The 57671-nt window shown below is 39.4% G+C and carries 48 protein-coding genes, 1 other RNA gene and 1 pseudogene (2 of these 50 running past the window's edge); 26 read left to right on the top strand and 24 right to left on the bottom strand.

All coding sequences use genetic code 11. The features are described from left to right. The 4 genes from WBW42_RS08255 to WBW42_RS08240 all read left to right on the top strand — a co-directional run. Positions 1 to 404, top strand: partial view of a class II glutamine amidotransferase gene (locus tag WBW42_RS08255; protein ID WP_014205980.1) — the end only. It extends 445 nt beyond the left edge of the window; 404 of the gene's 849 nt are visible here — the last part of the coding sequence; the start codon falls outside the window, past its left edge; the stop codon is at positions 402 to 404. Between the two features lie 251 nt (positions 405 to 655). Then, entirely contained in the window at positions 656 to 1111 is a 456-nt protein-coding gene (locus tag WBW42_RS08250; RefSeq protein WP_002121698.1) for a bacteriohemerythrin, read from the top strand. Positions 1112 to 1264: 153 nt separating this feature from the next. Further along, complete coding sequence (locus WBW42_RS08245; RefSeq protein WP_031944146.1) at positions 1265 to 2332, top strand: membrane protein; 1068 nt, start codon at positions 1265 to 1267, stop codon at positions 2330 to 2332. Further along, positions 2332 to 2646 (top strand): RnfH family protein, encoded by a 315-nt coding sequence (locus WBW42_RS08240; RefSeq protein ID WP_017481335.1) that lies wholly within the window; start codon positions 2332 to 2334, stop codon positions 2644 to 2646. Before WBW42_RS08245 ends, WBW42_RS08240 begins: the two co-directional genes overlap by 1 nt. Before the next feature lie 64 nt (positions 2647 to 2710). Here WBW42_RS08240 and WBW42_RS08235 read toward each other — a convergent pair whose 3' ends face one another. Beyond that, the gene (locus WBW42_RS08235) at positions 2711 to 3109 is read right to left on the bottom strand and encodes an outer membrane protein assembly factor BamE (RefSeq protein ID WP_002121740.1); all 399 of its coding nucleotides are present in this window, start codon (positions 3107 to 3109) and stop codon (positions 2711 to 2713) included. A 111-nt stretch (positions 3110 to 3220) separates the two neighbouring features. Between WBW42_RS08235 and fur the strand changes: the two genes are divergently transcribed. Beyond that, entirely contained in the window at positions 3221 to 3658 is a 438-nt protein-coding gene (gene fur / locus WBW42_RS08230; protein WP_002121758.1) for a ferric iron uptake transcriptional regulator, read from the top strand. A gap of 69 nt (positions 3659 to 3727) precedes the next feature. Here the strand turns inward: fur and WBW42_RS08225 are convergent, their stop codons facing one another. Beyond that, a complete protein-coding gene (locus WBW42_RS08225) occupies positions 3728 to 4846 on the bottom strand; it encodes a PilT/PilU family type 4a pilus ATPase (RefSeq protein ID WP_032057670.1) in 1119 nt (372 codons plus the stop codon). Between the two features lie 19 nt (positions 4847 to 4865). Beyond that, complete coding sequence (locus WBW42_RS08220) at positions 4866 to 5903, bottom strand: type IV pilus twitching motility protein PilT (protein WP_002121749.1); 1038 nt, start codon at positions 5901 to 5903, stop codon at positions 4866 to 4868. A gap of 126 nt (positions 5904 to 6029) precedes the next feature. Between WBW42_RS08220 and WBW42_RS08215 the strand changes: the two genes are divergently transcribed. After that, positions 6030 to 6722, top strand: coding sequence for a YggS family pyridoxal phosphate-dependent enzyme (locus tag WBW42_RS08215; protein WP_032057669.1), 693 nt, complete (start codon positions 6030 to 6032; stop codon positions 6720 to 6722). 200 nt (positions 6723 to 6922) lie between these two features. On the opposite strand, the gene WBW42_RS08210 is transcribed toward WBW42_RS08215, so the two are convergent. Both WBW42_RS08210 and WBW42_RS08205 read right to left on the bottom strand, forming a co-directional pair. Then, entirely contained in the window at positions 6923 to 10519 is a 3597-nt protein-coding gene (locus WBW42_RS08210; RefSeq protein ID WP_032057668.1) for an AAA family ATPase, read from the bottom strand. A 9-nt stretch (positions 10520 to 10528) separates the two neighbouring features. Further along, positions 10529 to 11797 (bottom strand): exonuclease SbcCD subunit D, encoded by a 1269-nt coding sequence (locus WBW42_RS08205; protein ID WP_032057667.1) that lies wholly within the window; start codon positions 11795 to 11797, stop codon positions 10529 to 10531. Between the two features lie 164 nt (positions 11798 to 11961). On the opposite strand from WBW42_RS08205, the gene WBW42_RS08200 reads away from it, so the two are divergent. Then, positions 11962 to 12435, top strand: a complete 474-nt coding sequence (locus tag WBW42_RS08200; protein ID WP_032004219.1) for an OsmC family protein — start codon at positions 11962 to 11964, stop codon at positions 12433 to 12435. A 61-nt stretch (positions 12436 to 12496) separates the two neighbouring features. Here WBW42_RS08200 and WBW42_RS08195 read toward each other — a convergent pair whose 3' ends face one another. Beyond that, a complete protein-coding gene (locus tag WBW42_RS08195) occupies positions 12497 to 12874 on the bottom strand; it encodes a VOC family protein (RefSeq protein WP_005075324.1) in 378 nt (125 codons plus the stop codon). A gap of 380 nt (positions 12875 to 13254) precedes the next feature. Here WBW42_RS08195 and WBW42_RS08190 point away from each other — a divergent pair, with 380 nt between their 5' ends. Together WBW42_RS08190 and WBW42_RS08185 are read left to right on the top strand one after the other, a co-directional pair. Continuing rightward, positions 13255 to 13707 carry an ABZJ_00895 family protein gene (locus tag WBW42_RS08190; RefSeq protein ID WP_032057665.1) on the top strand — a complete coding sequence of 151 codons (453 nt, stop codon included), beginning with the start codon at positions 13255 to 13257 and terminating at the stop codon, positions 13705 to 13707. Positions 13708 to 13790: 83 nt separating this feature from the next. Further along, positions 13791 to 14696 (top strand): TIGR01777 family oxidoreductase, encoded by a 906-nt coding sequence (locus WBW42_RS08185; RefSeq protein ID WP_032057664.1) that lies wholly within the window; start codon positions 13791 to 13793, stop codon positions 14694 to 14696. Here WBW42_RS08185 and WBW42_RS08180 read toward each other — a convergent pair. Next, on the bottom strand, positions 14688 to 15803 hold the full coding sequence (locus tag WBW42_RS08180) for an NAD(P)/FAD-dependent oxidoreductase (RefSeq protein WP_032057663.1): 1116 nt from the start codon (positions 15801 to 15803) through the stop codon (positions 14688 to 14690). The two genes, WBW42_RS08185 and WBW42_RS08180, sit on opposite strands and share 9 nt — an antisense overlap. Before the next feature lie 25 nt (positions 15804 to 15828). Then, positions 15829 to 16842: a porphobilinogen synthase gene (gene hemB / locus WBW42_RS08175; RefSeq protein ID WP_000222569.1), complete on the bottom strand. Its 1014-nt coding sequence runs from the start codon at positions 16840 to 16842 to the stop codon at positions 15829 to 15831. 142 nt (positions 16843 to 16984) lie between these two features. On the opposite strand from hemB, the gene WBW42_RS08170 reads away from it, so the two are divergent. The 9 genes from WBW42_RS08170 (at position 16985) to WBW42_RS08130 (ending at position 30334) form a co-directional block, all read left to right on the top strand. Continuing rightward, entirely contained in the window at positions 16985 to 17482 is a 498-nt protein-coding gene (locus tag WBW42_RS08170) for a thioesterase family protein (RefSeq protein ID WP_002121786.1), read from the top strand. Positions 17483 to 17749: 267 nt separating this feature from the next. Then, positions 17750 to 18901, top strand: coding sequence for an EmrA/EmrK family multidrug efflux transporter periplasmic adaptor subunit (locus WBW42_RS08165; protein WP_005070833.1), 1152 nt, complete (start codon positions 17750 to 17752; stop codon positions 18899 to 18901). A 6-nt stretch (positions 18902 to 18907) separates the two neighbouring features. After that, positions 18908 to 20431, top strand: coding sequence for a DHA2 family efflux MFS transporter permease subunit (locus WBW42_RS08160; protein WP_032057659.1), 1524 nt, complete (start codon positions 18908 to 18910; stop codon positions 20429 to 20431). Positions 20432 to 20734: 303 nt separating this feature from the next. Then, on the top strand, positions 20735 to 22720 hold the full coding sequence (ggt, locus tag WBW42_RS08155; RefSeq protein ID WP_032057658.1) for a gamma-glutamyltransferase: 1986 nt from the start codon (positions 20735 to 20737) through the stop codon (positions 22718 to 22720). A gap of 160 nt (positions 22721 to 22880) precedes the next feature. Continuing rightward, positions 22881 to 23240: a transfer-messenger RNA gene (ssrA, locus tag WBW42_RS08150) on the top strand. A 227-nt stretch (positions 23241 to 23467) separates the two neighbouring features. Beyond that, a complete protein-coding gene (hsdR, locus tag WBW42_RS08145; RefSeq protein ID WP_032057657.1) occupies positions 23468 to 25861 on the top strand; it encodes an EcoAI/FtnUII family type I restriction enzme subunit R in 2394 nt (797 codons plus the stop codon). 54 nt (positions 25862 to 25915) lie between these two features. Next, entirely contained in the window at positions 25916 to 27391 is a 1476-nt protein-coding gene (locus tag WBW42_RS08140) for a type I restriction-modification system subunit M (protein ID WP_032057655.1), read from the top strand. 15 nt (positions 27392 to 27406) lie between these two features. Further along, positions 27407 to 29845: a restriction endonuclease subunit S gene (locus WBW42_RS08135; protein ID WP_163114355.1), complete on the top strand. Its 2439-nt coding sequence runs from the start codon at positions 27407 to 27409 to the stop codon at positions 29843 to 29845. A 27-nt stretch (positions 29846 to 29872) separates the two neighbouring features. After that, positions 29873 to 30334, top strand: coding sequence for a hypothetical protein (locus WBW42_RS08130; RefSeq protein ID WP_032057746.1), 462 nt, complete (start codon positions 29873 to 29875; stop codon positions 30332 to 30334). Between the two features lie 101 nt (positions 30335 to 30435). On the opposite strand, the gene WBW42_RS08125 is transcribed toward WBW42_RS08130, so the two are convergent. From WBW42_RS08125 to WBW42_RS08090, 8 genes are all read right to left on the bottom strand, one after another. Next, positions 30436 to 30918, bottom strand: coding sequence for a hypothetical protein (locus WBW42_RS08125; RefSeq protein ID WP_032057745.1), 483 nt, complete (start codon positions 30916 to 30918; stop codon positions 30436 to 30438). 111 nt (positions 30919 to 31029) lie between these two features. Next, entirely contained in the window at positions 31030 to 31560 is a 531-nt protein-coding gene (locus tag WBW42_RS08120; RefSeq protein WP_032057743.1) for a hypothetical protein, read from the bottom strand. A 2-nt stretch (positions 31561 to 31562) separates the two neighbouring features. After that, complete coding sequence (locus tag WBW42_RS08115; RefSeq protein WP_000919097.1) at positions 31563 to 32261, bottom strand: hypothetical protein; 699 nt, start codon at positions 32259 to 32261, stop codon at positions 31563 to 31565. A 17-nt stretch (positions 32262 to 32278) separates the two neighbouring features. Then, the gene (locus WBW42_RS08110; protein WP_032057742.1) at positions 32279 to 32833 is read right to left on the bottom strand and encodes a PAAR domain-containing protein; all 555 of its coding nucleotides are present in this window, start codon (positions 32831 to 32833) and stop codon (positions 32279 to 32281) included. A gap of 194 nt (positions 32834 to 33027) precedes the next feature. After that, positions 33028 to 33312, bottom strand: coding sequence for a hypothetical protein (locus tag WBW42_RS08105; protein WP_032057740.1), 285 nt, complete (start codon positions 33310 to 33312; stop codon positions 33028 to 33030). A 644-nt stretch (positions 33313 to 33956) separates the two neighbouring features. Continuing rightward, positions 33957 to 35303: an OprD family outer membrane porin gene (locus WBW42_RS08100; RefSeq protein WP_032057739.1), complete on the bottom strand. Its 1347-nt coding sequence runs from the start codon at positions 35301 to 35303 to the stop codon at positions 33957 to 33959. 78 nt (positions 35304 to 35381) lie between these two features. Further along, a complete protein-coding gene (locus WBW42_RS08095) occupies positions 35382 to 36767 on the bottom strand; it encodes an MFS transporter (RefSeq protein ID WP_032057738.1) in 1386 nt (461 codons plus the stop codon). 172 nt (positions 36768 to 36939) lie between these two features. Further along, positions 36940 to 37884, bottom strand: coding sequence for a dihydrodipicolinate synthase family protein (locus tag WBW42_RS08090; RefSeq protein ID WP_000050874.1), 945 nt, complete (start codon positions 37882 to 37884; stop codon positions 36940 to 36942). A gap of 187 nt (positions 37885 to 38071) precedes the next feature. On the opposite strand from WBW42_RS08090, the gene WBW42_RS08085 reads away from it, so the two are divergent. Then, positions 38072 to 38962 carry a LysR family transcriptional regulator gene (locus WBW42_RS08085; protein WP_045126465.1) on the top strand — a complete coding sequence of 297 codons (891 nt, stop codon included), beginning with the start codon at positions 38072 to 38074 and terminating at the stop codon, positions 38960 to 38962. 14 nt (positions 38963 to 38976) lie between these two features. On the opposite strand, the gene WBW42_RS08080 is transcribed toward WBW42_RS08085, so the two are convergent. Further along, positions 38977 to 39252: a hypothetical protein gene (locus tag WBW42_RS08080; protein WP_000061136.1), complete on the bottom strand. Its 276-nt coding sequence runs from the start codon at positions 39250 to 39252 to the stop codon at positions 38977 to 38979. A gap of 412 nt (positions 39253 to 39664) precedes the next feature. On the opposite strand from WBW42_RS08080, the pseudogene WBW42_RS08075 reads away from it, so the two are divergent. From WBW42_RS08075 to WBW42_RS08045, 7 genes and pseudogenes are all read left to right on the top strand, one after another. Beyond that, positions 39665 to 42295, top strand: a pseudogene (locus WBW42_RS08075) (type VI secretion system Vgr family protein). Beyond that, positions 42296 to 43201 (top strand): DUF4123 domain-containing protein, encoded by a 906-nt coding sequence (locus WBW42_RS08070; protein WP_032057735.1) that lies wholly within the window; start codon positions 42296 to 42298, stop codon positions 43199 to 43201. It begins immediately after the preceding pseudogene. 8 nt (positions 43202 to 43209) lie between these two features. Then, complete coding sequence (locus tag WBW42_RS08065) at positions 43210 to 43644, top strand: hypothetical protein (RefSeq protein ID WP_032057733.1); 435 nt, start codon at positions 43210 to 43212, stop codon at positions 43642 to 43644. A 189-nt stretch (positions 43645 to 43833) separates the two neighbouring features. Next, complete coding sequence (locus WBW42_RS08060) at positions 43834 to 44265, top strand: hypothetical protein (protein WP_000053700.1); 432 nt, start codon at positions 43834 to 43836, stop codon at positions 44263 to 44265. 12 nt (positions 44266 to 44277) lie between these two features. Beyond that, positions 44278 to 45963 carry a T6SS phospholipase effector Tle1-like catalytic domain-containing protein gene (locus tag WBW42_RS08055; protein ID WP_000354039.1) on the top strand — a complete coding sequence of 562 codons (1686 nt, stop codon included), beginning with the start codon at positions 44278 to 44280 and terminating at the stop codon, positions 45961 to 45963. A gap of 191 nt (positions 45964 to 46154) precedes the next feature. Next, positions 46155 to 46862: a YoaK family protein gene (locus tag WBW42_RS08050; RefSeq protein WP_001115353.1), complete on the top strand. Its 708-nt coding sequence runs from the start codon at positions 46155 to 46157 to the stop codon at positions 46860 to 46862. A gap of 124 nt (positions 46863 to 46986) precedes the next feature. Continuing rightward, positions 46987 to 48900: a lipase family alpha/beta hydrolase gene (locus WBW42_RS08045; protein WP_045126464.1), complete on the top strand. Its 1914-nt coding sequence runs from the start codon at positions 46987 to 46989 to the stop codon at positions 48898 to 48900. A gap of 54 nt (positions 48901 to 48954) precedes the next feature. On the opposite strand, the gene WBW42_RS08040 is transcribed toward WBW42_RS08045, so the two are convergent. The 7 genes from WBW42_RS08040 to betI form a co-directional block, all read right to left on the bottom strand. After that, a complete protein-coding gene (locus tag WBW42_RS08040) occupies positions 48955 to 50289 on the bottom strand; it encodes a basic amino acid/polyamine antiporter (protein ID WP_032056884.1) in 1335 nt (444 codons plus the stop codon). A gap of 5 nt (positions 50290 to 50294) precedes the next feature. Next, a complete protein-coding gene (locus tag WBW42_RS08035; protein ID WP_032056883.1) occupies positions 50295 to 51173 on the bottom strand; it encodes a homocysteine S-methyltransferase family protein in 879 nt (292 codons plus the stop codon). A gap of 216 nt (positions 51174 to 51389) precedes the next feature. Further along, on the bottom strand, positions 51390 to 51860 hold the full coding sequence (locus WBW42_RS08030; protein WP_068938181.1) for a hypothetical protein: 471 nt from the start codon (positions 51858 to 51860) through the stop codon (positions 51390 to 51392). Between the two features lie 91 nt (positions 51861 to 51951). Then, positions 51952 to 53592 carry a malate dehydrogenase (quinone) gene (mqo, locus tag WBW42_RS08025; protein WP_032056881.1) on the bottom strand — a complete coding sequence of 547 codons (1641 nt, stop codon included), beginning with the start codon at positions 53590 to 53592 and terminating at the stop codon, positions 51952 to 51954. A gap of 511 nt (positions 53593 to 54103) precedes the next feature. After that, a complete protein-coding gene (betA, locus tag WBW42_RS08020) occupies positions 54104 to 55762 on the bottom strand; it encodes a choline dehydrogenase (RefSeq protein ID WP_032056880.1) in 1659 nt (552 codons plus the stop codon). Positions 55763 to 55857: 95 nt separating this feature from the next. Next, entirely contained in the window at positions 55858 to 57330 is a 1473-nt protein-coding gene (gene betB / locus WBW42_RS08015) for a betaine-aldehyde dehydrogenase (RefSeq protein WP_032056879.1), read from the bottom strand. Beyond that, on the bottom strand, positions 57323 to 57671 hold the 3' portion of the coding sequence (gene betI / locus WBW42_RS08010) for a transcriptional regulator BetI (RefSeq protein ID WP_005070763.1). 275 nt of this gene lie beyond the right edge of the window; only the last 349 of its 624 coding nucleotides appear in the window; its start codon lies off the right edge, out of view; it ends in the stop codon at positions 57323 to 57325. The genes betB and betI overlap by 8 nt, the downstream gene beginning before the upstream one ends.

The following is a 57671-nucleotide window of genomic DNA, read 5'->3' as shown; positions in this document are numbered from 1 at the left end:
AACCAAGTCTTGAACAGATATTTGAAGTGTTAGAAAAGATTTCTCCGCAAATTGCGGAATACGGCACATTTAATTATTGTCTATCTAATGGCAAAGCATTATTTAGTTATGCCATTACTAAATTACATTGGCTCGTTCGTGAATATCCATTTAATCATGCGCATTTAATTGACTTAGATGTCGAAGTCGATTTTAGCCAGGTAACCACTCCAGAAGACCGTGTGGCAGTAATAACCACTGAACCTTTAACACATAATGAAAATTGGACAGCATACCAACCTGGTGAAATGATTTTATTTCAACATGGTCAACCAATTAAAAAAGCGATTACTTTTGTAGAAAGATTAAAGCGCGAACAGGAAAATCCTGAACTTAAACGTATTACGCGTGCAGATCAGTATTAATATAAAATACATTTAAAATATATGAATAAGGATGTTTATATATTTTTATCATTTAATAATAAAATAGTTTGTTCAAAAAATACTTTATTATTTTAGTTGGTTAATTTTAATTTAATATTTAAAAAACAATAACTTGAGTTAAATATAATTTTTATATGCTAAAGCCGACAAATTAGGTTTGTTTTTATTTATATTCTTTAAATATATCATGCAGTTTATGCAACGATCATTAATCATCATTGGGGAGATGTATGAAAATGAAATGGGCTTCAGAATATAATACGGGTATTGATGTTATTGATGAGCAACATAAACGAATACTTGATTATATTAATGAAATTGATGATGTAAAAGATGAAGAGGATAGACGTCGTATTAAAGATGTTCTAGACAATATTATCGATTACACGCAATCACATTTTACTTTCGAAGAAAGTTTGCAAGAGGAAGCTGATTATAAATATCGTGTACCTCATAAACGTGTACATGATTTATTTATTAAAAAAATAGAGTTATATCGTGAACGTTTTGAAATGGGGCACACGATTGAAGCAGAATTACAAGAAATTTTGGCTAAATGGTTAATTAACCATATTCAACATGATGATGCCGATTATGTAGGAGCAGTAAAAGAAAATATGATGGGAATTATTAGAGAAAAAGAAAAGAAAAAAGGGAAAAACTGGTTTGCTCGGTTTTTCTCATAAACTGAAATAAAAATAACTCATAATTTCAGTTAGCGCGGCAAACTATCATTTCGGTAGTTTGCTTTTTTTATTGAGCAAACTTTGATTTTCAAGCATGACACGGGCAAAATATCTCTAGTCTTTTTCAAGGAATGCATAATGCAGGACATACCTATGTCACGATGGTTATCGCCCCTGATGGCGTTTTGCTTATCTTTCATCATTATGGCGACATTGGCACCCACAATGGGAATCCAGATTGATCGTCAACTCGATTTCTGGTTATTGTGGTTAGGCACAATGTTGTTATTGGCACTACCAGTTTGTTATTTGGAAATTGCTTTAGCAAAACGGTCGAAGACTACAGCCTTAAATGCTTTATCAAGTTTAACTCGTGAAGCAGATAGTTCCCCAAAATGGCGTTTGGTTGGCTGGCTTGCAGTTATTTTTATTCCATTTTTAGCAGGTAATGTATTAAGTACCGCTGGTAATTTACTGAATACACAACTTAATAATAGTGTTTCAGGACAACTTGTTTTTGCTGGCCTTGCTGTTGTGGCCCTCATTTTATCCTTTATTCCACGTCAAATTTTAATTTTACTGATGACGGTTGGTGTAATTGTTTCTCTTGTTTTAGCTAACACGATGGGAACGACTTTACAGCCTTGGCATTGGACCAATGTTGAGTTTAAAGAATGGGGGAATGCGACTGTACTTGCACTTGTTGCGAGTGGATTGGGCTTAGGGCTTTATTGGCAAAATAGTGTAGGTGCGGTTCAGTCGCAAGAAGGTGCAACGAAAACAGTTCTTCCAATTTGGTTAGCTCAGTTAATTGCTGTGATCGCCTTTGGTTTCTTTTCTTTACAAGCACAGCTTCCTGTTTTTACTTGGATCTTTACCGCAGTAATGACAACAGCGTTATTTGTGCAATTGGCTAGAGAGCAGCTTGCTCAGCGTCAGCTTATGCCTATTTTACAGTGGGTGATTATTGTTGTAGCGATTGCTGTTTGGGCTGTGCCTGAGCTTCATAACATCTTTACGCTGATTTTGATGCTTTGGGGATTACTCATTTGCTTGATCTATGCCATTTTTGCTGGCTGGATTATGAAAATTAGCCATTTGCGTAAATCTATGAATTTTAGCAATGAGTTGTTTTATAACTTATGGCGCATTGCGGTACGTATTGTATTGCCGCTTTCAATTGTCATTGCCATGATTGCGGTGATTGGACAAATTATCTGATGGAAAAAGCTCAGCAAGTGTGGGTTGCTTATGCAGCCCCAGAGCAACAGTTTTTAGTTGCTATTCCATTTGAAGCTGGTATGACTGCATTACAAGCAGTTGAGGCGAGTGGCTTGCAGACACAGGTCAGTTTGCCTGAGCCATTACAACTTGGCATCTTTGGCGCAAAAGTTGAAGCACATGCGATTTTGCAAGCTGGTGATCGAGTTGAGATTTATCGACCTTTAACGATTAACCCTAAAGATATACGTCGTAAACGCGCCGAGAAAAACCCTGTGGGGCGATATATTAAAAGTAATCGCTTTAAGCAATAAGCCCCATAAACAAAACCCCTCAAAGTATTTCACTTGAGGGGTTTATTTTTATTAGAAAAAACGATTATAGTGGTGGTGCAGTTAAAATCGCTTCTTTAGAAGCAGGTAAACCTGGTTGCGATTCTGGAATAGTTTCTAAACCTTCAATTTTAGTTACTGTGCCAGTGCCATCAAAGTAAATTTTTAAATGCTGACCATGTGCTGCGGGGATTTTTGCTTTTTTCGCATAAGTTCCCGGGATATAGTTGTAAATGTAGTCCCAACGTAGAGGATTGAGGGGATCAGTCACAGTTGGACTACCAAGCAAAAAACGCACTTGCTGGAAATTCATGCCGACTTGTACTTGAGAGGCTTGAGCTTTGGTCAATGGAGTCCCTTGAGGAATATCAACCTTATATACACCAAAGATTGAACAACCAGCAAGGAGTGAAGTGACTAATAACGTCAGCACGAGTTTTTGCATTTTGCTACACTATCCCAATAAATTATGATGCATTTGATCAAAGGATAGATCATACTTCATCTAAATTCTATTGCCTATTCCAACTTGAGATTTGTTGAGAGACCTTTTTTCATGCCTATTTCCAATCAAGATTTGCGCAAAGCTGGACTTAAAGTTACCCTTCCTCGAATTAAGATTTTGGAATTATTAGAAAATTCAAAACAACATCATCTTAGCGCTGAAGATATTTACAAGACTTTGTTAGAACAAGGGGAAGATGTCGGCCTTGCGACAGTTTACCGTGTGTTAACACAATTTGAAGCTGCAGGTATCATTCAGCGCCACCATTTCGAAAATAATCATTCTGTTTTCGAAATTATGCAAGAAGATCACCACGATCATTTGGTTTGCCATAATTGCAACAAAGTTATTGAATTTACTAATGATGTTATCGAGAAAGAACAGCATGCTGTAGCTGAGCAACATGGGTTTACCTTAACGGGTCACTCATTAAACCTCTACGGTTACTGTAACGAACCTGAATGTCAGGAAGTGCTGCGCAAGAAATAATCGTTTTCACATAAAGAAAACAAATAAAAAAGGAAGGTTACGTTTAACCTTCCTTTTTTTATGAAGAAATTACTGTCTGTCGAAGGTTAAATGCTGATTTGTGCCTGCAATTTGCTCAGGATCTTCTTCGGCAAGCTTAATTGTTAAACGTAAATCGTTTGGTGAGTCGGCATGTTTTAATGCATCTTTGTAGGTAATTTGGCCTGACTTATAAAGATCAAACAGTGCTTGGTCGAAAGTTTGCATACCGAGTTCACGTGAGCGTTTCATTAAATCTTTAATTTCATGAATTTCACCTTTACGAATATAGTCTGAAATTAATGGGGAGTTAATGAGAATCTCAATCGCTGCACGGCGAGAATTACCATCTGGAGTCGGAATAAGTTGCTGTGCAATCATGGCCTTTAAATTAAGCGATAAATCCATGTAGAGCTGGCTATGACGGTCACTTTCAAAGAAGTGAATAATACGGTCAAGTGCTTGGTTGGCGTTGTTCGCATGCATTGTGGCTAATACAAGGTGACCTGTTTCGGCAAAACCAATCGCATAGTCCATGACTTCACGAGAGCGAATCTCACCAATCAAGATTACATCGGGTGCTTGTCGCAAAGTATTCTTTAAGGCAATTTCGAATGAGTCTGTATCAATCCCGACTTCACGTTGGGTAATGATGCAACCAGCATGTTCATGAATAAACTCGATAGGGTCTTCAATGGTAATGATATGACCTTTAGAGTTATGGTTCCGATAGCTAATCATTGAAGCCAAAGATGTCGATTTACCTGTACCTGTTGCCCCTACAAAAATAATGATGCCACGTTTGGTCATCGATAAATCTTTAAGCACAGGTGGTAATTGCAAGTCATCAATTGAAGGAATTTTAGTTTCAATTCGACGTAATACCATGCCTGGCATGTCGCGTTGCTGAAAAGCACTGACACGAAAGCGCGCACTTTTATCGCGGTTCATAATCGCAAAATTACATTCACGAGTCTCAGCAAATTCTTTGCGTTGTTTTTCACTCATGATGGAATGTAATAGTTGACCAATAATTTCGCCTGAAAGACTATTTTTTGAAATGGGAACAATTTGCCCGTTAATCTTCATCGATGGTGCAACGCCATCTGTAATAAAGAGGTCGGATGATTTTTTTTCAACCATCAGGTTGAGCAGGTCATTAAAATCCATATTTATTCTCTAATTATTTTTATAGAAATGATTCAGGCTGTTTAGCAGCAGTACGAGCCGTTTGCGGGCTGATCACTCCGCGAGACACCAAATTCTTTAAGCTTTGGTCAAGGGTGGTCATGCCATGATTTGCGCCAGTCTGAATAGCTGAGTACATTTGCGCGACTTTGTTTTCACGAATTAAGTTACGAATCGCAGGAATACCAATCATGATTTCATGAGCGGCGACACGACCGCCGCCATTCTTTTTAAGCAAGGTTTGTGAAATAACAGCCTGCAATGATTCAGAGAGCATGGCACGAACCATATCTTTTTCTTCGGCTGGGAATACGTCAATTACACGGTCAATCGTTTTTGCAGCAGAAGTGGTATGAAGCGTACCAAACACCAAATGACCTGTTTCGGCAGCAGTAAGTGCTAAACGAATAGTCTCAAGGTCACGCATCTCACCGACCAAAATAATATCTGGGTCTTCACGCAGTGCCGAACGTAGCGCCTCATTAAAGCCATGTGTATCACGATGCACTTCACGTTGATTGATGAGACATTTCTTAGACTGGTGTACAAATTCGATAGGGTCTTCAACCGTTAAAATATGGTCATAACGGTTTTCGTTGATATAATCCATCATCGCTGCAAGTGTGGTCGATTTACCAGAACCTGTTGGGCCTGTCACCAGTACAATCCCGCGAGGATAGTCACAAATATCTTTAAAGATTTGTCCTAAGCCTAAATCTTCCATGGTGAGTACTTTGGATGGAATGGTACGAAACACTGCACCCGCACCACGGTTTTGGTTAAATGCGTTTACACGGAAACGAGCAACGTTGGGCACTTCAAAAGAAAAGTCGGTTTCGAGTTTTTCTTCGTAGTCACGACGCTGTTTATCATTCATGATGTCGTAGACCAAACGATGAACATCTTTATGATCTAGAGCAGGTAAGTTAATGCGACGGACTTCACCATCAACGCGAATCATTGGTGGCATGCCAGCAGATAGGTGTAAATCGGACGCGCCATTTTTCACAGAGAAGGCGAGTAGCTCTGTAATATCCATAATTTCCCCAAGTAAATCAAAATATGTCATTATTTTGTAGAATAATATACGGCTTTCACCGAGGCTTACCAACACCTCGCTTTAGGTGAAAAGCAAAAAAGTTTTTTGAAAATGAGAACCTTGTCAATGAATTACCTGCAAGATGCGCGTCAGCACGTATTACAGCAAATCCAAACTGCTTGTGAACATGCTCAGCGTGCGCCTGAAACTGTGCAACTTTTAGCCGTATCGAAAACACATCCAAGTGAAAGTTTGCGTGAAATGTATGCAGCAGGGCAAAGAGCATTTGGCGAAAACTATTTGCAAGAAGCTTTGGAAAAAATCGAAGCTTTACACGACTTAGACATTGAATGGCATTTTATTGGTCATGTTCAACGCAACAAGACGAAGCATTTGGCCGAGAAATTTGATTGGGTACATGGTGTAGATCGTTTAATTATTGCCGAGCGATTATCTAACCAACGTGGCGATGATCAATCTGCACTTAATATTTGTTTGCAAGTCAATATTGATGGGCAAGACAGTAAAGATGGTTGTGCACCAGATGAAGTTGCCGAGCTGGTTGCTCAAATCAGTCAATTACCAAAAATCAAGTTACGCGGTTTAATGGTCATTCCAGCACCTGACAATACTGCTGCATTTGCAGATGCTAAAGCCTTGTTTGATGCTGTGAAAGACCAACATGCCCACCCACAAGATTGGGATACTTTAAGTATGGGAATGTCGAGTGATTTAGAAGCTGCAATTGCTGCTGGTTCAACCATGGTTCGTGTAGGAACAGCCTTATTTGGTGCTAGAGACTATTCGCAAAAAGGCTAATGTAAGCTTTATCTTACAGAAACTGCGGCCTTTTGCGGCTATGGCAGACAACGTTTTTTTCGTACTATGAACTCATCAGGAAACAGGATGTTTCTAAGAATAACAATAAACAGTGATGAATGGATGCATACAGGTACGACAGGAGTTATACCAACGCAGAATCTAAAAAAGCCCCGACAGGATGTCGGGGCTTTTTAGTTTTAACCTACTACTTCTATGGTACTTGCACCTGCACCGAGTGGTTTTACCTGAATTTGTACAGGAATACGCTCATGCATTTCTTGAATGTGTGAGATGAGAATGACTTGGCGTCCCTGATTTTGCAATTGGTCTAAAGCATTCATCACCATGTGCAAAGATGAGGCGTCTAAAGTACCAAAGCCTTCATCAATAAACAGCGATTCAATTTTCATTGAGCCCGAGGCCATATTGGCAATCGCTAAAGACAAGGCAAGGGCAGTTAAGAACGACTCGCCGCCAGATAGCGATGCGACAGAGCGAGTTTCGCCGTCCATGTCATGGTCAATAATCGCAAGGCTTAAAGACTGATCTAGACGTTTTAACGTATAACGTTGAGACAGCATTGCCAGTTGCTGGTTGGCATGTTCCACTAAAATATCTAGGTGATATTGCTGGGCATAGTCGCGGAACTCTTTACCTTTTGCATCACCAATCAAGCCTGAAATTTTGCTCCAGCGATGTTCTTCTTGCTGAATATTTTGAATTTGCTCAGCGTATTGTTGCTGTTTAGCCAGATTTTGCTGATGGACTTCAAGCTTAAGCTTAAGCCGATCACGTACTTCAAGCTGGGCTTTAAGCTCTGCAATATTGTCTTGAATAAGGCTAACAAGCTTTTCATATTCAATATCTGGCTGAGTTTGTAAGTGCTCGCTCAATTGCTCTTGCATGGTTTTAAGGGCAGAAGAGGCTTCACTTAATAAACGCTCGGCATGATTAAGACGGTTACGAATATCTTGCTCTTGAGCTGAATTAATTTGCATGAGCGCCGTAAGATCAGTTGCCTGAAAATCAGTGTGGGCTTTTAACCAGTTTTGAATTTGCTCATCAATCTGCTGCTGGTGCCCCGCAGTGTGTTGATGTTGATGCTTAAGCTGATCGAGTGCTTGTTTTTGCTGCTCAAAGTGCTGTCTGGTTTGTTCAAAACGTTGTTTAGCCTCGTGATACGCCGTTTGTTGTTGCTGACGTTTAACGTCATGCTCAATTAGCCATTCGTGCGGTTTAATATCGGTACGGCCCGTCATTTGTTGAATGAGCGACACCGCTTTTTCATTATTTTGTTGGCCTTTAAGCGTAATCTCTTGGAGATTTTGATCGATCTCATCAATTTGCTTGGCCATTTGCTCAAGATTGGCAGCTAACATTTTAAGTTCTTGTTGCTGCTGTTCAAAACGCTGTGAAAGCTGTTCTTGTTGCTCAAGTTGCTTGGTGCGTGCATCAAGAATAGTCCAAGTCTGCTTAGCTGTTTGGCTACTCGACTGCTGCCATGCGTGCTGTTCGGCTTCAGATAAACACTCAACAATATGTTGAACTTGTTGTTGCCATTGCTGTGCCGTATTGAGCAATGTTTCATTACGCTGAATAGATTGAACGAGCTGATTGTGCTGTTTAATTGCTTGGGCTAAACGCAAGTTTTCTGAGTCAAATGAATTTATGGCAGTTTGCGCAGCTTGTCTGAGTTCGTTCAGCGTTAGCAAGATCTGCTCAGGAGGTTGATTAAGCTCAATATGTAAGTGATTGAGGCTAAATTGCTGATCAAGTTCTTGTTGCAAGCTTGATTGTTTTGTTTGAAGTTGAGCTAGATATTTCTGAACTTGCTCAAGCTCGGCACAGCATTGGGTAAGTGCATGTTGCTGGGTTTGCCATGCATTAAATTTAGTTTGCTCGAGTGCAACAGCTTGCTGCTCTTGTTGTTGCTGCAAATCGAATAAAGCTTTGGAAACTGCACTATCATCAATACGGTAAGGGTGGTGGGTACTTCCACAGACTAAACACGCATCGCCGTCTTTAAGGTTGGCTCGTAATTGTTCAATATTTTCAGTATGTAATAAACGCTGCTGTTGCAAAATGTGCTGTAACTTTTCACGTTCAGTTTTTGCTGTTTGGTAGTCTTGTTCAGCTAACTGGCAAACAGTTTTAAGCTGCTGCTCTTGGGCTGAGACTTGAGTTTGTTTTTCAAAGAATTGCTGAAGCTCAGCGTATAGCTCATGATAAATTTTTATTTTCTGTTGAATCAGATCTAACTGAGTGATTTGAGCAAGCTTTTGATCTTTGTCTTTACGCTGTTGCTCAAGTTTTAACTCAATTTGTTCAACTGTGCCGAGTGAAGCTGTGAGTTGTTCAACTTCACTTTTAGCTTCCGATAGCTTTTGGCGAGCAAGGGTAGGGTTTCCGAGCTGTTGTTCAATCGCTTGGTAATTTTGAATAAATTGCCCGAGCTGATGCAGATGCGCTGAAAGGCCTTTGTCCAATACAGCATATTGCTGAGTTTGAGTAAGCTGCTGTTGTAGGTGAATTTTGTTCTGCTCAAGCTGTGCAATATGCTGTTGTACCGCGTTTTGCTGCTGTTGTAGTGGGCTTAGGTTTTGCTCAAGTACCTGTCTTTTTTCTTTGCACTTTTTATATTCATCGGCAATAAAAGCGCGTTCTTGAATGGACTGTCGAACTTGATTTAAAGCATGTTGATGCTGTTGCTCAAAATCGAGTGTTTGTTTGAGCTGTTGTTCTGCAAGTTGATATTGTTTTTGTCCCGTTTCAAAAATTTGTATCAACTCATTAAACTTGGTTTGAGCATGCTGAATTTGCGGCTCAAGTTGTTGTAGGGTCTGTAAATTTTGAGCTTGCTGAAAAACTTGTGGGCGTATTTCAGAGAAAACTTCAAGACGTTTTAATTGCTCACGTTCACTAGCCAGTTGTTGATGGTGATTTTGCTGGGTTTGAAACTGTTGTTGTTTAGCTTGTACTTCTTGCTCAAGTTTTGCTTTACGTTCAAACCATTGTTGCTGTTTGACTAAGACATGTTTTTGCTGTTCTAACTGTTGATAGTTTTGTTCGGCTTGCTGGTATTGCTCGGTAAAAGCCGCAATATCTTCATCAGACAAAATTTCAATATGACCTAAAAACTCTTCCAGCTGTTTACGCTGCTTTGCAATATCGGCTGTTTTACGAAAAGCCAGTTCACCGATTTTGGCGAAAATGCTGGAGTTGGTCAGGTACTCAAGTAATTCACCACGTTCGCTGTCTCGAGCTTTTAAAAATGCAGTGACTTCTGACTGCGCAAGTAATACGGCACGAGTAAACTGCTCAAATGAAAGCTGGGTAATTTGCTTAACTTTTTCATCAACCGCTTTGGCTTTATCGGCAAGTACTACACCATCGGTCAAGCATTTTAAGTGGCGCTGTACACTTTGTAATTTACCATTTGGGTTTTCACGTGCACGTTTAATTTCCCAACGAGCCAAATAACGTTTTTGATCTTGCGCAATAAAACAAAGCTCAGCAAAACCATGTCCTGTACCACGACGTAAGACAGTTAAAGGCGAATTGGTCAGTAACTCGGAACCATCAACATCTTTTAACTTACCATCGCTGTCTTTAAGGCGAGGAACCCGATTAAATAAGGCCAGACACATGGCATCTAAAATGGTCGATTTACCTGCGCCAGTTTTCCCCACAATCGCAATAAGACCTGCATGGGCCAGAGGTGCGCTTTCAAAATCAATAAAATGTTCATCAGCAAGCGATGCCAGATTTTTTATTCGAATGGATAAAATTTTCATGACATATCCTTAATGGCTTGCATCATTTTCAAGATGTTTTTGTGCTTCTTGTACCAGACTCAGAAAATCTTTTAAGACCGCATCATCGGCGCTGTAACCTTGTTTTTCCCAGATATTTTGAAAGAGTTTTTCTGGTGTTGGTGGCTCAAGAGCAATGTGCTGGGTAGTATTTGAGTTGATCGCGTCTTTATTTACATATTGACGTGAAATACGCACTAAACGATAGCGGTCAGGTGGTAGAGCAGCTTCAAACTGCTGACGTAAATTCGGCTGTGGTGGCGTTAAACTATAATATTCAATATCGACATATTCACGGTGGTCAATATTTTCAATCACGCCGTGAGGCAAGGCTTGGAGTTGTTGCAGTAGTTCGTTTAGCTCACCACGAATGCGGTGCAATTGTATGCAGCGCGGAATTTCCACAGCTTCAAATTGCAAACGGCTGTCCGTATCTTGAGAAGGGTCGATTTTGACCTCAACTACTTGGTGTTTATAGTTAATTTCACTAAAAGAAAGTGGAATGGGTGAGCCGCTATAACGAATGTGCGGCTGGCCTACTTTTTGTGGTTTATGTAAGTGCCCTAAAGCGACATAGTCGACCGCATCTTCAAATAAAGTCGTTGAAAGCGCCTCTTCATTACCAATAATAATTGGGCGTTCAGAGTCGGATGTTTCCCCACCTTGCATATGCGCATGCGACATCAAGATAAGCGCTTGGTCTGGTGTCTTACGACGTTTGGCTTCGGCAATGAGTTGCTGGTGCAAATAGGCAATCGCGTTTTTGCTATTGGTGGTATGTTCGTTAAAGCCCGTAATTTCGGCCGAACGTAAAAAAGGCAGGGCAAGGCACCACGCCACAATATCTTGATTTTGGTTATAGATAGGTAAAAGCAGTCGATCGAGATCTAGGGTTTTATCTTCATTCCAGCGAACCACACCCACAGTTTTTGCATTGTATTTTTCTAAAAGCGGTTCGACCTGTTCAATACGGTAGCCTGAGTCATGGTTACCCGCAATCATGAGTGTTTGCATGTGCGGTGCAATACGATGGGCATCTGCTAAAAATTGGTAGAGTTGTTTTTGTGCTTGAGAACCCGGGTTAATGACATCAAAAATATCGCCAGCAATAAGCAGGGCATGTGGTTGTTTTTCTTGGATTTGAGTGAGCAACCAGCTTAAAAATTGTTGGTGTTCGTAGTGTCGTGAGTGATTATAAAAAAACTGCCCCAAATGCCAGTCAGAAGTATGTAGAAAATGTACGGACATAGAAACAGACATCAAGCCAAAATAAACACAGATACGTTAGCATAAATTGGCAGGAGATTTTATCAAGACATTTTAAAGTGCTCGTTATTTAAGCCCATAGTAAAACTTGAATTAAATTTTTCACTTTAAACGCTGCTTTGTTACTATCAGGGCAAACCATGAACTTTGAGAACAAAATGACCATTCACGAATACGAAGTAAAAATACAGTGGGAAGGCAATACGGGTACAGGCACTTCATCTTATCGTTCTTATAAACGCGATTTTAGTATTCAGCATCCGCAAAAGACCACTATTCAAGGTTCATCAGACCCTGCTTATTTGGGCGATGTAACCAAATGGAACCCTGAAGATTTATTGGTCGCGTCAGCTTCTGCTTGTCATAAACTTTGGTATTTACACCTTTGTGCAGTCAACCATATTCATGTGCTAAGTTATGTCGACAAAGCACTTGGTTTTATGGAAGATACAGATCCGGTCAAACGTGGTCACTTTACCCAAATTATTTTAAGACCAGAGATTGTTTTAGAAAAAGGTGCTGACCAAGAGCTTGCTGCAAAACTGCATGAAGAAGCACATCACGAATGTATGATTGCTAATTCGATGAATTTTCCAATTACATGTGAAGCCAGCTTTAGCTTTGCTGAATAAACTATATGAAATAGCCATCGATAAAAAGGCGGTGGCTATACATTAAAAATAAATAAAATCTTTAAGCTGCGTTTTCATCGACTTGAAAAATACCAAAAACGTTGTGGTCTAAATCGACAAAGTAACCATGCCAAGCACGGCCCGGAATAGCGAATTTATCCATTGCGACAATACCGCCTTGCGCTAAAATTTTTGCAGCCACTTCATCGAAATTTTCGACCTGAACCGAACAGGTAAATGCATTGGTGCCATATTCCATTGGAGGCGTTTGAGCGGGGCGTTTTAATAGCCCACCCATAATTGAAGGTGTCTCTATGCGATAATATTCAATTGGTAAGTTTGGATCTAATTTAAATTGCCAGCCAAACACAGCTTGATAAAACTGCGCATCGCGGGCAGGGTTTGAAGACTGGATTTCAAAATAGGCAATAGTGTTCATATTATTTAAATCATATTTTTATGGTGTAAAAAGTATACGCATAGCCTTTATAGCCACGAAAGCACGATTTTGTATGTTGAACGTAAAATAAATGAAAGTGCTAGAAAATAAAAACCGACGATTCGAGTGATGAGAGAATCGTCGGTCAAAAACTTCATCAAGGGTTTCGGCTGCTAACAAAACCTAATCCGAAGGAAGGAAAGAGTCGTAATGAAAGGTCACCGAAACAATTTTGCGGATGCCGTGCAAAGGAAGTATTCGGTTGCTGCGACCTTGTTACCCTATATAACGTCAAGAGATCAGGATTGGTTGACAGAAAAATGAAAAAAAATCGAAAAAAATTTATAATTATTTTTTGAACCCATAAATTAGGCAAAAATATGACCAAATTACGTTCTTACTTTCTCTGGTTTTTTGCTTTATGCATCGTGCTCACCTTAATTGTAGGTGTGCTTGCAGCACTATTACCAGCGAGTGTAGGTGGTATTTTAACAGCCGTTCCATATTTAGGTGCAATGATTTTTGTCTTATTTAAATTTTTAAAGAAAGAACGCCGTGCACCGACTGTACCAGAAAAAAAGAAATTTACTTTAGGTTTTACCTTGATTTTTTGGGGCTATAACTTGTGTGGTGTTTTATTTGGTCTGTTTTTATTTGCCAGAAAAGACCCTGAGATTTTGCAAAACTTTATACTTTACCTCAAACAACCTCAGTTCTTAAGCATTATGGTGATTATGCTTTTAATGTTAGCTATTCCGCTTTATTTAATTACCTACTGGTTTTATGGCAAACAAGCACAGCGAATGGCTGACAAAATGTTTAATGTGCAATAGATCACTACGAAAACTCATACGATTAAATATAAATGAGTCTTATACAATTAAATAAAACTTGAATCCTCAGCTTAGGGGGAAATATGAATAAGAATGTATTAATTACAGGTGCGAGTGGTTTTATCGGAACGCATTTAATTAAGTTCCTTTTAGAAAAAAATTATAACGTGATTGCGTTGACACGGCAGGCTGGAAAGACATCTGACCATCCTGCCTTGCAGTGGGTACAAAAGTTTGAAGATATTTCGACACGGCAAATTGATTATGTGGTGAATTTGGCGGGTGCAAATATTGGCGAGAAACGCTGGACCGAGTCACGTAAAAAACAGCTCATTGAAAGCCGTGTAAATACGACCCGAAAACTGTATGCATGGCTCAAGCAATCTCAAATTTTTCCGGAAGTAATTGTGTCTGGTTCTGCAATTGGTTATTACGGAATAGATGATCAAGAAAAGTGGGCAGAAGTGTGTACTGAACAAAGCCCGCCACAGCCTATTTTTATGTCCGAGCTTTGCCAAGAGTGGGAGCGAGCAGCTTTAGCAGATTCTCAACAAAATACTAAAATTATTCGCTTAGGTGTGGTGTTTGGGCAGGGCGGTGGCATTTTGCCTAAAATGTTACTTCCGATTCGACTCAATTTAGTCGGTCAAATTGGTCATGGCCGTCAGCCTGTGGTTTGGGTACATATTGAAGACGTATTAAATGCAATTGAGTTTATATTTCAGCATCCTCAATCTGCTCAAATTCACAATGTCGTGGCGCCAGAAAATGTGACTCAAAAGGTATTTGTTGAGCAAGCTGCCGTGGTACTCAATAAGAAACCACTGTTGTCAGCACCGAGCACGGTTTTCCGTTGTTTGCTAGGAGAGCAGTCTCAATTGATCTTAAATGGGCAATACGTTAAACCGGCTGCCTTGCAAGCAGAAGGATTTGAGTTTACTTATCCTCAATTAAAAATGGCTTTAGAGAATATATTGGCGTCAGGCTAAGATTTTATTTTGCAAACGCTCTGGGGAATATGCTTTGGCATCAACTAATGTAGGTTGATCCAGCATAAGCTGACGGAGCAATTGCGCAGAGCCTGCACCCATACACAAACCATTTCTAAAATGACCAAAGTTTGCCCAGAGGTTATCCATTTCAGGCATTTTGCCAATGTAGGGAACGCCATTTGGTGAACTTGGTCTGAGGCCTGCCCAGCGCTGCACAATCGGGAAATCGGCAAGTTCAGGCACCATTTCTAAACATGCTTCTAAAATATTGTGCTGCGTAGTTTCATCGATAGACGTGTCAAAACCACGATGTGCCATGCTAGACCCGCACACGATATGACCGTCCATACGTGGAATTAGATACATCACTCGATTCATACACATAGTCGGTAGCCAGTGAGCAGGGGTTTTAAATAACAGCATTTGACCTTGAACAGGTTCGACTGGAATTTCAAGTTGTAATTGTGAGTTCCAGTAATGGCTCCAAGCACCCGAAGTTATTACAAAATGGTCTGCTGTATGTTTGCGACCATCTTCGGTTTGGAGCGCTTGTATCACATCGCCTTGTTGAATCAGTTTTTTAACAGGAGTGTGTTCAAAAAACTCAACATTTGGATGTTGCTTTAAATAGCTAATCAGGGACTGCAATACACGCGGATTACGAATATTAGACAGTTCAGGGAAATAAATCGCTTCTTGGAACTGTTCGGAAATATGCGGATTGACTTGTTCTAACGCATCTCGCTGTAAATATTCACAGCGCTGCATCGGTTCTTGATGCTGCTCGGCGTAGGAAAGCCCAACGTCAAAATCTTCTTCATCAAAAATCAGCATGCCTGTGTCATGAATTTCAAAATCAATCCCTGTAATAGGGTAGAGTTTTTGGTTCCATGCTTGATAAGAGGCTTTGCCAAATTGAGCAAGTTGGTTCACTGCATGCACATAGCGCCAAGGGTACATCGGAGAGAGAATGCCTCCGCCAGCCCAAGAGGCTGCTTGTCCCGCTTGTTGTTGATCAAAAATGCTGATGGTACAGCCTTGTTCAATCAACTCCAGCGCAGTCATTAATCCACTTATGCCCGCGCCAATGATTGCAATATGCATGCAGTGTTATCCTTTCTCTGCGAACTTAGTTCATTTCCTTGAGTTTTTCAGCAGCGGTTTCTGCAAAGTAAGTCCAGATTCCGTCTGCACCAGCGCGGCGGCAGCACATGAGCGATTCTAAAATCACTGAGTCTGATAACCAGCCATTTTGAATTGCGCCCGCTAACATTGCGTATTCGCCACTCACTTGGTAAATGAATGTCGGAATACCAAAGGTATCTTTTACTTCACGTACCACATCCAGATATGGCATGCCCGGTTTTACAATTACCATATCGGCGCCTTCTTGAATATCAAGCGCGATTTCATGTAATGCTTCGGCACGGTTGGCAAAGTCCATCTGGTAGTTATATTTATTACCACCTTTTAGGTTGGATGCAGAGCCAACAGCATCACGGAATGGCCCATAGAAGCTAGACGCATATTTTGCAGAGTAGGCCATGATGTTGGTGTAGATGTGACCATTGGCTTCTAAAGCTTGACGAATCGCGCCAATACGGCCATCCATCATGTCGCTTGGTGCAATCACTTCGGCACCTGCTTCTGCATGACTTAAGGCTTGTTTAATCAAGCATTCTACAGTCTCGTCATTGAGCACATAGCCAGTTTCATCAATAATGCCGTCTTGACCATGCGTGGTGTATGGGTCGAGGGCACCATCAGTGATTAACACCATTTCTGGTAATTCTTTTTTAAGCAAACGACAAGTGGTTTGTACTAAACCATCTTCACGCCATGCGGCTTCTGCGGTGAGACTTTTATCTTCTTGGGGGGTAACTGGAAAAAGAGCCAGTTTTGATACGCCCAATTCCAGAAGTCTTTCAGCTTTTTTCAGTAACAAATCTGCCGACAAACGCTGAATGTTTGGCATACTTGGAATATCTTGGGTTTGATTTTGTCCCGGTAATACAAATACTGGATAAATCAAGTGATTGGTAGTGAGCTGTGTTTCGCTGACCATCGCACGCAACTGGTCATTTTTACGGATACGGCGCATGCGAGTGGCTGGAAATGCAGGACGATTGAACGTATAAGTCATAACAATCTCGATGTTCGGTATTACACTAGGATAGGTTGGCGGATATTCCATTACTGTCAACCGACTGCTGTATTGTAGCCCCATAATGCTGGATTTGTACAAAATTATGGGTGTTTATCATGCTTTTAAATTTAGGCAACATATGAGTGAAGAAAAGAAAAATTGGACTGGGAACATCCATTTAGGTGCAAAAACTGACCTAACTGTGGTTCTCAACCAATTATGTAAGGCGTTTAATAGCTCTCCTTTTTTTAAGCATAGTGGAATGATTATGCGTGTGGTGGACGGGCACATTGAAGGCTATATCGAGATGCAACCCAACCTGATTGGCAATCTGGCATTTCAGATTTTGCATGGTGGCGTTGCAGCAACTTTGCTCGATAGTATTGGTGGAATTGTGGCAATGGAACATCTCTATCGCCGTTCGACCCCAGAAACTTTAACTGAAACCATTAAGCAAGTGTCGCGTTTGGCAACAGTCGACATGCGTGTAGATTATTTAGCACCGGGGCGTGGTAAATATTTTATTGCCCGTGCCGAAGTATTACGTTTAGGTCGTAAGGGCTGCACCATGCGCATGACCATGGTCAATGATGAAGATAAAGCGATTGCTGCCGGCATTGCTTCATATGCCTATTAAGCAATGAATTGAACCCTTTGAAAGCGCCAAGTGCGCTTTTTTTAGTGTTTGAAAAGCAGAAATTTTTACAAAAACTTTGAGATAAACATTAATTTAATTAGAACGAACGCATGAGTTATAAATTTTTATTCTCATATTATGAGGTTTTAGCGTTAAAATTAGCTCCTTTGACAATGCGGTATGTCTTGTTTATAGAAAAATAAAAACTCTATAACAAGGTGTAGTGCGAGATTGATGGCAAAGCCAACTCATCTTTAGGAACATACCATGACTGATGCACAAAGCAATGTACAAGAAACAGTGCCAACAACATCTGCCTCGGATGAAAACAATCAAAACAAGCGCAAAAAATTTCTTGGTTTTTTTGCGCTGATTTTATTGATCGCCGCTATTTTGTATGCAATCTGGGCATTATTTTTAAATAATTCCGTGAGTACGGATAATGCCTATGTCGGTGCAGAAACCGCGCAAATTACTTCAATGGTAAGCGGACAGGTCGCTCAGGTTGTCGTAAAAGATACCCAAACGGTACATCGTGGTGACGTGCTGGTTCGTATTGATGACCGTGATGCCAAAATTGCATTAGCTCAAGCTGAGGCAGAACTTGCCAAAGCAAAACGCCAATACAAACAAACTGCGGCAAACAGTAGTTCTTTAAACTCTCAAGTTGTGGTGCGTGCTGACGAAATTAACAGTGCCAAAGCACAAGTTGCTCAAGCACAGGCAGACTATGACAAAGCTGCTTTAGAACTCAACCGCCGTGCGCAGCTTGCTGCCTCTGGTGCAGTGTCTAAAGAAGAACTCACTAAGGCACAAAGTGCAGTCGAAACAGCCAAAGCAGGGCTAGAGCTTGCCAAAGCTGGTTTAGCGCAAGCCTCTTCGAGTCGTAAAGCTGCCGAAAGTACTTTAGCTGCAAACGAAGCGTTAATTCAGGGTGTAAGCGAAACTTCAACACCTGATGTACAAGTTGCACAAGCCCATGTTGAACAAGCTCAGCTTGATTTGGAACGTACCGTGATTCGTGCGCCAGTCGATGGTGTGGTTACGCGTCGTAATATTCAAGTGGGTCAACGTGTTGCACCGGGCACCAGCATGATGATGATTGTGCCGCTTAACGATTTATATGTAGATGCGAACTTTAAAGAAAGTCAGTTGAAAAAAGTCCGTCCGGGTCAGGAAGTCACGCTTACTTCAGATTTATATGGTGATGACGTTGAATATCACGGCAAAGTGATGGGCTTCTCTGGTGGTACAGGCTCTGCCTTTGCCTTAATTCCGGCTCAAAACGCAACAGGTAACTGGATTAAAGTGGTTCAACGCTTACCGGTTCGTATTGCACTTGATCCGAAAGAACTTGCTGAACACCCACTGCGTGTCGGCTTGTCGATGGAAGCAAAAGTCGACTTATCTGCGAAGTAAACGCTTATGAAAACGCAAACACCTTTTGCCGAACTAAGCGGTGGCCGTTTAATACTGGCAGCGTTTGTTATTGCCTTGTCGAACTTTATGGTCGTGCTCGATACGACCATTGCCAACGTATCTGTACCGCACATTACCGGTAACCTTGCCGTTTCAAGTACACAAGGAACATGGGTTGTTACGTCGTATGCTGTTGCAGAAGCGATTTGTGTACCTTTAACAGGGTGGCTTGCGGGTCGCTTTGGAACCGTTCGGGTTTTTATTTTTGGTCTGATTGGTTTTACCATTTTTTCTTTCTTGTGTGGACTAGCAAACTCGTTAGGGATGCTGGTGTTTTTCCGTATTGGACAAGGTCTATGCGGTGGCCCGCTTATGCCACTCAGTCAAACCTTGCTCATGCGTATTTTCCCTCAAGAAAAGCATGCACAGGCGATGGGTCTATGGGCCATGACTACCGTTGTTGGACCAATCTTAGGACCAATTTTGGGTGGTCTGATTAGTGACAACCTATCTTGGCACTGGATTTTCTTTATTAACTTACCTGTTGGGATTATTTGTGTTTTAGCGGCAATGCGCTTGTTAAGAGTGGCTGAAACAGAAACGATTTCTTTAAGAATCGATACGGTCGGTTTAGGCTTGTTAATTCTCTGGATTGGTGCGCTACAGCTCATGCTTGACTTAGGGCACGAACGCGACTGGTTTAACAGCACCAGCATTATCGTTTTAGCTTTAACTGCCGCCATTGGCTTTGTGGTGTTCCTGATATGGGAGCTGACCGACAAACATCCCGTCGTAGACGTCAAAGTCTTTAGGCATAGGGGCTTTGCCATTTCGGTACTGGCCTTGTCACTTGGTTTTGGCGCATTCTTTGGCAGTATTGTACTGATTCCCCAGTGGCTGCAAATGAACCTTTCCTACACCGCAACATGGGCCGGATATTTAACCGCAACCATGGGCTTTGGTAGTTTGACCATGTCACCGATTGTGGCAAAGCTCTCGACCAAACATGACCCACGCGCACTGGCAAGTTTTGGTTTGATTTTGTTGGGTGCTGTGACCTTAATGCGAGCATTCTGGACCACAGATGCCGACTTTATGGCGTTGGCTTGGCCTCAAATCTTACAAGGTTTTGCTGTGCCATTTTTCTTTATTCCACTGTCGAATATTGCACTTGGTTCGGTACTCCAGCAAGAAATTGCATCTGCTGCGGGTCTTATGAACTTTTTAAGAACCATGGCAGGGGCGATTGGCGCTTCAATTGCAGTCACCGTATGGGACGACCATGCCAAAGTTGCCCGTAGTGAAATGGTGTCAAACCTGCATACGACTGAAGTACAAAACACACTTTTGCAAAATGGGTTTACGGCTGATTCGACGCTCGGAATTATTTCAAATCTAGTCGATAAAGAAGCCATTACCATGTCGGCAAATCATGTGTTTTTGCTATTTGCGATTGTGTTTGTCTTTGCAGGGCTGGTCATTTGGCTGTGTCCAAAACCCAAGCAGGTCAGCGGCATGCCTTCTCACTAAACACAAAAAAGCATCTCTTCGGAGGTGCTTTTTTTAGGCTTACTACAAAATGAGCAGATTTATAAATAGCAGATTTTGCCTGTATTTAAAGAAATAAAGCATGCCAGAATTGGACAAATCAGTTATAAAAGAGTGTGATAACAAACAAGGAGACATCACTCAGAGCACAAAATAAACACCCTCAATCATTTAATATTATTAAAACTTTATTTTTATCAAAGATTAAAAAACTGAAGACCTGAAAACAAAGAAGCTTGCATGGCAATTGCATGGATAGGCAGGCGTATATATTGGAGTTATCACGTGAATAAAAGATATTCATTTTTGTTCAGTAGTTTATTAGCAGTCGGTTTATTACAAGGATGTGGAGATGACTCCTCGTCAGATCAGCTCAAGGATGATTCAAATACAACCCCGCCCAATTTAATTGTTGATAATGACCCGACCAGTTGTAGCAAACTGGCACAAGACGGTTCAAGCGTAGTGGTTGGTTCAAACCAAAATGGTGACCCAGCCGCACCAGAGGGTGCATCGGGTTATAGACTTGGTAACACGGTTAAATACGCAGATAAATATATGGTGGTGGCCAACACGCCACTTGCGGTAAAAGCAGGTTGTGATGTTTTAAGAGCAGGCGGTAGTGCAGTTGATGCAGCCGTAGCAGTACAAGCCGTGCTTGGTTTGGTCGAGCCACAGTCGAGTACCATTGCCGGTAGTGGTTTTATGATGTATTACGATGCCAAAACCAAGCAAGTCACTGCCTATGATGGCCGTGAAACCGCACCAGCGGCAGCCAACGAATATTATTTAATTCGCCAAGATATATATGACCCAAATTCACCTGCACCAGTACCAAGTGCCCGCCGTAGTGGTCGCTCGATTGGTGTACCGGGTGTGATGCGTTTGCTTGAACAAGCACAAAAAGAGCATGGCAAACTTAAGTGGAACAAACTTTTTGGTGAAGCGATTGGTTTGGCTGACAACGGATTCCGCATTCCGGGGCGTTTGGCAGATGCCATTGCAAGCAATGCAAACAATTTAGCGCTCGATGCAAATGCAATGGCGACCTATTTCTACCCAGATGGATCACCTCGTAAAGTGGGTGAGACCATGACCAATAAGGCCTATGCCAGAACACTTGAAGCACTTGCCACGGAAGGCGCAAATGCACTACACACTGGGCCGATTGCGCAAGCCATTGTGGCAAAAGCAGGTCAAACGGTAGGTGATGACCCAGCAAAAACTCCAATTACCCCAAGTTTGATGACCTTGCAGGATTTATCGAACTATCAGGTGAAAAAACGCGACCCGATTTGTACGACATACCGTGACCGTTACTATGTATGTACCATGCCGCCTCCATCGTCAGGAGGGATTGCGGTTGCGCAAACGCTAGGTATTTTAGAAAACTTTGATATGTCGCTGTACCCACCTAAAAACCCTGAAAATGAAGGCGGTGTACCTGATGTGATGGGCGTGCATTTAGTGTCTGAAGCAGAGCGTTTGGCCTACGCAGACCGTGACAAATATGTAGCAGATACTGACTTTGTTGCTTTACCAGCACAGGGTATTCCAAGTTTTATTGATAAAAATTACCTGAAACAACGTGCCGCACTGATTAACCCGAACCAAAGTATGGGCGTAGCACCAGCAGGTAATTTCAATATAGCTTCGGGTGTGGACACCACTGTTGAACATGGCACAACTCAGTTTACGATTGTAGATGCCTATGGCAATGTGGTTTCAATGACATCAACTGTTGAATCGAGCATGGGGTCATTCCACATGGTGGATGGTTTCTTGCTATCGAACCAGTTAACTGACTTTAGTGCGAACCCGCTAGACAGCACGGGAGCACTGGTTGCCAACCGTGTGGAAGGTGGCAAACGCCCACGCAGTACCATGGCGCCAACTTTAGTGTTTAAAGGCACGACGCCAGATGAGTTTTATATGGCAACAGGTTCACCAGGCGGCGGCACGATCATTCAATATGTGGTTAAAACATTGGTGGGGGCACTGGATTGGAACTTAAATGCACAGCAGGCGACTTCGCTTGTTAACTTTGGTGCGACCAATAGCAAAAACACCAATGTAGATAGCTCGAATGTACAGCTTTCCTTAGTTGACCTAATTGAAGGCTTAAAAGCAAAAGGGCATGGTATCTCTAACACTGCACAAACCAGTGGTATTTCAACGATTATGAAAGTAAATATCAATAATCAAAGCAAATATGCAGGTGGGGTAGACCCACGCCGTGAAGGTATTGTGTTAGGCAATGGAGCCTTATAGACCACACTTTAAAAAAAGCTGTCATTTTTGGCAGCTTTTTTATGTGGCCCTTGAAAAAAACAAAAGGCTCTCCATTATGTAAATATGTTCATCAGTAGCAGACTGTTGATAAATTGCACAGCATTTTATTTTAGTTATGCTATGATGTTCAGACATTCATGGGGATGTTATTGGCTTCGACGCCGGTGATGAAACTCATAGATGCATGCCGAGAGCGCATTTTCTCTCGTAAATAAAATTTGCATTTTAATAGTCGCAAACGACGAAACTTACGCTCTAGCTGCCTAAGGGCAGTTTGTCCGCTTCCTAGAATACTTGTGGTTTAGGAACCCGACCGTAGCGCACGCACACAAGTCCGTATAGAGTCAAGCCTCGGGGCTTTATACCAAACTTAGAGGATCGCACCTTGTACCCTGTTCGTCGGGTCACTTGGTGTTAAAACAATAGACGATATCTAAGCATGTAGTATTCTCGAGCGTAGTGCTGGCGGACGCGGGTTCAACTCCCGCCATCTCCACCAAGATTCGTGAAAAGCCCTGAAACGAAAGTTTCGGGGTTTTTTATTAATAACTGTTTACTAATAAATGATGTGATTTGAATATAAGAATTACTCTTCAAAAATTATTTAATTTAATATTTCTTAAAACCCCAAAATAATAACTATTGATATATAAAAACTTTTTAGTATGAAAAATCTTTGAATTTTATTATTCTTATTTTAATTATTAAATAAAATGGTTCATTGGCATGGATAAAAAGAAATTATCTGAGCGAGATATATGCAGTAAATTTATTAATCCAGCTTTAGAACAAGCAGGTTGGACAGCGCATCAAATTCGTGAAGAAGTTACTTTTACCAATGGCCAAATTATGGTGCGGGGAAAATTGCATACTCGTGGTGAGCGTAAACGTGCTGACTATGTTCTTTATTATAAAAAAAATATCCCTTTAGCAGTTATTGAAGCTAAAGATAACAATCATAGTGTTGGAGCTGGTATGCAACAGGCTTTAGCCTATGCAGATTGCTTACAAGTGCCTTTTATTTTTTCGAGTAATGGAGATGGATTCTTATTCCACGATCAAACAGGATTATTTGGAAAAGTTGAACAAGAATTAGGATTAGATGAGTTTCCTTCACCAGAACATCTATGGAAACTTTATGAGCAACATAAGGGATTAACAACGCCAGAGTCAAAGCAAATTGTTGAATACCCATATTATGATGATGGTTCAGGGCGTATACCACGTTATTATCAAGTAAATGCGATTAATAAAACTATTGAGGCAATTGCACGTGGTCAAAATCGTATTTTACTTGTGATGGCAACAGGTACAGGTAAAACCTATACAGCTTTTCAAATTATATGGAGGCTATGGAAGGCTGGCGCTAAAAAAAGGATTTTATTTTTAGCAGATCGAAATATTTTAGTAGACCAAACTAAGAATAAAGATTTCAAACCTTTCGGTCAGAAAATGACAAAAATATCAAAGAGAATGATTGATAAGAGTTATGAAATCTATCTTTCACTTTATCAAGCAGTGACTGGTTCAGAAGAAGAAAAAAATATCTATAAACAGTTTACTCCTGAATTCTTTGACTTAATTATCATTGATGAATGTCATCGTGGTAGTGCTAATGAGGATTCCGCTTGGCGCGAAATTTTAGAATATTTTAGTTCTGCTACTCATGTTGGTTTAACCGCTACTCCAAAAGAGACAAAAGATACATCAAATATTACATATTTTGGCGATCCAGTTTATACCTATACATTAAAACAGGGGATTCAAGATGGTTTTCTTGCACCTTATAAAGTTATCCGTATCGATATAGATAAAGATTTACAAGGGTGGCGTCCAGAAAAAGGCAAGAAAGATCTGCATGGATATGAAATTACAGATCGTATTTACAATTTAAAAGATATGGACAAGGGACTTGTTTTAAAAAAGCGAACAGAACTTGTTGCTAAAAAAATTACAGAGTTTTTAGTTAATACGGATCCTTATGCAAAGACAATTGTGTTTTGTGATGATATTGACCATGCAGAACGTATGCGAGAAGCTCTAGTTAATTTGAATCCTGAACGAATCAAAGAAAACTATAAATTTGTCATGAAAATTACAGGTGATGATAAAGAGGGTAAAGCTGAATTAGATAATTTTATTAATCCTGAAGAACGATATCCTGTCATAGCAACAACATCTAAATTAATGACTACAGGTGTAGATTCTGAGACCTGTAAATTGATCGTACTTGATCAGCATATTAAGTCGATGACTGAATTTAAACAGATGATTGGTCGAGGTACACGTATTAATGAAGAGTTTGGAAAAACGTGGTTCACGATTATGGATTTTAAAAAAGCGACAGAACTTTTTAGTGATCCAGCTTTTGATGGGGAACCGGTTGTTATTTATGAACCAAAACCTGATGAACCTATCGTACCACCTGATGATACAGATATAGGTGACGAAGAGGATACAGATAAGGAAGATGATATAGATGATTCTGATGACGATTCAACAATAGGCGGTACTTCTGGTGGTGATGATACTGGCGGGGGCGGTGGAGAATTACCAAGAAAATTTTATGTAAATGATGTCTCAGTTAACGTGATTGGGGAACGAGTTCAGTTCTATGATAATGATGGGAAATTAGTTACTGAGTCTTTGAAAGATTATACACGCCAACATATTTTAAAGGATTATGAATCACTAGATGCATTTTTAAGAAAATGGAAAGGTGCCGATAAAAAATCACTAATTATTGATGAGTTCAAAAAGCAAGGCGTAATTTTTGAAGCATTAGAGGATGAGGTTGGTAAAGATTTTGATCCTTTCGATATGATTTGCCACATTGCTTTTGACCAACCTGCATTAACTAAAAAAGAACGTGCTAACAATGTTCGCAAACGTAACTATTTCACGAAATATAATGAGCAAGCTCGCCAAGTTTTAGATGCATTATTAGATAAATATGCTGATCAGGGTATTGAGCCAATTGAGGATGTAAAGATTTTACAAATTCCTCCATTTAATCAAATGGGATCAATCATTGAAATTATTCAGTCATTTGGATCGGTTGAAGCATATACAAATGCTTTAAAAGAATTAGGAGATTATTTATATAATGATGCATCTTAATGGTCTGATTGGTACAATTGCCACCAAATTTTTAAAATCTAATGCAGTTGTAATATGAGCATTTCAGGAACAATTAAATCCATTCAAGATACCATGCGTGAAGACGTAGGCGTTGATGGTGATGTACAACGCCTTGGGCAGTTGGTGTGGATGTTGTTCCTTAAAGTTGTTGATGACCGAGAAAATGAATTGGCAACTTTAGCTTTATTGGAAGGACAAACTTTTAAATCTCCGATTCCTGAAAAATTTCGTTGGCGTAATTGGGCTGCTAATGATGAGGGGATGACAGGAGATGAGCTTAAAAATTTTATTGATAATGAATTATTTCCAGCATTACAAAATTTAGCTGTTGAAAATGATGATCCACGCGCTCGTGTAGTACAAAATGTATTTTCTGATGCATATAACTATATGAAATCTGGTGGTTTGATTCGTAAAGTCATTAATCAAATACAGAAAGGATTCGATTTTAATAAATCTAAAGAGCGTCATGCCTTTGGAGATATTTACGAACAATTATTGCGTGATTTGCAAGCAGCTAAGAACTCAGGGGAGTTCTATACTCCGCGTGCAGTCACCACTTTTATGGCACAGATTGTTGATCCTCAGTTAAGTGAATCTGTACTTGATCCAGCGTGCGGTACAGGTGGATTCCTTACTTCTGCAATTGAGCACAAACGTGAAAACTATGTTCAAACTGTTGAAGACGAAAAAGTTTTACAAAGTAGTATTTACGGAATTGAAAAAAAACCTTTACCGCATTTGTTATGTACAACAAATATGATTTTGCATGGTATTGATGTACCTGTACAAATCCGTAGAGATAATACGCTCTCTTACTCTCTAAACTACTGGGATAAAAATAAACGTGTAGATGTAATTCTGACTAATCCACCCTTTGGGGGGACGGAAGAACAAGGCATTGAAAAGAATTTCCCTTCAAAATTCCAGACTCGCGAAACAGCTGATTTATTTATGGTGTTGATCATTCAGCTCTTAAAAGCGCATGGTCGTGCAGCAGTAGTATTGCCTGATGGTTTTATGTTTGGTGAGGGCATTAAAACAGCCATTAAAGAAAAATTAATGGAAGATTGTAATCTACATACGATTGTCCGTTTACCTAAGTCTGTATTCGCACCTTATACCCCCATTAGTACCAATATTTTATTCTTTACTAAGGGTAAGAAAACAGAACATGTATGGTTCTATGAGCATCAATTACCACCGGGTGTTAAAGCCTATAACAAAACCAAACCTTTACAACTAAAAGAGTTTGATACTTTAAAAGCATGGTGGGGGAAAGAAAGTGAGGGTTTTGCTAGTCGTGTAGCAAATGAACAAGCATGGAAAGTATCACTTCAAGATATTATTGATCGCGGTTATAACCTTGATATAAAAAATCCTCATCAGGTTGAAGAAGATGTAAAAGACCCTAAAGAGCTTTTAGCTAAGTATGAGAGTCTTAACGTTGAGGTTGCTAAAATTCGCCAGCAATTAAAAGCAGTTTTAGATGAAGCTTTAGGTCAATAGTTCGGGATGAGTAAGATGATAGTCATTAAAAAACTCATTACTGAGCATTTAGATATTTGGTTAACAGCAGAAACTGAGAAGAAGTCAGGGCGTGGACGTAGTTCAGATTCTAGTAATTCAATTTATGGTGTGCAAAAACTTCGAGAGTTGATTTTAGACTTGGCAATTCGTGGAAAACTATTGCCCCAAAATATACAAGATCAACCAGTTAATATACTTATAGAAAATATTACTGAAGAGAAAAATAAGTTGGTAAAAGATGGGCTGATTAAGAAATCTAAGCTTTTACCTGAGTTTATGGAACCATTTCAAATTCCTAACAATTGGAAGTGGGTATATTTACAAGACTTAAGTGCATATATTCAAAGGGGGAAGAGCCCTAAATATACAGAAAAATCTAATAAAATTGTAATTTCACAAAAGTGTGTGCGTTGGAATGGTCTAGATATTAGCCCAGCAAGATTTATTGATCCTAAAAGCTTAGAAAATTATGAGAAAGTCCGTTTTCTAAAAGATGGCGATATTTTATGGAATTCTACAGGAACTGGCACTATTGGTCGTGCCAGCTTATTTTTTCAGGTTAATGAGTATCAAGATATTGTTGCTGATAGTCATGTTACAGTAGTGAGAACATTAGGTAATATCTCTGATTACATCTATTTGGTTATTCGTAGCCCTTATATTCAAAAAGATTTAGAAAGTTCAGCAACGGGCACTACAAATCAAATTGAATTAAATACTTCAACAGTATTACAGACCAAAATACCTCTGCCTCCTATTGAAGAACAAAAGCGTATCGTTGAAAAAGTCGATGAGCTGATGCAACTTTGTGATCAACTTGAACAACAGCAAAATTTAGGCTCTGACGCACATGATCAATTAGTTGATACGTTACTGAATTTTTTGACTAATTCATCTGATATTGATGAGTTCCAACAGAATTGGCAACGTATTTCAGAAAACTTTGATCTGCTATTTACTACTGAATACAGTATTGAACAGTTAAAACAAACGATTTTGCAGTTGGCTGTGATGGGTAAGTTGGTAAAACAAGATCCAAATGATGAGCCAGCAAGTGAGTTGCTAAAACAAATTACTGAAGAGAAAAATAAGTTGGTAAAAGATGGGCTGATTAAGAAATCTAAGCTTTTACCTGAGTTTATGGAACCATTTCAAATTCCTAACAATTGGAAGTGGGTATATTTACAAGACTTAAGTGCATATATTCAAAGGGGGAAGAGCCCTAAATATACAGAAAAATCTAATAAAATTGTAATTTCACAAAAGTGTGTGCGTTGGAATGGTCTAGATATTAGCCCAGCAAGATTTATTGATCCTAAAAGCTTAGAAAATTATGAGAAAGTCCGTTTTCTAAAAGATGGCGATATTTTATGGAATTCTACAGGAACTGGCACTATTGGTCGTGCCAGCTTATTTTTTCAGGTTAATGAGTATCAAGATATTGTTGCTGATAGTCATGTTACAGTAGTGAGAACATTAGGTAATATCTCTGATTACATCTATTTGGTTATTCGTAGCCCTTATATTCAAAAAGATTTAGAAAGTTCAGCAACGGGCACTACAAATCAAATTGAATTAAATACTTCAACAGTATTACAGACCAAAATACCTCTGCCTCCTATTGAAGAACAAAAGCGTATCGTTGAAAAAGTAAAGCAACTCTTTTCCATGATTGAGCAACTACAAATACTTCAAGGTAAATTACAAAGAACAAAAATTTATTTAGCGGATAGTTTGGTCGCTAATGCCATGATTGATTCAAACGATAAAAGTAAGTTTGAAGTTGCAGATAACATTGCCCAGTTTAAAAAGCCAATTGAGGTTATTAAACAATCGAGACAAAAAAGTGCGGATCAGATTGATTTGTTTGCAGATGATAGTGGTGAAGATGATATAAAACTTTTGTCTTTAGCGGCTGAAATCACGTTTCAATTGCATACAGAGCCAACCTTTGGTCATTTAAAATTGCAAAAGTTGGTCTACTTATGCCAACAGTTAAAGCATATGGATTTGGCTGCTGATTTTAAACAACATGCCGCTGGTCCATATGATCCAGCTATGGCACGTTATTTAGATAAAGAGTTCAAAAATCGTGAATGGTTTAGTTATGATCCTAAGCGAGACTTAAAGTACAAACCTCTCAGTAGATGTAATGATCATAGATCAGCATTTAATAGGTATTTTGCTGAAGATGTATCTGAGATTTATGACTTAATAGGACTTTTTAGAGCAAGTAAGTCTGATCATATAGAAATCGTAGCAACCCTTTTTGCTTGTTGGTTACGTTTATTAGAGAAAAAGTTATCTGTTACTGAGGAGCAGCTTCTAAAGGACTTTTATACTTGGTCTGAAGAGAAGAAACGATTTAGTAAAGCTGAAGTACTAACTGGTTATAAGTGGATGCATCAATATTCAGTTATACCGCAGCTTTAAATAAGATATAAATCGAGTAAGACGAAAATGTTGTGGACTTCATTTAGAGATAAATATGGAAGAGTTCAATCTTTTGAAGTAGATAAATATCAAGAAGATATTCTACGGTTTATCGAGTCTTCTTTAGTTGCTATTCCTTTAGTTGCTAACACTCCAGAGAATGGACGGGTAACGGTTTGTTATCGCTTTAAAAACGGGAATGAAATTGGAATTTTATTAAATGACACTGCTCCTACTTTTTATATAAATGAGAAGGTAGTTGAAAACAATCTTTGTAAAGATGGTGAGCTTAATTCATTAGTTGAGAATATAAAGGACAGTGAAAAGGGAGGGCACATATATCCACACCCTATACATAAATTACCTAATACAACTGTCTTGAGGGCTCCAGTAAAGACGCTCAGTCCCACTTTTGATAATAGAATTTATGTAATTAGTCAGGTCAGTTATGGACTAGTTATAAAGTTACTTCATTTAGTAGCACTGTAGTTAACTCACTAATTCATATTATTTTATCTCTAGGGAATTGGTACTCAAAAAATTCTCAATAAAAAAGCCATTTATGATAAATGGCTTTTTTAATTTACTCATTATTTACGGCAATCGTCAGGTCCTAATTCATCTTTAGTATAGGAAGAATTTATTTTCTTAACCCAAGCTTGTTCTTTGTTATTTAACCAAGCATAAATATCTTTATAGTGATCTTGTTCTTTGGGTGAGATTACATCTTTAGTTTTACGTACAAATTTCGCCATCCAGCAGATTTCATTCAACTTACGAGTATTCAAACTTTCTTCAATAATATAACCATTTCCAGCTTCTTCTTCAAAAGCCTTTAATATATTTGCATTTGTTAATGTTGCATAAACTAATGATTTTGTGACATCACTATTTTTTTCTTGAAGGGCATATCTGTACACTCGGTAATTTGTAATTATTACATTGACGGCGCCACGCCCTGCATTAACTAAAGCTTCTCTATCGCTATTTATCTGGGAATTTGCACAACCATTCATGAAAAGCATAAACAGAAGGGCACAGATAAATTTAACATAAGTTCTGTTTACTAACATTGTGCAGATCTCCGAAGGTTCTCTGAGTTGTTTTTATTATTTGAATCAGTTGGGGTAATTTACGTTAAATCACTTTAGAAAAAGCCCTGAACAATCAGGGCTTTCTCTAGCTTACTTTAATTTTTTACATTCAATATCATTTAATGGTGAATCGGTTTTCATTATGATTTTTTCAATTTTCGGTTGAAGGGCCAAAGCCTCTTTAGATAGTTCTTTAGCTTCAGCAGAAACTTTGCTCCCGTTTTTTTCTTTCAGTTTTATATATTTTTCGATGTATTTATTACTTACACATAATGAATCTAAAGCATCAATTGACATCTTACTTTTTTTGCCTGAAGCCATTAAATCTAGGTCATCATTAAGCTTTAAATTTAAAGAATCGTATGTTGTATTTACTGCATGCATTAAAAAAGTGGCATAACTTAGCAATTGATCATTAGTTTCAGTTACCTTGTCAGCTTCATTGTATGCTGCTTTATACAAGAACTTTGTGTAATAAAGCTGATTAAACTGAGCATACAGAGATGCTTCGCTTGCTTGGGTTACATCAGCTTCAGTAATTACATCCTTCTTGGGCGTGTTTGCTTGGCTACACGCTACTGTCAAAAGAGACATTAAAATAATACAAAGTTTAGACTTCACAATTAATCACCCATTTTTCTCATTTCAGACAACGGTCGCACATAACCATATTCAGCAACAGCAAGATTATAAGCCTGCCTATTCCATTTTTTTCGATTACCGAAGACTACTTCATACATTACTTGATCTATGTAAAAAGGACCTCTATTGAGTTTGACTGCTTCAGCAAGTCCTACATATCTGGCCTTATCAAATAAACCCATACCAGTAGGAGCAAGTTTTACAATTTCTGGTATATCTTTATAGTTAGCAGCAGCTCTGATTTCAAACACATCTTTAGCAAGTTCAAATAGGGCTTTACCTGCTCGACTTGTTGCGACATCTGTTATGTAAGATGCAAAGCGTAGGTACATCAGTGTATGAAAATATTCTGTATAAATTAAACCAGGTGTAGCTTTTTCAATTTCACGCAAATCGAACTGCAAACCAAAATGCAAAGCCATGTCATATTCAAAGGGTTGTCTTTCTTTAACATGGTCCCAATGGGCTTGTTTCATTCCAAACGTGTAAGGAACTATTTTTTTTACAGGTACTAAGTTTTGCCAACCTTCACACGCTGTTAGATAACCTTCATCTTTTGAGACGCACATGTTGGTTGTGCTTTTAAGATCAATTTCAACATTTGCGGGTTTAGTATCATAGTTTGAATGAAAAATTATTCGACCTAAATTTGTGTTTATTTCTCTTTGAGAGCCAGCCATAAAAACTTCCAATAATTCTAAATAGGTTCAATTGGCTTCGATAAGTCCACTAAAATTACTTCTACAGATTCGGCTGTATAGTTGCTTTCATAAAGCGCCGTTAATCCGCTTTTATCAGTGTAGCCTTGTACAAGCAGTTGCCCTTTATCTTTACTATAAATTTCATACATAAGTTCAGTGAGTGGCTTTTTAGTCTCATCATCAACAAGCTTAAATTGAATTTTATGAATGTCTTTTAACTTGTCTTCTACAAAGCTATCTTGAGTTTGAGCTTTACTCGCTGGCGAACTTTGAGCCGAACCACCACCATTGTCTTGAACTACTAGGTTTTGTTGAGGTAGTAATTTACAGCCACAGGAAAGAGAGTCGTTAACACGCGCAGCAGCTTTACCAAAGATTTGCATATACGGGTCGCCTGACACAATAGTTGCAACAACTTTATGAGTTGGGCAAGTAGCTTTGTCACCGACGCAAGCAACGGGAATCCCGTCAATTAGGAATATGCTGTTCCCTGAAATTACTTGACCACCGCCACTAGTGGGGCAGCCTATTGTTATATATGGTGTTGCCAAACTTATTCCTTCTTATCTTTATGAAGTGGCCAAAGCATACCAAATAGAGGGTAGACAATACTGTATAGTTTTATTGTTCAGTAGAGTTAACTTATTTTCCAAGGCCCCCGTGCCGCAACAGAACTTTAATTTTTTGCGCTGATTTAAAGTCATCCACCATTGCGACACAGAGATAAGGGAGCTAAGCCAAACGCTTAGCCCATGTCTTCTTTATCGCACCGCCGCATCACACTGAAAAAAGTAGGGGCAAAGTCCTGTGGGAGAGCAGGACTTTGCAAACTGACATGTTCTAGACGTTGCATGAGCTTAGGCGAATAAACTTGTTCAAGCCGTTGGTAAATACAGTCGCAACTAGCTTGGCTGTGCCCACCCGACAGGCAAATTTTTTCAAAATCCTGCTGAGTGTGAAGGTCACAACCCGAAACGCTGTAATCGCCGACAACGAGGCCTAAAACCAAAATAGTTTTATAAAATTTCATATTATTCTCGTAATGATTGGGGATATATCAATGAGAAAAAATAAACCGCTATATTTTAAGTTTTAAAATCATTTTTAAAGGCAATAGTTAACCCGCCTATAAAAGCAATAAAATAAAATGACTTAAATTTTAAAATAAAAATAATTTATAAATTTGAAAATTTAGATAATAAAAAACCCAAATTTAAAATAAATAAAAAGTTTATAAGGGAGAGGGGATTAATATAAAAAAGGTCATGGTCAACTCCTTAAAATTTATGGAGCTCTACCACCAAAGATCACCGTCAATTGATTATGGTGGTAGAACGAGAAGGGGTTGACAGACTGGGTATACACCAGCACGCGCAAGCGCGTCCCCCTCCCGTCCTACCGCAACGGTAAGGGGGAGGTGCAGGTTGCGCACAAGTCTGATACTCAGGAAGTATAAACCTGATACGCTGTATACTCGGTCTGTCAAAACCGACTGGCAATGTAGGCCAGCGAGACCATAATAATCATAAGTTTTTAACAGGTCAATTCAATTTAAATAAAATATTATAAAAAATTAAAATATAAATTTATATTTTAATTAAACTAAAAAGTTTATCGATTTAAATCGGAGAATTAATAAATATAATAAAGTTAAACTAAACGTTTAACTTGCTCTTAAAATGTATAACGGTAATTAATAAATATTCGGTGCTGGTCCCAATCTTTACGGGTCATGCCATTTATTTTTTCACCTAGGTTTGCATTTTCAAACTTCGACTCATAATGCAAAAATGAATAACGCACATCTAGGTTTTTCACCCACGGCAAGGCATAACTCACCGTAAAATCAAAGTAACGCTCTTTACCCTCAATATCACTGCTAATGTTACTTTGGTGAGCGCCAAAGCCATAAATATACTTCGCTTCGGTTTTTAAGCCTTTCACATAGTCTTTCAAGTTATATTTCAGGCGAAGGGCAACGGCGGTTTCATCGTTATTGGTAAAGTCAGGGCCAATGGTCGCTGAGGTCGGAAACGGGTTAGTACCGTGGTCTTGCGTTAAAACCGAATTGCGGGCGGAGTGAACGGCAAAGTTATCTTCAATCCAAAAACCATCAAACTTTGAAACGGCAATGCTGCCCTCAATATTACTTTTGGCTACATTTACATCGACAAAATAACCATTCCCGCGGTTGTTAATGTCTTGGCCTTTGACACAATCCAGCTCGGTTTCGGCACCGCATTTAAACAGCTTGCCATCATCACGCGAGAAAAAAGCACCTGTGTTAAATGTCCACACCAAGCCATGCAAAGGCAATTTATATTGAGCAATCGCCCCGTACTTTTTTAAATAATCTTTGCTGTTTAAATATTCGGCATTTACGCTCCAGTTTTTGTACTGATATTTGGCACCCAGTAAACCGACATAATCAATGCGCTCGTCATTTTCAGTGACCAGTTTTTCAAATGAGTCCATGCTGCGCGGTTTCCAGCGGTCATAGTAGGCTATGTAAGTCTGTAGCTGATCATTCAGTTGAAACTGACCACTTGCCCCTGAAAAAGTGTCAGGCACTGCGCGGTTATTGGTGCTTTTAAGTAACAGCGAGTCTTGCAATTGGCGACCTAATTTAATTTCGCCTTTGTCACCGAGCTTTGCTTTGATGTAGAGCTGACCTAAAGTCGCAAAGTTTTGATCGAGCTTGCCGTTATTTTCGACCTCTAAAAGCTGAGCGCTAGGCTTGCCAGAGTCAAATAACTTGGTGACTGCATAGAGTGAGCCATCTACCCCAAGCCAGTCCCAAAAGTAGGGGGACTGATAATTTAACTCAAGCCCTAAAGCACTTTGTTCATATTCACTCGACGAAGGCGAAGGGTTAGCACGCGTGGGGTGGGCAGTGCCTTCATCGTTCCAGTAGCGGGTGTTAAGTTTTAATTCTAACTTGCCAAATTCTTGAGGAAGCTCTGCATAAGCGTTGCTCACACTGCCTAAACCAATACAGCCCCATAGCAAATATTTATTCATTTTAAATTCCTTTTTTAAGCATGAATAAGCCCTTTGCCTAACGCTGGGTTAGGCAAGCTTTTTTATGAAATGGATGAATTAAGGAGAGAGTTTTTCGAGCACTTGGCCTTTGGTTTCAATGGCAAACAAGAAGGTCACAAGCCCACCAATGAGCGCCACAACAGCTAGCACACTAAACACATACTGAATGCCATAGCCACCAACCACGAGTCCCACCATAACAGGCCCAATCGCAGAGCCGGCACGGAGCCAAGCGGTACTAAAACCAATGCCCATCGCTCGTAGGCGAGTAGGGTAAAGTTCGGCAGCGTAAAGGTATAAAGAGAATGAAATAGTTTGCAAAATGGCATAGCTCAGCGTCGCTAAAATCACAACTTCCATCGCCGATTTTGCGCCTAAAACAGAGAGGCTCATGAGTGGAATGATTGCCAAGAAAAACGCTGCACTGTACCAAGGACGGCGGCCGACTTTATCAATCATCAACGCACAGATAATAGAAGCAATCACACCTACGCCCGAGGTAATCCAGCCATAACCTAAACTGGTTTGAAGCGACAGACCAAAGTGTTGTTTGTAAAGAGATGGCAGCCAAGTCACCATGGCGTTGTTCACCATATACACGCAAAACCACATGCCCCACAGGGTAAAGGTTCGTTTGCGGTAAATACCACGGAACAGCTCGCGCCAGTCGGTTTTTGCCATGCCTTGAGGGTTAATTTCTTTAACCACAGGTTCAGGCAAAGTTTTACCGCTTTTGATGGCACCGTCTTCAAAGCTTTTAACCACTTTATCGGCTTCTTTAAAACGACCTTTTGAAGCAAGCCAGCGTGGTGACTCAGGCAAGAAAAACCGTAAAGGAATGACCAGTAAAGATGGAATTAGTCCCACAATAAACATGACTTTCCAGCCGTAAATTGGCATGAGGAAAAATGCTGCCATGCCTGCAAACATAAGACCAAGTGGAAATAAAACTTCATAGAGCAAGAAAAACTTACCACGCTTTTCTGCACCAATAAACTCATTAATATAGGCACTCGCAACAGGCACTTCGCCACCTGTTCCCACACCTTGTAAGAAACGGAAAATTAACAGCGACATTCCGCTCCACGCAAACAAACAAGAAATGTCCATTGCCACAAACAGTAAAATGGTAAAAGACAGCACTTTTAAACGACCGACTTTTTCGGCAAGTGAACCAAAAAAGATCGCTCCGACCAGTTGCCCGACATAGCCCGCAGCAATGATCGCACCGACGTAGGCAGGCGTCAGGTGCCATTCGGTAATGAGTTGGGGTAAAGCAAAGGCAATCGCAAGAACAGTATAAGCGTCAAAAAAGGTCGCGATCCCGATGGTAATTCGCATAAATTGCAATCGTCCGGTGACGGGGAGTCGTTCGAGTCTTGCAATAATTTCCGCATTTTTTTGATGATGACTAATTTGTTCTACATCCGCTAGATTTGTCATCTTATATCTCCTTATCACTACATTCCTCGTAGTTTTGTTGTTCTATTTCGCACTACCTGTTCACCACAGTTTGCATGCTTTTTATTATTGTTTTTAAGAGACATGCCCGATGTTTGGCCTCAGGCAGCGTACAGGAAAAAAAGGCTAGCGTATATGCTAGCCCGAATGGAATTTAAGCAACGGCTTGGGTTAAATCGACCTTGCCAATTCCGGCTTGACGCATCGCATCATGAATTTCTTGCTCTGCACCATCAGCCAGTGGAAGCAGAGGCGAACGCACAGTGGCATGGTCCAAAATTCCGCGAGCAACCAGTGCATGTTTAAGCGCGACCGTGCCTTCCATGTGTGAACCGCGGTGATAAACATTGCGAGTCACTGGTAATAATTGGTCGTGAATCGCACGTGCTTTAGCGTAATCTTTGGCTTTACCGGCCTTAATCATTTCAATTAACAGTTCAGGGGCAATGTTGCCATAGCCAACCAATGCGCCGTCTACATCAAACATGGTGTGAAGCAAATATTCATCGTGGCACGTCAACACCTGTAAGTCTGGGCGTTCACGGCGAATAATCGGAATTTCGACATCCCAACGGCGCATGTTACGCACACCATTTTTCATGGCAAACACACCTGGCTGTGCAGAAATATCGAGTAGGGTTTCTAGGTCGTAAGTGGCCTTCGTTGCATCTGGATATTGGAATAAAATAGATGGCAAACCACTTTCTTCATAAATCGCTTTATAGCGGTCTTGTGGTGCGCCTTTTTGATAGCCAAAACGCAACCAGCCATGTGAAGGGTAAATCAAACCTGCCGAAGCACCCGCACTCACTGCACGTTTTGCTTCTTCTGCTGCAACCGAAGTACCTTCGAGTGTAATCCCTGCGATAACCGGAATTTTGTCATCTACCGATTTAACAAAGCTTTCGATGACCTGCATTTGTTCTTTTTGCGACAAGAATGTTCCTTCACCTGCATGCCCAAGAACAACCAAGCCTTTCACACCATCAATACTGCCTAACCATGAACCTAAACGTTGAATTGCATCATGGTCTACTTGTCCGTCACGGGTAAAAGGAGTCACAGGTGCTGGGGTTAATCCACGTAAATCTAAACTCATAATCGTACTTCCTATACAGTGTAATTAAATATTCTCTGGTTCTTAATCTGACTTAAATCGTGTTGTAGAGAACATGATTGGAGTATAGAAATAGGTGAGCTATGTAGGAATTACCAATTCTTGAATTTCAGTTATACTGAAAATGTATGGCTCAAAATGCTGCCTATTTACGATTTAGGAAGAATCGATGAATTATGAATTATGGAAAATATTTTTAGACGCGGTGGAACTTGGTAGCTTAAGCAAAGTCGCCATGCTGCATAACACCAACCAACCGCAAATTAGTCGGCAAATGAACGAGCTTGAGGCGCAATGTGGCGGTCGTTTGTTTAACCGAACCGGACGCGGCGTCGAACTCACCGATTTAGGCCAGCATTTACTTCCTAAAATTCGTTCATGGCTGAACGTAACCGATCAGCTCAATAATGAAATTTTGCACTCGACCGATACTCCGATTGGTACGGTTCGTATTGCCAGTTTGCCGTCTACTGCACATCCGTTGTTATCGACTCTCTATAAAGTCCTTCAAGAGAAATATCCCTTAATTAAACTGTCGGTGCGTGAAGGGCAAGGCGTGCATTTAGAAAAATGGCTTGAAGATGGCAGCGTCGATTTAGCCATACTCTACCGATTTAACCCGACACCTAAACAAGGCGATGTTTACCTTACTGAAGCCGATACTTATTTAATCGGCTGTGAAGGAGATATGCTCACTCAGGCCAATGAAGTCGACTTTAAAGCAGTAAGTGAGTTACCTCTGGTTACCTTTTGTAGGCCAAGTAACTGGCGCAATTTTTTAGACCACATGGCCTATGAAAATGGGGTAGAACTAAACATTGTGTTTGAAGCCGATTCGATTAGTTTACAAACCCATTTGGTTTCCGAGTCTCGCATGTACACCATGCTGGGGCCGCAAGCGTTAAAAAAAGCCAGCCAATACACCTCAATTCAAGCCGCAAAAATTATTAATCCCGCGCTCAAGCGCTATATATCTTTGTCTATTTCTAAGCACGGCTATTTAACGCCTGCGTGTAAGGCGGTGATGGAAGAAATTAGAAATCTTGCCGATTTGCTTTAAAAAAACTTGTAACTTTATGACTGGCACTGTTGCATCGTTCGAAGCATCGTTTTTACAAAATCACGCGGCACTTCTGGGCTTTGTAGACTTAACTTTCCAAGCTTATGCATGAGTTTTGGGGAATATTGGCGTTCTAAACGGTGATAAATACACAGACAGGTCGCGCGACTATGTCCAGCGGCTACGCATTTTAAATAAAAGTCTCGGTGTGCATTACTTTTATAGCCAGCAGAGGCAATTGATACAAATAATAATCCACCCAAAAAAACTGAAAAATTATAAAGAGACATATTCCTTCTCGTCATTGTTGTTTTCTTTATCAATCACTCAGCACAACAGCCGTTTGTGCAAAATATTGGCGAAACTTGCGGCTTCATCATAGATAGAACAGTTTTAGAGGTCAAATTGATTTGGTGATAAAATGACTAAATAATTTTTGGAGATAAGTTTCAGAATTTAATAAATATTTTTAAATAAAAATTTAAGATTATTTTATTTTTAATTAAAATCGATAAATATTATGAAATTACATTTATTCAATTAAGCAAAAGCTTATTTTAAGATAACTTTTTAATACAAAAATATTATTATATTTAATTGTTTGATTTTAATTAAATTTATTGAAATTTAACATGTTTCTTTGTTTGAGCTTATTGTATCTGTTTGTTAACATAATTAAGTCAATTCGTGGTTAAAATAACAATGTTGAATAATATTTTTGATTTCTTAGACAAGATTGGTTTTGCTTCACAAAAACGGGCTCTACATATTTATTTTACTAATTCTGAAATAAATAATCAGGTTTTTTTACAACGTATTGATGGCTTTCATTCTATAAATGAAGGGCTTTCTGCTGAGCTTATTTGCTTATCAATAAACCCTTATATTTCTTTAAAACAATTTATTGGATCCCAAGTTGCCGTAGAACAAGTAACAGATTCAGGTAAATTATTTAGAACTACAGGAATTATCACAGGGGCGAGTCAAGGGCAAAGTGATGGCGCACTTTGTTTATATAAACTGACTATGCAAGATGCGACAAGTTTATGGCACAAACGACGTAATAGTCGGGTGTTTATGAATAAAAGTGCAGTAGAAATTATTGAGATTATTTTTAAAGAATGGCAAAACAAAAGTTCTTTATTTGCCACAAGTTTACAACTAGATAGCAGTGGCTTAACTAAGAATTATGATATTCGACCTTTTTCTATGCAGTCGAATGAAAGTGATTATGCGTATTTAACCCGTCTCATGCGGGAAGAGGGTATCAACTGGTTAATTGATGAATCAGAGTCTATGGTCTTGAGTAATAGCCAGACGATTGAGCCTCAAAAACTACGCCTTATTGATCATAATAATGAATATAAAGTCTTAGAGCGTCGAGCTATTCGCTATCATAGAAGCGATGCAACTGAACAAAATGACAGTATTACCAGTTTTATTGCACAAAGACAGCTGCAGCCCACGGCAATCCATCTTCAACGTTGGCAAGCAGATAACTTAAGTCAAGAAGATGCAAGTGGTAGTGTTTTAAGCGCACATCAGCATAGTTCACAACGTGATAATGAAAGTTTAAGTCTTGAACAGGCATGGACAATTGCACCTGCTTGGATTACGGACTTAAACGGAGAAGATCAGGCAACCACTTCAAGCAATAGTCAGATTGAAAAACTAAATAAACAATTAAATCAATATCAAGCTTTGCAGGCAAAGTATTTTATTGCTCGAAGCAGCGTACGAGATGCTCAAGTTGGTTATTGGTTCAAGTTAAATGAACATCCTGAACTTGAAAGAAATCATGAAAGTTCTGATAAAGAATTTTTGATTTTAAGTAAGCGGTTTTATAACCAGAACAATTTACCAAAAGATATACGTGATCAAGTTGAACAACTATTAAGTTTGAGCCATTGGCAAGTCAGCCATGATCGAGCGCAAGAACGTCAAGCCAATGAACTCATGGTTGTACGCCGCTATATCGATATTGTTCCAGAGTTTGACCCATTAATACATCGTCCCTCGGCCCATGTGCAACGGGCCAAAGTAGTGGGTTTAGATGGAGAAGAAATTCATGTAGATGAATGGGGGCGTATCAAGGTTCGTTTTTTATTCACCCGTACCGATGACCATCAACATGATGGAGGTGCAGGAAGCAATGACAATGATACTGACTCGGCTTGGGTAGATGTATTAACGCCATGGGCAGGGGAAGGATACGGTGCACGCTTTTTGCCACGAGTGGGTGAAATCGTTGTAATTGACTTTTTTGATGGAAATATTGATCGTCCATTTGTTACAGGGCGAGTCCATGAAGGGCAACGGTCACCTACCAAATTTGATATTAAAGGCCAGCTACCGGATACTAAAAAGTTAAGTGGTATTCGTACTAAAGAAGTAAGTGGGTCTGGTTTTAACCAACTTCGGTTTGATGATACGACTGGGCAAATTAGTACTCAGCTTCATAGTAGTCATGGGGCAAGTCAATTAAATTTAGGTAACTTAAGTCACCCTAAAGAGCAGGCTGAAAGTGATGGAAGAGGTCAGGGATTTGAATTAAGGTCTGATTTATCTGGCGCGATTCGTAGTAAAGGACTATATGTTTCAACTTTCATTCAACCGGGTGCTTAAAAAACACAACTCGAAGCAAAGGAAGCGATTGAAAATCTTTCCGAGGGCTTGGAGCGTATGAAAGCTTTATCTGAATATGCAGGTAAACAGCAAGCAGAGGCAGCAGATATGCTTCAAAATGTTGAGTTCTATATCAAAAAAATAGAATCTCAATGGAAAGATTTAAAAGCCATGAAAGATGCACTCATGCTTTTAGCTGCTCCTGAAAGTATTGGCCTAACTTCAGGCAAAGATATCCATATTCAGGCATCCGAAAGCATTACGCTTGGTAGCGGAAAATCTATTAATACAAGTACAGATGAAAATCTAATTTTAAATGCGAAGAAAAAAGTAAGTTTATTTGCAGGTCAAGAAGACTTAAAAATTTATGCTGCTAAAGGCAAGTTTGATATTCAGGCCCAAGACAATGTACTCGACGCTTCTGCAAGATTAGATGTCAAAATTACTTCATCAGAAGGCAAAGTTGAAATCAATAGTCCTAATGAAATTGTATTAAGGGCTAAAGAGAGTGCATTAAGAATTGATGCATCAGGGGTAACAATAATTACCCCGCAAAAATTTACGGCTAAAGCTGGTCAACATCTCTTTACAACAGGAGCAAGTGAAACCCCAACCTTACCGATTTTTCCAAATAATGTATGCTGGGAATGTTTGGCGAGACGAGCAGCGCAGAGGGGTGCATTTATAAACAAAGGGGATGGTCGATAAATGACTGCTAAACTACCGCTTCAGACATTTTTTAAAACATTTGAGCCACACTCTTTTGCAGAAGTTGGATTAAACGTTTTTGCACTTGCAGATGCTGCACAAGATGATAGTTTCTTGAAGAAATTTGAGCATCTACGTCAAAAATGCCTTTTGTTAGAAGCTAGTGGTGAGGAGGCAAAAGCGGTATCTCCCCATTTACTTCAACTCCCTCAAGATTTTTCATCACAAGAATGGCAATGGATACAACAAAATATTGCAGGCACGGCTCGCATGACAATTATAGTAAGCCCTTTGTCCTTCAATTATTTGTTTGAGCATTTAAGAAAATTTTTAGAAGTGAAATTTGAAGGTGGACTCGAAATGTTTTTGGCATTTTGGGACCCTGTAATCTTAGCTACCTTGGTTGGCCATAAAGAAAATAAAACTTTGTATGTCGATGGGCCTGTATTCAATACTCAGCAGATTAAAGACTTACTTACTCCTATTCAAAGTTGGTGGTATTGGGATAGGTTAGGCAAGCTTCAAGTAATTTGGGGGATAAATGAACGGGTTGAACAATTACCTTATGTGCAAGTTCCTTTAACTTTTACTGTTGAACAAGAAGAAATGATGGTTGAGGCAACTTTTCCTGATAATCTTATTTATTATTTAAAACTCAATAATGAATTCCTTATTAGTCATATGACAGATAATGAATTATATCAATTTGTTATTAAATCCATTCCTGAGGCTAGAGCGTATAACTTATTTGGTACACGAGATATTTTAAATTTTATTTGTTTAAAATTGATTTATAAAGAAAACTTTTTAACAGATAAAGGGTTAAATCAAAAACTAGAACGCTTAAAAGATAAAAAAATATCTATGGATGAAGTGATGGTCCAACTTGTAGCAAATGCGAGTTAATAAATTTTATGATGAATAAAACACAATGGTCGAATAGATTATTACTAATATTTGGTTTGATATTCAGTCTTGTAGGCTGTGTTAGCCTTGGTCCAAATGCGACTTATAATATGGGTACAACATCCTTTCAATATTTTACTTCTTACCATGCTTATATGACTGAGATAAATGGTGAGGAAATTGGAGGAGGATTTGGTGGAGGCATGAATACTTCTCCAGTTAAGATTGGTTCACAAGTCATTACATGGGGAGAAACAAATAGTAAAAAAAAGCATGTGGCAAAGAATCAAGTTATTCTTACGAAAGAACAGTTAAAAGGAAAAAAAGATTTAGCAGTACATCTTTATCCTGATGATACTGTAGAAATAACGACTTCAAATAATTGGCCTATACCAACAGAAAAAGGGATAAAGTGGATGCATGACTTAAAAAAAGCTAAATAAGTTTTGGAAGAATATATTAGTTGAACTATATAAATACTATTTTTTTATTAATCAACTGATATATAGCTAAGGCTGAAGTAGGTGGTTTTTTTATCCAATAGTTGGTATTAAATTATAAGTTATTAAATTTATAAAAATCATAAGTTTTTATAAATTTAATAACTGGATTATAGAGTGAGGTTTAATGAAATGAGTTTAAAGAAAATATTACTGTTCCCGGTTAGTTTAATGTTGAGTGCAGCAGGTTGTGCAGGTATTGGTCCAAATGCGACTTATAATATAGCAGCTACATCCTTTAATTACGATCCAAGTTATACAAGTTATATGGTGAAGTTGAATGGTTCTGAAATAGGTGGTGGATTTGGAGGTGGAACAAATACTGCTAGCGTAAAGATAGGACCACAGATAGTTACATGGGGAGAGACAAATAGTAAAAAAAAGCATGTAGCAAAGAATCAAGTTATTCTTACAAAAGAACAATTAAAAGGAAAAAAATATTTAGCAGTACATATATATCCTGATGATACCGTAGAAATATCAACTTCAAATGACTGGCCTAATCCCATAAAAAAAGGTCTCGATTGGCGGACTGACATTTGGGAAAAAAATCATAAAAACTAAAGAGATTATGTCATGGATATAAATTTAAAAAGAGTACAGGTATTAAATAGTGATATTTCAAACGATGAGCCATCATGCAAACAAGATTGTAGCGATGTAGTTAATATTTCGGTATTTTTTGATGGTACTGGTAATAATAAAAAAGAGGATGAAGATACCAAAAGGTGGTCAAATCCTGCTCGATTGTGGAGAAATGCTCAAGGATTAAGAGAAAAGGAAATGGCTGATAAAAACAAGCAAATATCGCCAAATTACGCTATCTATATTTCTGGTGTTGGAACAAGATTTAATGCTGAGTTAAATATCTTTCAAAGGGCTATTTCGTGGGTACAAGATAACCTTGGTTTAGGTGCTGGTGCTGGGTTGGGAGGTGCAAGACGTTTAGATTATGGTGAAGACCAGTTAAATGATGCTTTAAAACAAATCCTGATTTTTAATGCACAAAAGGTTGAAAAAGACATTAAAAAATATGTAAGTGAAAAAAAGGAGTACAGCTTTGCTGAAGTCGATAAAAGTTTAAAAGAACATCGATTAATTAAGAAAATTAATATTTCTGTGTTCGGTTTTTCACGGGGCGCTGCACTTGCCCGTGCATTTACAAATCAGTTTATGTGGCAATGTCAATCAGACTGTGATGGGCTGACGTATGGTCAAGGTAAGTATCCGATTGAATTTAAGTTTTTAGGAATTTTTGATACGGTTGCTTCATTTGGCTTGCCTGCCACAAATTTAAGTAATAGCTTACCTTTTTTAGAACGTGATTTGGTTGTAGATGAGCGGGTTCAAAACTGTTCACATTATATCGCTGGTAATGAACTGCGCTTTGCTTTCCCTGTTGATGTTATTCATAAAGACAATAAGTTAGCTAACAGTAATTGGAAAGAAGTGGTATATCCCGGAGTACATTCTGACGTTGGTGGTGGTTATGAACCAGGTAGCCAAGGAGTAAATGACAATTTTGCCCGAATTCCGTTAAAACATATGCTAGAGGATGCCTTACAAGCAGGTGTCAAAATGTATAGCTATGATGAGTTGAAATTAAAACATTCCGAAATTTTTGAGCAGTTTGAAATTCAACCAGATTCTCAAAAATATTATGATGCAGTAAAAGCCGCTATACCAAGCCAAGGAAGTATTCAAGATCAGATTAAAGGTTGTATGAAAATTTACTACGGTGCCTACGGTACGATTGCACGTGCTGGAAATGAACTTTCTGTTAGTCAGCGTGTACGTCAGGAAAATAAATATCGTGAACTTATACCAGTTGGCCCATCCGATATGGCAACTGAAATGCAAAGATTAATGAAACTAAAAGAAGCAACCGCTTCGAAAAAAGATGGTTTTAATATTTTTAGAGTTTTTTCACCGGTTTCAACTGCCTATGAATATATGATTGGTGTAGAAGATTGGCAATTTGAGAGTTGGAATACAAATGTCAGTGATGATATTAAAAAATTCTATTTAAATTATGTTCATGACTCTAAATATGGCTTTTTAAGTAATGTAGAACCATTTAGTTATTTCCGTCAGAGAAAAGTTTATGAGTCACGTCGTAGCGCCAGTGGTGAAGGGTGGGATAAAAAAGCTGCTGAACAGAAAGTAACTTGTAGTGTCCCTAAACAAGAAATACCGCAAAAGCAGTTTATTGATGCTTATGAACAAGCTCAACTAACAGAGAACTTTTTAAATGCATCTTAGTGATGCATTTAAAATCCCTTATCTTTAAAAATAAAAAGTCCAATTGCATTGTATCTTTTTTAAATACACTCTGTCTTAAAATGAACAGCTAGGTTTTTACATTAAGATCTGTTGTTATTAATGAATGGAATTTATATTAAATTTCTGACAAAAATTTTCTAATTAAAAACCAATATTTGATAGGAAAGGTAATGCCAGAGACTTCAATTCAACAAGAAACACAAAGTACGTGGGCAATATGTCGAGATCCTGTTTTATTGACTATGGTGGGCGGGGCAATTGATACCATTGGCTTTATTGCGTTATTTGGTTTTTTTACTGCTCATGTGACGGGCAACTTGGTATTGGCCGGGGCTGCGTTGGTGAAGGGTGGTGCCGGTTTATGGATTAAACTTGCGGCTATTCCATTGTTTATTGTGACGGTGGTGATTACCAAACTTTTAATTGACCGTAGTCAGACCAAACACAAAACGCTGTCTTATTTATTTTTATTTGAAGCTATTTTTCTCTTTGCTTTTATGGCTGCTGGGCTTTACTTTGAGCCATTTAAAAATGCCGATTCGATTACGGTTGCAATCACAGGTGGCCTCGGTTTAATTGCTTTGGCGATTCGTAATACATCAAGCAAAACCCTCATTAAAAATATTAGCCCAAGTACTATGATGACAGGCAACACTACCCAGCTTGGGATTGATATTGCTAACTTGCTTAAAAACAATAATGCCGCCAATCGGGCAAGTTTGCTTAAAAGTGCCAGTATTGTCATTGGCTTTGTGATTGGTGCTTTGATGGGGGCGGTACTTTATGTCTATTTTGACTTTTGGAGCGTAGCGCCATTTATTTTACCCATACTCTATTTTTCTTATTTGGCTTCCCAGCAGAAGTTTAAACAAGCTTAATAAAATAGACGTTCAAATTTTATTTTCTAAATAAAGTCCAATCCAAGCTGAGCCGAAATTGTTCAGGCACAGCTTTACAGGCATAATGATGAGTGGGGAAATACATTCGATAAAGGAATGCACAATGACAAAATCCGGCCATTATTTAGTGCTTACAATAATGGGACTGCTGAGCGGTTGTCAGGTCATTCATTTAAAAGAAAGTAACTTAAGCAGTGCTTTAAAAAGTAAAAATGAAAGCATTTTGACCGACAATACTTTAAGTCATCAAACCCAAAACTTGCTGTATTTGGTCAAAGAAGATGAAAAAACTTGCCTACAAAATTTTGATGATTGTTTAAATAAGGTTCAGAGCCTGTCCGAAAATAGCAGCAGAGAAGAGCGCTATGCTGCGCTGAGTGAAATTTACTTGGCAAAAGCTTTAGATGTCGGGCGTAGTAGCCAGTGTCATGTTATTAATAAAAATAACAGTTGTGTTGAGCAAGAGCTGGCGTTGTTTGATAAAAGCTTGCGCTATAGCTATGTCTATTTGTTTGATTCTGAAGAGTCACCTTTTGATCGGGTATTTGACCATCGACAAAATCAGGTACGTATTTTTTATAACGTCGCCTTGTCGAAGCTCATGACCACGTATTTTAATCATTTAAATACGCTTCATTTCCCACCTTTACTAAAAGCAGATGGGCATGAGTACCACGTTAACTTTGATCATGCTGTAGATGTACAGCATATTGAAGTCGATACCTTTCGCTCTAGCTATAACATGAACTTTTCAGGGTTTAATACCGTCAACCGTAAGGATGGTTTAGGTGCGGAGTTTATTGTGGGACGTAAGGAGCATGATGTAAATCATGGTTTTATTTTAGATCCCGATGCTTTTTATGCTCACCAGAGTAATCCCAACATTCATTTACCACGCTTCTTTCCAGTGACGGCTATTGCCTACCCAAAACAAAAGGCCACAGCCGATCAGGTCATTGCTGGGGCAGAGTTAGAAATTGCCATGTTTGACCCATACCGACAGGACCGCGTAAAAGTTGAAGGTGTGGATTATCCACTCACTGCTAACTATTCGGCGCCTTATGGGCTATGGTTATCGAAATATAATTTAGGTGCAGCAGGCTATTGGTCTTTAATTAATAAAGAAGCCAATTTGATTATGCCGCATTTATATATGCTGGAACCCTTTAACCCCAATAAGAAAATTATTGTGTTTATTCATGGCTTGGCAAGCAGCCCAGAGGCATGGGTGAGCCTAACCAATGACATTATGGGTGATGCCGAATTAAGACAAAACTACCAAGTTTGGCAGGTGTTTTATTCAACCAATATGCCGATTTTTGAAAGTCGTTTTCAGATTTATTCTTTGCTGAATCAGGCTTTTCAAAACGTTGCTAAAGACAGTTATGCCGCACACGATGCCGTATTGGTTGGACATAGTATGGGCGGAGTGATTAGCCGTTTACTGGTGAGCAATGCCGATGTTTCAGAGCAAGCCATGCAAAAAATGAATGAAGCACAGTTAAAGCGTTTAAAAGAAAATCCGGTTATTCGAGAGCGTTTTCAGTTCAAAGATTTGCCCTATTTTAAGCGGGTTGTTTTTGTTTCGGCGCCGCATCATGGTACTGACTATGCTGACCGATGGTTTACCCAAATTGCTCGCCGTATTATTCGCTTACCTGCCGACTTTTTTATTGCCGTTGAAATGAGAGATGAGAAAAATACCAAACTCAGAAAAGGCTTAATTGAAAATGGAGCGAGTAATTTAAGTCGTTCTTCTAACTTTATGCAGTTGACCCAAGCCATTCAACCCTCGTCCAACGTGGTCTATCACTCAATTATGGGCAACATAAATGGTACGACAGATAAGTCAAAAATGAGCGATGGGATTGTGCCGTATCAAAGTTCCCATTTAGGTGGAGAGCAGTCGGAACTGATTATTAAAGGTGGGCATTCGATTCAAACTAGCCCCGAGGCAATTTTAGAATTACGGCGTATTTTACGATTGCATTTAAAGCAGTCACAGCCTTCAAAATAGAATTTTTGTTTTTAGAAAACCACTGCTGAAATGGCTCAACAGTGGTTGAAATGATTAATTAAGCTGGTTTTGTTTGAGCGATTTTTTATGCTCAAAGTAGCTGATTGAAAAAATAACCAAGCCAACCAAATACAACACACCAGACAACAGCAGTAAGTCTAAACCCGCTGCATAGAGCAACCAAAGTGCATAGATTGAAGCGACACTTGCAATGGCGATATGCGGCGTGCGTTTGTGGCGAATAGATTCTTTAAGATAAAACGCCGATACCAGAAAATAAGGCAGCAAAATCATCACCGATGAAATCAGTAAAAGCTGAGTGTAATTTTTATTGAAAAAATACACGGCAATCAGAGAACCTTGCACTACAATAGTGGTCAGCCAAAGTGATGAGATTGGTACATTATTTTGATTATTCTTTAAAAATAATTTCGGGAAAGCACCATTTTTTGCAGCCAAAAATGGAATTTCAGTGGCAAATAAAGTCCAACTTAAATAAGAGGATGCAACAGAAATAATGAGTCCAATGGTAATAATGATGGTACCCGGCAAGCCGATCAATTGCTGCAAAATGGTCGCCATTGATGGGTTATGCATGCCTGCAAGCGCTTCACGACTCGCCACACCATAAGCCAATACTGTCACCATCACGTAAAAACTTAATGCCAGCAAAACACCTAAAATAGTTGCTTTACCAATATCATGACGTTTTTTTGCACGCGATGATAAAACTACAGCACCTTCAATACCGGTAAATACCCAAAGGGTAATCAACATCAGGTCTTTCACTTGCTGCCAAAGTGGAACTTGCAAAGAAAAGTCATGTAAGTTGAGTTTGAACAAATCAAACTTAAAGGCAATGAAGGTAAAGAAGATGAAAACCACCATTGGAATAATTTTGGCAATAGTTGCCAGTAAATTCACAATCGCAGCTTCTTTAATACCTCGACTTACTAACCAGTGCACCAGCCACACAAAAATGCTTGAGCCAATCAGTGAATAGAGCGTATTACCTTCACCAAAAATAATATGGTCTTTGCTGTCGGTAAACATGCCGACGCCTGAAAAGGCAATCACCACATAACCGACAATACCAATGGTAGTACATAACCAATAGCCCCACGCTGAGCAAAACCCGATCAAGTCCCCAAAGCCTTCTCGCGCATAGTTATAAATACCGCCGTCAAGGTCTGGTCGTTGACGCGTTAAATGCAACAACGAGAGGGCCAAGAAAATAATACCGACCCCAGTAATGAGCCATGCGACTAGAAGGGCAGAGCCGTTAGCGACTTGAGCCATATTTTGGGGAAGACTAAATACGCCTGACCCCACCATAGAACTAAAGACCAGCGCTGTAAGAGACAATAATCCGATTTTGGCAGCAGACATGGTATTTATTCTTTAAAAAATTGAGAAAGTTCAGCAATGTGTTCTGGTCCGATACCACAACAACCGCCCACTAAACTTGCACCTGCTTGCTGCCATTGTTTAGCAAAACCAAGATAAGCTGGAGCATCTAAGTCTTTACGAATTTCATCGAGACCATCGTTGGCAGTAGCGCTTTCATCTTGTGGTGGGAAAGCATTGGCATAAGCACCAATTTGTACAGACTCAGGAATAAGTCCTTTAATTTCATTAATTGCTTGCAAGATCACTTCAGGTTGGCAGCAGTTAAACAATACTGCTTTGGCATTTGATTGTTTGATGAAATTAGCCACTTGTTGCATATTTTCGCCTGAACGAAGTAATGCTTGTTCTTGTTTAATCTCATCTTGCAGCGTAAATGACACCCAATAGTCTTTACCATCTTGTGGTAATAACGCATGGACTGTTTCGACTTCTTTTAAGCATGATTGGGTTTCTGCTAACCAAAAATCTACTTCCGGTGCCAAGGTATTAATGATGGGTTCTGCAAGGTTTTTAGCTTGTTCAGGTTGAAACAGGTCTGCACGGTAAGAGCCAAATAACGGTGGTAAGCAGCCCGCGATTTTGACATTTTTGCCGCTTTCTTTAACTGCATTTTTTGCTTGTTCAATAGCAACTTTAATTAAACGCACGCCGTCAGTTTCAAAGCGTTCTTGTCCAATATGAAAAGGCACAACAGCGTAGTTGTTAGTCGTAATGACTTCTGAGCCAGCATTAATAAAATCGAGATGTACTTCTTTTACTGTTTCTGGTGCTTCAATGAGTGCAAGCGCAGACCACTCTGGTTGACGAAACGGAGCGCCACGACGGGCCAATTCACGGCCTAAACCGCCATCTAAAATTTTCATAAATTACAACGTAAAGGGAGAAAAATAATTCAGCTAATCTAGCGTGTAGATGGATTGTGTTCAATCGCGAATATGCTCGATATATTTCTAAATAAATTAGATTGTTATGAATATTTTTTCTTAAAAGGAATTCTGTAGATCATGTTCAGTTTTACTGATGAACTTCATGTGAAAAAGATTACGTATTTATTTGAAAATATAGACTAAAAAATAATCTTATAACGCGCCATATTGTTGCCAACTTTCACCAGTATGCTGCGTTTTATAATACGCTTTAAGCTGTTCAAGCTGCATAAAGTGTATGCCTGACCAACTCAATAAACTGATTAATATTAGAGCTTTAGATAAGCGACGAACTTTATCTAGGCGAGCAAAAGCTAACAGTACAAAAAATAGAGCGGGTAAAAATATAAAGAACTGAATAGAGGAGAAAAATAAATGAGCAGTGCTGAAATATAACGCCACTGCACTCATCAGCACATTTAAAACAGCACATAGTTTTTGATATTTACCGAGCTTAAATGCATAAGCCGTTATGGTAAGTAACAGGGCTGAGCTGACATAAAGCGCTGTACCGCCAATCATCCATATATAAAAACCGCTTACCAAAAGATAAGCCAGCAGCAAAACAAGCAAGAGCTTAAAACCAGATGACAAAAGGCGAGGTGATGATTTTAAAGGCGTCATAGCGAATCTAAATATCTCAGCTGAGGTCTTAAAAAACAAAAGGACGAATCGAAATTCATCCTTTTGGAATTTTATTTATACATCGTCAAACTTAATTTGCTTTTGCAACTGGGGCAGCAGCAGTTTCATCGTTTGCAGCTTTGAACGGAGATGTATAGTTCAAGCCAAGTGTAGAACTTGTGTACTGGCGAACTTTGTCGAGTAGCACAGGGTCTTTGCTTAAGTCTTGTTTATAAGACACTACAATTTCATGAAGCTTCTGGTTCCACTTACCTTCAGTTTGCTCAGGGAAAGCTTTTTCAAGCAAGTTAAGCATAATGTATGGAGAAGTCGAAGCACCAGGAGATGCACCTAACAATGCAGTTACAGCACCATCTTTAGACGCAAAGATTTCTGTACCGAATTGAAGTGTTGCAGGTTTACCTGGTTCTTTTTTGATGATCTGAACACGTTGACCACCTTGGCTTAAACGCCAGTCTTCAGCTTTCGCATCTGGGTAGTATTTACGAAGTTCATTGAGACGGTCTTCATCTGACATCATGACTTGGCTAACCAAGTATTTAACAAGATCAAGGTTTTCCAAGCCAACAGTCGTCATTGGTAAAACGTTGTTTTTGTTGGTAGATGCAAGTAAATCAAGCTGAGAACCATTTTTCAGGAACTTGTTTGAATACGTTGCAAATGGGCCAAACAATACATATTTTTTACCGTCGATATAACGTGTATCAATATGTGGTACAGACATTGGAGGCGCACCAAGTTCAGCACGGCCATATACTTTCGCTGTGTGTTCAGCAGTAATTTTTGGGTTGTCAGTAATTAAGAACTCACCACCAACAGGGAAGCCAGCATATTGTTTAGCTTCTGGTAAACCAGTAAGTTGCAATAATTTAACTGCTGCACCACCTGCACCGATAAATACAAAACGTGTTTTAACGTGATCTACTTTACCAGTTTTCAAATTTTTGAAAGACACAGTCCAAGTTTTGTCATCATTTTGGCTGATGCCAGTCACTTCAGTTGATGTCTGTAATTTGAAATTCGGGTTTTGATTTAAATGACCCACTAATTGTTTAGTGATTGAACCATAGTTTACGTCAGAGCCAACATCCATACGGGTCGCGGCAACTTTTTGACTAGGGTCACGGTCATTCATGACTAAAGGTGCCCATTGTTTAATAACAGCAGGGTCTTCAGTAAATTTCATACCTTTGAACAACGGGCTTTGAATCATGGCAGCATAACGTTTTTCTAAGAACTGAACGTTATCGCCCCAAACAAAAGCAATATGCGGAACTGGATTAATGAATGATTTCGGTTCAGCTAAAACGCCTTGTTTTACCTGATATGACCAGAACTGTTTAGCAACTTCAAATTGAGAAGCAACTTTTTCAGCTTTGGCAATTTCCATCTTACCGTTTTTCTCTTCGGTATAGTTCATTTCCATAAAGCCAGAGTGGCCTGTTCCGGCATTGTTAAAGCCGTTTGAACTTTCTTGAGCAACTTGGTCAAGACGCTCAAACATACGAATTTGCCAGTTTGGTTCAAGCTCAGTAAAATAAGTACCAAGAGTAGCACTCATGATGCCGCCGCCAACAAGAACAGCATCAACAACTGGCTCATCTTTTGCAGTTTCAACTTGTTTTGACGTTGTTGGTCTAAACAAGAATGCAATACCTGCAATTAGAATAAGAATGATTAATACCAGAAGGTATTTCAAAAACTTTTTCATGTAAGGGGGACCTTAAAATAAGTTATTTGAGTCACTTAAGGTGTGAGGAAACCTAGACAGCGTATCCAGACAAAACGGATATAAATGCGAAAGTAAATTCTCAAAATTTGAGAACTTCGAAAAAAATAAAAAATTACTTGGGATTATCGCAAACACTCTATATTTTAGACTAATTTTGCATTGACAAGACAATTTTTATAATAAATGGGGTTCATCAAAATCATAAATATGATTTATATTTAATCAAATTGAGCTTTGAAAAGATAATTTAAGCTAATTATTTTTATTTAAATATTTGAAATTAAATTAATAATTTTAATTTGATTAAAGTTAAATCATTTGAAGAATATTTTCCTATAAAAATTGATTAATTTTTATTTCTTACCCTATTTATGTAAATAAGCTGTTCGTAAGTGCTTATTTTCTGTCATACATCGTTCTTATTAATATTGGTTCTATAAAGATTAAATTAAGGGCATATCTCTGCATAAGAAATATACCCTTTCAGATTTTATGATGCTACATAGAATGGTGCAGTTGAACGTGGTAACGCTTCACGTCCACGAATTTGGTCTGCAATTTTCTCGGCAATCATAATGGTGGTTGCATTTAAGTTACCGGTAATAATTAGCGGCATAATTGAGGCATCGACAACACGTAAACCCTTCATACCGTGTACACGACCTTGACCATCTACAACAGCCATTTCATCTTCACCCATCTTACAGCTACAAGACGGATGGTAAGCTGTTTCTGCATGGTTACGAACAAAGTCGTCAAGCTCTGCATCGGTTTGCAAATGTTTGCCCGGACTAATTTCTTCACCACGATATGGATCAAGTGCGGGTTGCTGCATGATTTCACGAGTGATTCGGATTGCATCACGGAACTCACGCCAGTCTTGTTCGGTCGACATGTAGTTAAACAAGATACTTGGATGCTCAAACGGATCTTTTGATTTAAGCTTGATTCGACCACGTGAAGGCGAACGCATTGAACCGACGTGAGCTTGGAAACCATGTTCTTTCACTGCATTACTACCGTTGTAGTTAATGGCAACCGGCAAGAAATGGTATTGGATGTTTGGCCACGTAAACTCATCCGAACTACGGATAAATCCGCCTGCTTCAAACTGGTTACTTGCACCAATGCCTGTACCGTTAAATAACCACTCGGCACCAATTGCAGGTTGGTTATACCATTTCAAGGCAGGGTATAAAGAAACAGGTTGCTTACATTTATATTGTAAGTACATTTCTAGATGGTCTTGCAGGTTTTCACCTACACCCGGCAAATCATGAACCACATCAATGTCCATTGATTTTAAGAAGGTACTTCGACCCACACCCGAGCGCTGTAAAATTTGTGGTGACGCAATTGCACCTGCGCAAAGTAATACTTCGCGTTTAACCAAGGCTCGTTGTAAGTTGTTTTGGTCAGCACCAATAATGTATTCAACACCAATCGCTTGCTTTTGATTAAACAAGATTTTATTGGTTGTAGCATGGGTCAAGATAGTGAGGTTTGGACGACCTTTTGCCATATCTAAATAACCGCGTGCAGTGCTTGAGCGACGACCTTTAGGGGTTACCGTACGGTCCATTGGACCAAAGCCTTCTTGTTGGTAACCGTTTAAGTCATCAGTACGCGGGTAACCTGCCTGTACACCTGCTTCAACCATGGCATGGAACAGTACATTGTTGCCATTTTTAGGTGTAGCAACGGATACTGGACCGCTATCACCATGATAGTCGTTGCCACCAATATCACGAGTTTCGGCTTTTTTATAGTAAGGTAAACAGTCAGCATAAGACCAGTTTTCAAGGCCTTTATGAGTTGACCATTGCTCTAAATCCATTGCGTTACCGCGGATATAGCACATGCCGTTAATTAAAGATGAACCACCTAAACCTTTACCACGACCACATTCCATACGACGGTTATTCATGTGTGGCTCAGGGTCGGTTAAGTAAGCCCAGTTATAGCGACGGCCTTGAAGAGGGTAGGCCAAAGCTGCCGGCATTTGTGTACGGAAATCCAAGCGATAATCTGGTCCACCCGCTTCTAAGAGTAAAACAGTGGTATCTTTGTCTTCAGTAAGACGCGCAGCGAGTACATTTCCGGCAGATCCTGCGCCAATAATAATGTAATCATATTCTTTAATATTCATAATTATCCTTTTTTTACTAACAGTTTGCCTGAGCAATCTATAAAGACTGCTCGGCATATGTGATTTAGGTTGAAGTGTTTAAAGCGATGGAGGCATTAAAAAATGCTTTGATAATCGCCAAGTTCAACTTGAATAGATTTGATACGAGTATAGTGCCCAAGCGTAGTTAAGCCATTTTCGCGGCCTACACCAGATTGTTTATAGCCACCGACTGGCATCTCGGCAGGCGATTCGCCCCAAGTGTTAATCCAGCAAATACCAGCTTCAATTTGGTGAATAATGCGATGAGCACGGCTGATGTCTTGAGTAACAACGCCAGCAGCTAAACCAAAGGTGGTGTCGTTAGCACGACGGATGACTTCTTCTTCGGTTTCATAGCTTAAAATGCTCATAACCGGTCCAAAAATTTCTTCTTGAACAATAGCCATCTGGTCAGTGCAGTCGCTAAATACTGTCGGTAGTACATAAGCGCCTTTGGCAAGTCCGCCTTCTGTTGCGCGGCCACCGCCAATTAACACTTTAGCGCCTTGTTGTTTGCCTGACTCAATGAAAGACAAAACTTTTTCCATGTGAGGGAAGCTAGTGAGTGGACCGAAGTTGGTGTCTTCAGCCATTGGGTCGCCAATGCGAATACGTTTTACACGCTCTACAACGGCTTTTTCAAAGTCGGCTAAAAGTGATTTTGGAACAAATACGCGTGTACCGTTGGTACATACCTGACCTGAGCTAAAGAAGTTCGCCATGACTGCAATATCTGCGGCACGATTAAGGTCGGCATCTTCACAAATAATGAGTGGAGATTTACCACCAAGTTCCATAGTCACTTCTTTTAGCGTAGAGCCAGCAGCGCTTGCCATAACTTTTTTGCCAGTTTCCACACCACCAGTAAATGAGATTTTTTCAATCACAGGATGTTCAGTGAGCCACTGACCGATTTCACGGCCAGCACCTTGCACCACGTTAAATACGCCGTCTGGAACGCCTGCTTCTGTATAGATTTCTGCAAGTTTAAATGCAGTGAGTGGAGTGGTTTCACTTGGTTTGAAAATCATGGCATTACCCGCAGCAAGGGCAGGGGCAGATTTCCATAAAGCAATTTGAATTGGATAGTTCCAAGCACCAATACCAGCAACTACACCTAACGGTTCACGGCGTGTATAAAAGAAACTTGATTCGCGAAGTGGAACTTGTTCGCCTTGAATAGCTGTTGCAAGTCCTGCGTAGTATTCGAGTACATCTGCGCCAGTCACAATATCGACTGTAGATGTTTCGCTAAAAGCTTTACCTGTGTCGAGTGTTTCAAGACGGGCAAGCTCATCATTACGTTCACGAAGAATGTCGACAGCACGACGTAAAATACGAGAACGCTCCATGGCAGTCATGGCAGCCCAGATTTTTTGTCCTTGTTGGGCACTTTGTACAGCAGCTTCAATATCTTGTTCAGAAGCTTGTTGAAGAGTCGCGATTGTCTCGCCGTTGGCAGGGTTAATACTATTAAATGTTTTTCCACTGGTTGCGTTAACGTAGCGTCCGTGGATATACAGTTGATGAACTTGTGCATCACTCATTTTGTCTCTCCTGCAAAGGCTTGTTCGCAAATTGCAATTGCGTTTGTACATAATCGTAAGCAATGGAACGAGCAAGGTTGCTGTCAAATTCGTTATGACGGCTTAAACTGCCTCGTAACCATAATCCATCAATCAATGCTGCCAAACCTCTAGCGGCAACACTGGCCTGTTGTTCATCCATTAACTTAAGAAAATAAAATTTCAAGTTGGAGTACAGGCGTTGATCATTAATCTTTTGTAAGCGGCTTAAGTCTGGTACATGCATACTTGCTGACCAAAAGTCCAACCAGACCCGCATTGCTTTTTCATTGACCTGACTAATGTCAAAGTTAGAGTCGATA

The organism is Acinetobacter sp. LT1 (assembly GCF_059800965.1).
The sequence above is the reverse complement of the archived record's forward strand: the minus strand, read 5'-3'. Positions and strand labels throughout refer to the sequence as shown.

What these genes read in the sequence shown, in the direction of transcription:
- WBW42_RS08140 (WP_032057655.1), top strand. Translation starts at nt 25,916, where the DNA reads ATGAGCATTTCAGGAACAATTAAATCCATTCAAGATACCATGCGTGAA.
- WBW42_RS08035 (WP_032056883.1), bottom strand. Translation starts at nt 51,173, where the DNA reads ATGAAAATTTTAGATGGCGGTTTAGGCCGTGAATTGGCCCGTCGTGGC.
- hsdR (WP_032057657.1), top strand. Translation starts at nt 23,468, where the DNA reads ATGGATAAAAAGAAATTATCTGAGCGAGATATATGCAGTAAATTTATT.
- WBW42_RS08095 (WP_032057738.1), bottom strand. Translation starts at nt 36,767, where the DNA reads ATGACAAATCTAGCGGATGTAGAACAAATTAGTCATCATCAAAAAAAT.
- WBW42_RS08130 (WP_032057746.1), top strand. Translation starts at nt 29,873, where the DNA reads ATGTTGTGGACTTCATTTAGAGATAAATATGGAAGAGTTCAATCTTTT.
- WBW42_RS08065 (WP_032057733.1), top strand. Translation starts at nt 43,210, where the DNA reads ATGATGAATAAAACACAATGGTCGAATAGATTATTACTAATATTTGGT.
- hemB (WP_000222569.1), bottom strand. Translation starts at nt 16,842, where the DNA reads ATGACTTATACGTTCAATCGTCCTGCATTTCCAGCCACTCGCATGCGC.
- WBW42_RS08220 (WP_002121749.1), bottom strand. Translation starts at nt 5,903, where the DNA reads ATGGATATTACAGAGCTACTCGCCTTCTCTGTGAAAAATGGCGCGTCC.
- WBW42_RS08125 (WP_032057745.1), bottom strand. Translation starts at nt 30,918, where the DNA reads ATGTTAGTAAACAGAACTTATGTTAAATTTATCTGTGCCCTTCTGTTT.
- WBW42_RS08180 (WP_032057663.1), bottom strand. Translation starts at nt 15,803, where the DNA reads ATGCATATTGCAATCATTGGCGCGGGCATAAGTGGATTAATGACTGCG.
- WBW42_RS08030 (WP_068938181.1), bottom strand. Translation starts at nt 51,860, where the DNA reads ATGACGCCTTTAAAATCATCACCTCGCCTTTTGTCATCTGGTTTTAAG.
- WBW42_RS08170 (WP_002121786.1), top strand. Translation starts at nt 16,985, where the DNA reads ATGAGTGAAGAAAAGAAAAATTGGACTGGGAACATCCATTTAGGTGCA.
- WBW42_RS08210 (WP_032057668.1), bottom strand. Translation starts at nt 10,519, where the DNA reads ATGAAAATTTTATCCATTCGAATAAAAAATCTGGCATCGCTTGCTGAT.
- WBW42_RS08080 (WP_000061136.1), bottom strand. Translation starts at nt 39,252, where the DNA reads ATGTCTCTTTATAATTTTTCAGTTTTTTTGGGTGGATTATTATTTGTA.
- WBW42_RS08040 (WP_032056884.1), bottom strand. Translation starts at nt 50,289, where the DNA reads ATGTCTGCTGCCAAAATCGGATTATTGTCTCTTACAGCGCTGGTCTTT.
- WBW42_RS08100 (WP_032057739.1), bottom strand. Translation starts at nt 35,303, where the DNA reads ATGAATAAATATTTGCTATGGGGCTGTATTGGTTTAGGCAGTGTGAGC.
- WBW42_RS08215 (WP_032057669.1), top strand. Translation starts at nt 6,030, where the DNA reads ATGAATTACCTGCAAGATGCGCGTCAGCACGTATTACAGCAAATCCAA.
- betB (WP_032056879.1), bottom strand. Translation starts at nt 57,330, where the DNA reads ATGAGTGATGCACAAGTTCATCAACTGTATATCCACGGACGCTACGTT.
- WBW42_RS08205 (WP_032057667.1), bottom strand. Translation starts at nt 11,797, where the DNA reads ATGTCTGTTTCTATGTCCGTACATTTTCTACATACTTCTGACTGGCAT.
- WBW42_RS08225 (WP_032057670.1), bottom strand. Translation starts at nt 4,846, where the DNA reads ATGGATTTTAATGACCTGCTCAACCTGATGGTTGAAAAAAAATCATCC.
- fur (WP_002121758.1), top strand. Translation starts at nt 3,221, where the DNA reads ATGCCTATTTCCAATCAAGATTTGCGCAAAGCTGGACTTAAAGTTACC.
- WBW42_RS08070 (WP_032057735.1), top strand. Translation starts at nt 42,296, where the DNA reads ATGACTGCTAAACTACCGCTTCAGACATTTTTTAAAACATTTGAGCCA.
- WBW42_RS08045 (WP_045126464.1), top strand. Translation starts at nt 46,987, where the DNA reads ATGACAAAATCCGGCCATTATTTAGTGCTTACAATAATGGGACTGCTG.
- WBW42_RS08135 (WP_163114355.1), top strand. Translation starts at nt 27,407, where the DNA reads ATGATAGTCATTAAAAAACTCATTACTGAGCATTTAGATATTTGGTTA.
- WBW42_RS08195 (WP_005075324.1), bottom strand. Translation starts at nt 12,874, where the DNA reads ATGAACACTATTGCCTATTTTGAAATCCAGTCTTCAAACCCTGCCCGC.
- WBW42_RS08050 (WP_001115353.1), top strand. Translation starts at nt 46,155, where the DNA reads ATGCCAGAGACTTCAATTCAACAAGAAACACAAAGTACGTGGGCAATA.
- WBW42_RS08190 (WP_032057665.1), top strand. Translation starts at nt 13,255, where the DNA reads ATGACCAAATTACGTTCTTACTTTCTCTGGTTTTTTGCTTTATGCATC.
- betA (WP_032056880.1), bottom strand. Translation starts at nt 55,762, where the DNA reads ATGAATATTAAAGAATATGATTACATTATTATTGGCGCAGGATCTGCC.
- WBW42_RS08185 (WP_032057664.1), top strand. Translation starts at nt 13,791, where the DNA reads ATGAATAAGAATGTATTAATTACAGGTGCGAGTGGTTTTATCGGAACG.
- WBW42_RS08105 (WP_032057740.1), bottom strand. Translation starts at nt 33,312, where the DNA reads ATGAAATTTTATAAAACTATTTTGGTTTTAGGCCTCGTTGTCGGCGAT.
- WBW42_RS08240 (WP_017481335.1), top strand. Translation starts at nt 2,332, where the DNA reads ATGGAAAAAGCTCAGCAAGTGTGGGTTGCTTATGCAGCCCCAGAGCAA.
- WBW42_RS08165 (WP_005070833.1), top strand. Translation starts at nt 17,750, where the DNA reads ATGACTGATGCACAAAGCAATGTACAAGAAACAGTGCCAACAACATCT.
- WBW42_RS08160 (WP_032057659.1), top strand. Translation starts at nt 18,908, where the DNA reads ATGAAAACGCAAACACCTTTTGCCGAACTAAGCGGTGGCCGTTTAATA.
- WBW42_RS08090 (WP_000050874.1), bottom strand. Translation starts at nt 37,884, where the DNA reads ATGAGTTTAGATTTACGTGGATTAACCCCAGCACCTGTGACTCCTTTT.
- WBW42_RS08055 (WP_000354039.1), top strand. Translation starts at nt 44,278, where the DNA reads ATGGATATAAATTTAAAAAGAGTACAGGTATTAAATAGTGATATTTCA.
- WBW42_RS08060 (WP_000053700.1), top strand. Translation starts at nt 43,834, where the DNA reads ATGAGTTTAAAGAAAATATTACTGTTCCCGGTTAGTTTAATGTTGAGT.
- WBW42_RS08115 (WP_000919097.1), bottom strand. Translation starts at nt 32,261, where the DNA reads ATGGCTGGCTCTCAAAGAGAAATAAACACAAATTTAGGTCGAATAATT.
- WBW42_RS08235 (WP_002121740.1), bottom strand. Translation starts at nt 3,109, where the DNA reads ATGCAAAAACTCGTGCTGACGTTATTAGTCACTTCACTCCTTGCTGGT.
- mqo (WP_032056881.1), bottom strand. Translation starts at nt 53,592, where the DNA reads ATGAAAAAGTTTTTGAAATACCTTCTGGTATTAATCATTCTTATTCTA.
- WBW42_RS08250 (WP_002121698.1), top strand. Translation starts at nt 656, where the DNA reads ATGAAAATGAAATGGGCTTCAGAATATAATACGGGTATTGATGTTATT.
- WBW42_RS08085 (WP_045126465.1), top strand. Translation starts at nt 38,072, where the DNA reads ATGAATTATGAATTATGGAAAATATTTTTAGACGCGGTGGAACTTGGT.
- WBW42_RS08200 (WP_032004219.1), top strand. Translation starts at nt 11,962, where the DNA reads ATGACCATTCACGAATACGAAGTAAAAATACAGTGGGAAGGCAATACG.
- WBW42_RS08245 (WP_031944146.1), top strand. Translation starts at nt 1,265, where the DNA reads ATGTCACGATGGTTATCGCCCCTGATGGCGTTTTGCTTATCTTTCATC.